Below are 57,671 nucleotides of genomic sequence, written 5' to 3' on the forward strand. Positions count from 1 at the left end.
GATGCGGAGATCCTCCGACGGTCGGTCAGGGAAGTGCTGCCGAACGTCCGCAGGATGATCGAGCGGGCGCGGGCCGACGACATCGTGGTGATCTACGCCAACGACAATTTCGGGCAGTGGCGCTCGCACCACGAAGAGCTGCTGGACATCGTCCTGAGCGGCCCGCACGCCGATCTGGTCGCTCCGATCCGCCCCGACGGCGAATCGCTCTTCGTGGTGAAGGCCCGGCACTCGATCTTCTACGACACGCCTCTGGAGTACCTGCTGCGCCAGCGCGGCATCGATTCCGTGCTGCTCTGCGGTCAGGTGACCGAGCAGTGCATCCTCTACTCGGCTCTCGACGCCCACATCAGGCATCTGCGGGTCGTCGTGGCCGAGGACGCCTGCGCGAGCATCCACGGCGACCTCGCCGCCGCCGCGCTCCAGATGATGGAACGGAACATGCAGGCACGCATGGTCCGTTCCACGGACGACGCGCTGTTCGGTCCCGCATGAACCCGCTGACCGAGCTGGACGCGCGGATCTCGGGGTGTTCCGCCTGCCCGCGGCTGGTCGCGTGGCGGGAGGAGGTGGGGCGGGTCAAACGGGCCGCCTACCAGGACTGGACGTACTGGGCCCGGCCGGTGCCCGGGTTCGGTCCCGCGGATGCCTCGATGCTCGTCATCGGCCTCGCGCCCGCGGCGCACGGAGGGAACCGGACGGGCCGGATGTTCACGGGCGACCGCTCCGGCGACGTCCTGTACAAGGCGATGTACGAGCTGGGTCTCGCGTCGAGCCCGCTGGCGGTGTCCCTGGACGACGGCCTGACCTTGCGCGGGGTGCGGGTGACGTCGCCGGTGCACTGCGCCCCGCCCGAGAACAAGCCGACCCCTGGCGAGCGGGACATGTGCAGGCCGTGGCTCGTGCGGGAGATGGAGCTGCTGGGGCCGCGACTGCGATCGGCGGTGATCCTGGGGGCGTTCGGATGGCAGGCGGCGCTTCCGGCGTTCGCGGCGGCGGGATGGCGCGTGCCCAAACCACGGCCGCGGTTCGCGCACGGCGCGCGGGTGACGCTGGAGCGCGAGACCGCGCAGGAACCGGGAGGCCAAGCGCAAGCCCTCGCGCCCGGGGAGGCCGGGCCGGGCCCGGTCACGCTGTACGGCTGCTTCCACGTCAGCCAGCGGAACACGTTCACGGGCCGCCTGACCCCGGACATGCTCAAGGACGTCCTGCGGGAAGCGGCGGGCGAGGCGGACATCCCGCCCTACACGCCGGTGGAGCGGCGGCTGACCTGACGGGAACGACCGAAGCCCCCGCACACAAGTGGGCGGGGGCTTCGGCGGAGTTGGTCAGGTGTCGCGGCGCTTGAGGGAGTCCTGGGCGCGGTCGCGGGCGTCGCCCATGGCCTTCTTGGCCTCGCCCTTCGCCTGGTCCATCTTGCCCTCGGCCTCCTTGCCACGGTCACCCGTGACCTTGCCGCCCATTTCCTTGGCCTTGCCCTTGATCTTGTCCATGCCGCCCTTGTCGGCCATGACCACTCCTTTGTCGGTACAGCGCCCACCGGTCTCACCCGTGGTGTGGGCCTCTGCAATCAACGTAGGCGGCGCACGGTGACCTCGCCCGTCCAGCCGTCACACACGGTCACCGAGCGGCGGTCCGGGACGGTCAGTCCAGGCAGAACTCGTTGCCCTCGGGGTCGGTCATCACGATGTAGCCGGCGCTCAGCGGAGGAGCGGGCTCGTCGCGACGTACCCGCTTCGCTCCCAGGGCGACGAGACGGTCGCACTCGGCCTCAAGGGCGGCCATCCTCTCCTCGCCCTCCAGACCGGGAGCCGCGCGGACGTCGAGGTGGACGCGGTTCTTGGCGACCTTGTCCTCCGGCACCTGCTGGAAGAACACGCGCGGGCCGTTCCCGGCCGGGTCCTCGATGGCCGATTTCGCGTTGCGCTGATCCTCCGGTACGCCGATCCGCGCGAGGAAGTCGTCCCATGCCGCCAGCGCGTCGGCGCCCTCGGGCAGGTCGACGCCGGGCGGCCCGGGATGGACGTAGCCCAGGACCTCGCGCCAGAAGGACGAGAGCGCTCGCGGGTCGTGGGCGTCGAAGGTGATCTGGATGTGGCGGCTCATCGGCTTGCTCCGTTCGTGGCGGGATACGCGTGCAGACAGGGGGCGCGGACGGACCTCGGACAGGCGGCGGACCAGCGCGCGGCGGTCGCGCTGTCGGCATGCTCCCAGCTCCCGTACGAGGGCGCCGCCGCGCCGAAGCGCGTCGCGTCGCGCGCGTCCGGCACCGGAGACGAGTCCGTCTGCGTCCATGGATCCACCGTGACACCCAAGGCGGACAGGATCGGTCCGCCATCTCTGGCAGGGTGGCGGCATGGACGGGATACGCGGTGACGAGCGGGGCACGACGGAGCGGGTGCTCACCCTGCTCGGGCTGCTGCAGCAGCGCCGGGTCTGGACCGGCCCCGAGCTCGCCGAGCGGCTCGGGGTCACCTCGCGCACGGTGCGCCGGGACGTCGAGCGGCTGCGCGCACTCGGCTATCCGGTGCATGCGGGCCAGGGCGTCGGCGGCGGCTACCGGCTCGGGCCGGGGCAGGAACTGCCGCCGCTGCTCCTCGACGACCAGGAGGCGATCGCCACCGCGGTCTCGCTGCTCGCCGGCGCGGGAGGCGCGGTCGCGGGTGCGGGCGATGCCGCACTCCAGGCGCTGTCCAAGCTCGACCAGGTGCTGCCCGCGCGGCTGCGACACGAGGTGCGTGCGCTCTCCGGCGCGGTGGAGTCCTTCGGCGGCGGACGCACGCCGGTCGATCCCGAGGTGCTCATGACGCTGGCCAGGGCCTGCCGCGACGAGGTGGAGGCCACCTTCGGCTACCCTTCCTCGGACGCCGCCCGGGAGGCACCTCCCGGGGGCGAGGTGCGACGGCGGCGGGTCGAGCCCTACCGCCTGGTCGCGTCCGACCGGCGCTGGTATCTCCTCGCCTACGACCTCGATCGCGACGACTGGCGCACCTTCCGCGTCGACCGGATGACTGATGCGTCGGCGCGGACCTGGCGGTTTCGCCCGCGCGATGCGCCCGACGCGGCGACGTACGTACAGGAGGGCGTGGCCAGTCGGGTCTACGCGCACCGGGCGCGCTTCCTCGTGCACGCGCCGGTCGACACGGTGCGCGCGCAGATTCCGGCGTCCGCGGCCGTCGTACGAAGTCGGGGGAGCGGGCGCTGCGAGGTGATCAGCGGCGGCGAGCGCCTCGACGCCGTGCTGATGCATGTGCTCCTGCTGGGGCACGCGTTCGAGGTGCTCGACCCTCCTGAGCTCGGGGAGCGCTGCCGCGAACTGGCGGACAGGCTCCTGTCGGCAGGAGCGGCGGCCCCCCGGCCGTCAGGCCAGGGACGCGGCACGGGCGGGATCGATGGCGTGCCGCAGGGGCCGGTCTCGTAGGAAGCGTCCGAGTTCGTCGAGCACGAGGTGTCCGAGGCGGTGGCGTTCGGGCCCCAGGGCGCCGCCGAGATGTGGTGTCAGGACGGCGTTGGGGAGGGTGAAGAGCGGCGAGTCCGGGACCGGCGGCTCCGGGTGCGTCACGTCCAGGACGGCGGTGAGATCGGGCCGTGCGCGCAGGACCTCCGCCAGCGCCCCTTCGTCGATGAGCGCGCCCCGAGCCGTGTTGATCAGCGTCGCGCCCGGCAGCAGGGAGTTCACCAGGCGCGCTCCGACGGCGCCGCGGGTCTCGGGCAGGAGCGGCGCATGGAGGCTGACGACGTGGCAGGTGGCGAAGAGCTCCTCGATGTCGACCAGTCGTACGCCCAAGTCCCGTGCGGTGTCCGGGCGGGCGAGGGGGTCCGTGGCGAGGATCTCGACGTCGAAGCGGCCGAGGTGCGCCGCGACGAGACGGCCGATGTGACCGAGCCCCATCAGGCCCACGCGTGAGCGGTAGGCACCGGGGACCTTGGGGTCGTGCGGGAACCGGCGGCTCGCGGCCACGTCGCGGCCGATGCGGTGGACCTGCTTCAGCCCGAGCAGGACCTGGGCGAGGGTGAACTCCGCCACCGGGACGGCGTTGGCGGCGGCCGCGGAGACGATCGGAATGCCGCGCGCCCAGAAGGCGGGCGTCGTCAAGTGCCGTACGGAGCCCGCCGCCACGAGGACGGCCCGCAGTTCGGGGGCCCGTGCCAGGAAGGCGGCGTCGAGGACGGGAGCGCCCCAGCCGGTGAGCAGGACCTCGGTGCGGCGCAGGAGGCCGGGGCGGTCCTCGAGCTCCCGGCGGGTGAGCGGTGGGCTGGGCCGGTCCACGAGCCGGTCGATGGCGGCGAGCACTTCAGGCGGATAGACGTCCGGCCTGCGTTCCTCCTCCATGACCAGAAGTGCTGTCGGTCTGCGTGCCGTCTCGTCCATGTCGATGACGCTCCTCGGCTGATGTGTGTGGCCCGCGGCCGGTGGCCGATCGGGCGTGTGGGGAAAAGTGCGTCTGGGTGTCGAAGGTTGGCGCGGCTTGTTCGAAATCTCGGATATTCGCCTCTCAGGGCGACGATACATCGGATGACTGATCCGCTTCAGATGTCGGTGCGTACTGCTCGTGCTGCGTTAACCCTGCGTCGGTGGACGGGAGTTCGGTGTCTCCGTCCCAGTGTGGAGGCGACTGCCCGGGGAGTGGTGTACGGCGGAGGCCTGCGGTCGGCGTCTCGTGGGGTGCCGGGGAAATTTTGTATTCATCGGAGTATTGACCCGGGATTTGCTGCCCCGTTAGCGTCCCCGGCAAGCGCTTACTAGGGGCGGCTGTGAAGCAGTGACACGGGAGTTGTGATGCAGAGATCACGGTGGATCGGTGCGGGGTTCCTCGCATCGGCACTGATCCTCACCAGCTGTACATCAGGTCCCGCGGGAGCGGACGTCGAGCAGGACTCCAAGGCGAAGCTCGAGCTGTGGACCCGGACGACACCGGGCGGGCCGGGGGAGAAGGGCACGCTCGCCCTGGCCGCCGCCTTCGAGAAGTCCACCGGCCTCAAGGTCGAAGTGACGGCCATCTTCGACGACTTCGAGACCAAGCTCCAGCAGCGGGCCGCGCAGAAGGACCTCCCCGACATCGTCATGAACGACGTGACGCAGCTCGGCGCCCTGCACGGACAGGGCCTGCTCCGTGAGATCGACCTGGACAAGATCAAGAACAGCGGGCAGGTGACCGCCCAGGGTCTGGACTCCGGGAAGAGCCTGGACGGCAAGCAGTTCAGCCTGCCGTACTCGGCGCAGGCCACGGGGCTGCTCATCCGCAAGGACTGGCGCAAGAAGCTGAAGCTCGAAGTCCCCGAGAACTGGGACGACTTCGCGAAGATGGCGCAGGCCTTCACCACCGAGGACCCGGACGGCGACGGCAAGAAGAACACCTTCGGACTCGCCGCCCCGCTCTCCACCAAGCGCGGCTACGCCTCCTGGTACTTCTCCAACTTCCTCTGGGCCGCGGGCGGAGACTTCATCACCGGGGCCGGGGACGGCAAGTACAAGCCGGCCATGACCACGAAGCAGTCGGTCGAGGCCGTGCGGTGGTTCCGCGACCTCGGCTGCAAGGACAAGGCCATCCAGCCCGGCGCGGTCACCATGGACACCCCGCCCACGAACGAGACGTTCGAGGCGGGCCGCACCGGCATGTTCGCCGTCGGCCCCTATCTGCTGCCCCGTTTCGACGAGGTGCTCGGCAAGGACAAGTACGAGGTCGTGCCGATGCCCAAGGGCCCGAAGGACGCGACCGTGCTCGCCGAGGGCGGCTCCCTCTATCTGATGGCGGGCTCCGCGAACCGGGCCGGCCAGGATGCCTTCGCCGACTTCGCCGTCTCCGCCGACGGCCAGCGAACCGGGATGCGGGGAGACACCGGCTTCACCGTCCAACTGCCCGTCAACAAGACGGTCGACATCTCCAAGGTCCGCCCGGACCCCCGCTGGCAGACCTACGACGACATCTACCGCTCCTCGGGGAGGTACGCCCCCTCCATCCCGAACTGGACCGCGGTGCGCCAGACCACTGCCGAGACCATCAACGCCCTGATGGCCGACTGCGACCTGAACACCGACAAGGAGCTGCGCGACCTCGACAAGCAGCTCGCCGGCCTCCTCGAGGAACAGGGAATCTCCGCGCCATGAGCCTCGACCAGGTCAAACGCGCCCCGCTCCGCGCACGGGGGAGCACCGGCGCGGCGGGAGGTCCGGACGGCGGGGCCGCCGCGGACCGACGCGGACGCAACCGCCGGGCGGGCCGGTGGTGGACGCCCTGGCTGTTCCTCGCCCCGGCGCTGCTGCTCTTCCTGTACTTCAAGTTCATCCCCATGGCCAACGCGCTGACCATGTCCTTCCAGGAGGTTCAGCCCTACCTCGGAAACCGGTGGGTCGGCACCGAGAACTACGCCACCGTGCTCGGCTCCGACGGCTTCCGCGAGGCCGCCTGGCACACCGTCGTCCTCGCCGCCGGACAGACGGCGGGCTCGATGCTCCTGGGTCTCGCGCTCGCGCTGATGATGGAAGGGCAAGGCCGCCGCCTGGGGATCGTGCGCTCCGCGGCGTTCCTGCCGGTCGTGGTGCCGATCGCCGTCGTCGCCGAACTGTGGCGGATCATGTACCACCCGACCGACGAGGGCATGCTCAACTCGGTGCTCGGCCTGGTGGGGTTCGGCCCTTCGGGGTTCATCAACGACCCCGACTCCTCGCTCGTGTCCATCATGCTCACCGGCATCTGGCGGGGCGCCCCCTACGACATGATGATCTTCCTCGCCGGGCTCGCGAGCGTGGACCGCGGTCTGTACGAGGCCGCCAAGGTCGACGGCGCCTCCAGGCTCCAGCGCGTGTGGCACGTGACGGTGCCCGGACTGCGCTCGGTGTTCTCGATCCTGTTCATCCTCGCCGCCATCCGCGGCCTGCGCGTGTTCACCGAGGTCTTCCTGCTGACCAACGGCGGCCCCGACGGCTCCACCGAGGTCGTCATGACCCTCATCTACAAGCTCGGCCTCGAACAGAACCGGCTCGGCGTCGGAGCGGCGGGAGCCGTCCTGCTGTTCATCACGACGCTGATCCTGACGGTCGTCGTCCACCTCGTGCGCCGCAGGGAGAGCAAATGAACGCGCCCACCGAGACCGCCCTGGGCCTGACCGAGAGCAGGAGCACGGGCGGGCGGATCCTGCGGGCCACCACGTACCTCGTGGTCCTGATCCTCTTCGCGGGGCCGCTCCTCGCCCTGCTGGTCGGCGCCTTCAGCAGGGTCAAGGACCCCACGCAGCTGAGCGTCATCCCCACGGGCGCCACCCTGGACAACTTCAGGATCGCCTTCGACCAGGGCGTGCTCGGGTACCTCCTCAATTCGTTCTTCGTGGTCGGCTTCGGCCTGCTGCTCCAGGTGGCCGTCTCCGTCCTGGCCGGCTACGCGCTGGCCCGGAAGGTCTTCCCCGGAATGACGCTGGCCCTCGTGGCGATCCTGGCCACGCTGATGCTCCCCGAGGAGATCCTGGCGCTCCCGCTCTCCCTGATCCTCGCCGATCTGCCGGTCGTCCACTTCAACCTCATCGGCACCCTCGCGGGAATGATCGTCCCGCTGGGCGCCTGGGGATTCTCCATCCTGGTGATGACCGAGTTCATGAAGGACGTGCCCAAGGAACTCGAAGAGGCCGCCCGCATCGACGGCGCCGGTGACCTGCGCATCTTCGCCCAGATCATCCTGCCGATGTGCAAGCCCGCGCTCGGGGTCATCGGAGTCTTCGGCTTCACGATGATCTGGGACCAGTACCTGCTGCCCCTCCTCGTCGCCACCGACTCCTCCTCCTACACCCTGCCGTTGGCGCTGCGCACCCTGCGCATCGACCCCCACGTCACCCCCGGAGTGGTCCTCGCGTCCGCGCTCCTCGCCCTGCTCCCCTCCGTGATCGTCTTCCTCTTCTTCCAACGCTCCTTCGTGCACGGCCTTTCCTCCGGCGCCCTGAAGGGCTGACCGCGCCTGCCGTGCCGCACCACCCCGTACCGACGACAAGGAGCGACACCTCCGTGACCCCGGAAACCACCTGGTTCACCACCGCCCGGTTCGGCATGTTCGTCCACTGGGGGCTGTACTCCCTGGCCGCCCGGCACGAATGGGTCAAGAACCGGGAGAAGCAGTCCGACGAGCAGTACCAGGTCTACTTCGACCACTTCGACCCCGACCGCTACGACCCGGGCCAGTGGGCGAGGACGGCCAAGGCGGCCGGCATGCGGTACGTCGTGCTCACCACCAAGCACCACGACGGCTTCTGCCTGTGGGACAGCGCCCTCACCGACTACAAGGTCACCAACACCCCGTACGGCCGCGACCTCGTCGCGCCGTTCGTCGAGGCGTGCCGCGCCGAGGGGCTCAAGGTCGGCTTCTACTACTCGCTGATCGACTGGCACCACCCGTCCTTCCCCGTGGACGGCACCCACCCGCAGCGCGACGACGAGGAGTTCAAGGCCGCCACCGCCGACCGCGACATCCGCGACTACCGGCGCTATCTGCACGGCCAGGTACGCGAGTTGCTGACGGACTTCGGACAGGTCGACTACCTCTTCTTCGACTTCTCGTACGCGGGCCGCCACTGGTGGGGCGGCAAGGGCGCCGACGACTGGGACGCGCCGAAGCTCCTCGAGCTGATCCGGGAGCTCCAGCCGCACGTCCTCGTCAACGACAGGACGGGCCTGCCCGGCGACTTCGTCACCCCCGAGCAGTACCAGCCCGCAGGACCGATGACCAAGGACGGGCGGCCCGTTGTCTGGGAGGCGTGCCAGACGCTCAACGGCAGCTGGGGCTACGACCGCGACAACCTCGACCACAAGAGCGCCGACCTGCTGATCCGCATGCTCGTCGACGGCGTGTCCAAGGGCGGCAACCTGCTGCTCAACGTCGGCCCCACCGGCCGCGGCGACCTCGACCCGCGTGCCGTCGCCGTACTCGGCGATCTCGGCCGGTGGACGGACCTGCACGAGCGGTCGGTCCGCGGCTGCGGCCCCTCCCCGTACACCGCCCCCGCCGACTGCCGCTACACGCAGCGCGGCGACCGGCTCTACGTCCACCTGTTCTCCTGGCCGCTGCGCCACCTGCACCTGCCGGGCCTCGCGGGCCGGGTGCGCTACGCCCAACTGCTCAACGACGCGTCCGAGATCACCCGGATCGAGATCGCCCCCGGCGAGCCCGCGCTCAACACCGAGATGGGCGGGCAGCCCGCGGGGACCCTCACCCTCCAACTCCCCGTCCAGCGGCCGGACACCCCCGTGCCCGTCATCGAGCTGTTCCTGGACACCTACCAGGACACGCGCCTGGACACCCCCGCCGTCGGCTGAAACCGCGGCCGCATCCGCCCTCACCGTCAGACCTGCCACACCCGCCAACACCCCCATGGAGGCACCATGCAACGCCGCACCTTCCTCACCGGCACGGCCTTAGGAGCAGCCCTGGCCGCCGTGCCGCTCGCCACCCTGCGCACCGCGGACGCAGCCGAGACCGGCGCGTCCGCAACGGTCGGTTCCCTGAACGACCTGCAGAAGGCGATCAACAGCGCGGCGCCCGGTGCCCGGATCGTCCTGGCCGACGGCACCTACACCGTCCCGTCCGGCGGCTCCATCAACGTCTCGGGGAAGAACGGCACGCAGGACGCCCCCATCACCATCACCTCCGCGTCCCGTGGCGGCGCGGTGCTCCGCGGCGAGCGCGGCTTCGTCTTCAGCGACTCCAGCAACATCACGGTCACCGGCTTCGCGTTCCGCCAGAGCACCACCCTGGAGATACCGGCCAGCTGCTCGCGCATCCGGCTGACCCGCAACGACTTCCAACTCGCCGACATCGAGGGCCTGCACTGGGTGATGGTGCGCGCCGACGACAGCAAGGTCGACCGCAACCACTTCCACGGCAAGACCACCCTCGGCGTCTTCCTCTGCGTCGAGGGCGCGGGCAGCACCGCCATGGCCCAGCGCGTGCACATCCTCCGGAACTACTTCTCCGACCACAGCTTCTCCGGAGCCAACGGAGGGGAGCCGATCCGCCTCGGCGTCAGCCCCCGGGCACTGTCCGGCGCCCGCGCCGTCGTGGAGTACAACCTCTTCGAGCGCTGCGACGGAGACCCCGAGGCCATTTCGGTGAAGTCCTCCGACAACACCGTGCGGTACAACACGATCCGCGACAGCCTCGGCGGCATCGTCCTGCGCCACGGCAACCGCACCCGGGTCGAGAGCAACTACCTGCTCGGCGGCAAGGAAGGCGTGCGCCTGTACGGAAACGACCATCTGGTGGTCAACAACTTCATGGCGGGCCTGTCCGGGCGGGCACTGGTGGTCGGCAGCGGCAGCACCCGCGACCACCACTCCGGCGAGACGGCCGACGAGCGGCGGGGCAACGACGCGTGCGACCGCGCGGTGATCGTGCACAACACCCTGGTCGGCAACGCCGACACGCTCTCGGGCGAGACCCGGGACTACGAACCCCAGAAGGTGGTCATCGCCGACAACCTGCTGGTGGGCGACTCCGGCAGCCTGGTCGCCATGGGCAAGACCACCGGCTTCACCTGGCGAAGCAACATCCTGTGGGGCGCGGCGGCCAACGGCAACATCCCCGCGGGCGGCTACACGCGGGTCGACCCGCTCCTGCGGAAGGAGTCCGACGGGGTGTCCCGGCTGTCGGCGGGCAGCCCCGCGATCGGCAAGGCGACGCTGGACAGCCCGGCCGTGGCCGACGACATCGACGGCCACCCGCGCGGCACCGCACGGGACATCGGCGCCGACGAGTACGCCACGACGGCACCGCTCCGCCGTCCCCTCACGGCAGCGGACGTGGGCCCGAACGCGTCCTGACGGGGCGGGCGCGGTCGGATCACAGACGGCCGCGCCCGCCGGGCTCGTGGAACACGAGGGCGCAACGTGCTGACCATCCGTCAGCAGGCCTCCACAGTCGCATGGATGAACACAACTGTCGCCCCACGCGTATCTAGAGCCGAACATGTCCCCGGCTTCGGTCGGTGGTCGATACGGCATCCGCACAGGAGGCGACGAGTTGAGGCACAAGCGAATACCCAAGCGAAAGGCCGTTCTGGCCGGGGCCGCGGTGATGGGCATGGTCGCCACGGGCGTCCTGCTGCAGCAGGCCAACGCTTCGCAGTCCGGGACGGAGAACGCCTCGCAGTCCCCTGCCGAGAAGCTCAGCGCGGCATCGGCGACGCAGGTGGCCGAAGGGCTGGCCTCACAGCTCGGTGATGCCTACGGCGGTGCGTACTACGACGAGGACAAGCAGCAGCTCGTCGTCAACGTCGTGGGCAACGACAACGACGTGAACGTCGAGGTGAGGAGAGCTGGAGCGGTGGCGCGCAGCGTCGACAACAGCACCGGTGAACTGGGCACCGCGACAAAGACGTTGGCCGAGCGGGCGACCATGGCCGGTACCGCGTGGGCCACGGACCCCAAGACCAACCAGATCGTGGTCACGGCGGACCGCACGGTCACCGGTGAACGCTGGGACAAGCTTGAGGCGACCGTCGAGTCGCTCGGCGCGGGCATGGCCCGCATCCAGAAGTCCACGGGAGAGTTCAAGCCCTTCGCCGCGGGCGGAGACGCCATCTTCGGCGGCGGCGCACGCTGCTCGCTCGGCTTCAACGTGACGACCGAGGACGGCAGCCCCGGCTTCCTCACCGCCGGGCACTGCGGGGTGGCCGCCGAGAGCTGGTCGGACGCCCAGGACGGCGCGGCCATCGGCACGGTCCAGGCCGCGACGTTCCCGGGGGAGGGCGACTTCGCGCTGGTCACCTACGACGACCCGGCCACCGAGGCGCCCAGCGCGGTCAACACGGGCGACGGCCAGACCGTGGAGATCGCGCAGGTCGCCGAGGCGGCCGTCGGCCTCGAGGTGTCCCGCATGGGCAGCACCACCGGCCTCCAGGACGGCACGGTCACCGGCCTCAACGCCACGGTCAACTACCCGGAGGGCACCGTCACCGGCCTCATCCAGACCGACGTCTGTGCCGAACCGGGGGACAGCGGAGGCTCGCTGTTCACCGCCGACGGGAGCGCGATCGGCCTCACCTCGGGCGGCAGCGGTGACTGCACCGCGGGAGGCGAGACGTTCTTCCAGCCCGTGACCACCGCACTGGCAGCGGTCGGCGCCGAGATCGGCGCCGGCGGCAACTGAACGGTCGCGTAGCAGAAGCACCCCCAGAGTCCCCTGGGGTTGACCGGCCGGCGGCGGCCGACCGGCCAACCCCAGGGGGCACCGCTCACCGCTCCACCGATCGAGAAGACGGCCCCCGGAGCGGCACGGCCGACGGGGCGGCCGGGCTCAGTCGACCGGCTTGCCGGGCTGGTCGTGCGTGGAGCAGTGGATGCCGCCGCCACCGGAGGCGATGGTGTCGATCCGGACCGGCACGATGTCGCGCTTGGGGAAGCGTTCGCGCAGGATGCTCCTGGCGCGGTCGTCGGCCTTGCGGTCGCCGAACCTGGGCATGAACACGGAGTCGTTGGCGACGTAGAAATTGGCGTACGTCGACACGAAGTCGTCGCCCTCGCCGGTGATCCTTTCCAGGTCGGGCTGCGGCAGATCGATGATCTCGAAGGACCGGCCCCTGGCGTCCGTCGCCTCGCTGAGCACGGCCCTGGCCTGGTCGGCCGCGCGCGACCAGGAGTCGGCGGGCGTCCCGGGGAAGGCCTGGTCCAGGAGCACCACACCCGGCGCGGTGAAGCGCACCAGACTGTCCACGTGCGCGTCGGTGATGTCCTCGCCGCGCACGCCGGCCAGCCAGATCACCTTCTCCACGCCCAGGGTCCGCTTGAGCTCGGCCTCGATCCGGGCCCGGCTCTTCCCGCGGTTGCGGTTGTCGTTGACGATCGAGCTCTCGGTGATGAGGAGCGTCCCCTCGCCGTCGGTCTCGACGGAGCCGCCCTCGGAGACGAAAGGGGCCTTCCTGCGGGGGATGTCGTACTCCGCCAGGAGGGTGCGGCCCACCCGGCCGTCGTGCGTGTGCTCCTGCTTGTCGCCCCACCCGTTGAAGTTCAGGTCGACGCCGACGACCTCGCCGTCCTGCTCGACGAACACCGGCACGGTCTCGCGGGCCCACAGGTCGTCGACGGCCAGCGGGACGACCTCGACGTCGCGTCCGCAGGCCTTCTGCGCGGCGGCCTGCTGGTCGGGCCTCGCCATCATCACGACGTACTCGTACTCCGCGATGGCGCGGGCGACGCGGGCGATGTCCTCGCGCACGTACCGGAGGTCCCCCTCCCACACCGACTCCAGGGCCGGCCACGACATGAAGGTGCGCGCGTGGCTCTCCCACTCGGCACCCATACGCAGATCCTTGGCCGCCGTGTCCTCGTCACCGTCGGCGATCGCGGCGCCCGCGGGCTCGTCACCGGTCCCGCACGCCGACGCGGATGCTCCGAGGACCGCGGTGCCGATGCCGGCGAGGGCGCGGAGGGCCGAGCGGCGGGAGGGACGCGAGGAGCGGCGGGGGAGGAGGGGGGACACGGTGAACTCCGATCATCGTGATGGGGATCAAGCTATCCATCGGCAGGGCGGGGCGCGCGACGAGCGCGCCGCACCGCGGTCCTGCCGAAGCCGCTCGACACCTCGACTCTGACACGGACTGAAAATTCAGTCAAAGAGGGGAGTGTTTCTGGTGCGGATACGGCACCCGGCGGTACGGCGCTCCGTCCGGTCGCCCGAGATCACCGGGCCGCGAACGGCCCGATAGGGTTCGGATCCATGGCGTCTCGCACTACTCAGATCCTCGAAGCGGCCGCACGGCTCATCGCCCGTCGCGGTGTCCGCGGCCTGCGTGTCGAAGAGCTCGCCGCCGAGGCGGGCGTATCGACCGGGTTGATCTACTACCACTTCAAGGACCGCACCGGGATCCTGCGCCACACGCTCGAGTTCATCAACGACCGCGCCGAGCGCTACACCACCGGGCGCGCACCGGACGCCGCACCGCTCGCTCCGCGTGCGGAACTGGAGGAGACCCTCCTCCTGGAGCTTCAGGACACCCCGGTGGTCAGGGAGAACAGCTCCGCCTGGGGTGAGCTGCGGGCGAGCGCCGTCTTCGACGAGGTGCTGCGGGAGGATCTCGCCAGGGCGACCCTGGTGTGGGTGCAGGAGGTGGCGGCCCTCCTCGGGCAGGTCACGCCGACGACCCCGGCGCCCGCCCTCGCTGCGGCGGGCGAGCGGCTGACCGCCCTGCTGGAAGGGCTCAGCATGCGCTGGCTCAGCGGCGGGCTGCAGATCGACCACGCGCGTGACCTGATGCGCGGCGCCGTCGACGCCGAGCTGGCGCTGCTGCGGGAGAAGTAGCGCCGACGGCCGCGGAGGCCCTCATCCATAAACTGAAAAGTAAGTCAGGTGGGCGGCCTCCGCGGGCACGGCTCAGGCCATGCTCTGGGCGCCGTCCATGGACTCACGGATGATGTCCGCGTGGCCGGAGTGCTGTGCGGTCTCGGTGACGATGTGCATCAGCACCTGGCGGGCCGACCATCGCGCACCGGGCTCGGACCACGGGGACTTCGGAAGCGGCCACGTGACGTTCAAGTCGGGCAAGGTGGCGACCAGTTCGTCGGCCCGACGGGCCACTTCCTCGTAGAAGGCCAGTACGCCCGCCAGCGTCTCGCCCGGCAGCAGTCGGAACTCGTCGCTCCTGTTGGCCCAGTCGGCCTCGGTCATGGCGGTGAAGTCGCCCATCGCCGAAGGGCCGTTGAGGATGAAGTCCACCCAGCTCTGCTCGACCTCGGCGACGTGCTTGATCAGGCCGCCGAGGCACAGCTCGCTGGCGGTGGTGCGCAGGGCTGCCTGCTCGTCGGTGAGGTCGCGGGTGGTGAAGCGCAGGAAGTGCCGGTGCTTGGCCAGCGTGTCCAGCCATTCGGCGCGCTCACCGGTGACGGCGATGTCCTGTGAGGGGCTTTGGGGGGTGCGTTCGTCTGTAGTCATGGCCTCCGCCTTCCGTGTTCCTGTCCCACCGGTCGAGGACCACGCTATGGGTCATATAGGCCAGATGCCGTCCTAGATGGAGAGGAGGGGGTCGATCGCAGGGAGGGTCAACTGTCGCCCGTCGCCCACCGGGTGAGGGCGGCGTAACGTCGGATGCTGCCGCCGGACGGCGGCATCGCCGGCCCTCCGTGAGGATGCTCGCGAGCCCCTGCCGGGCATCTGCCGCATCTCCCGTATCTTCTGCATCTCTTGTGATCCCTATGCGAAAGGCGCCTCCCATGACGACGCAGAACGCGAGCAGCCGACCCGAGCAGTGCCCGCCCGCTGCCGACCTCACCGTCGCTGTCCTGGGCACGGGAATCATGGGTGCCGCGATGGCCCGCAACATCGCCCGGTCCGGACACACCGTCCGCGCCTGGAACCGCTCCCGCGACAAGGCCGAACCCCTCGCCGCCGACGGCGTTCGGGTCTGCGGCACCCCCGCCGAGGCCGTCACGGGCGCCGATGCCGTGCTGACCATGCTGTACGACGGCCCGGCCGCCCTCGACGTCATGCGGCAGGCCGCCGAGGCGCTGCGGCCGGGCGCGGCCTGGGTGCAGTCGACCACCGCCGGGATCGAGGCGATCGGCGGCCTGGCCGAGTTCGCCCGTGAGCACCGGCTGGTCTTCTTCGACGCCCCGGTGCTGGGCACCCGGGAGCCCGCCGAGGCCGGGCAGTTGGTCGTGCTCGCCGCCGGGCCCGGCGAGCACCGCCCCGCCGTGACCCCCGTTCTGGACGCGGTCGGCGCCCGCACCGTGTGGACCGGCGAGGACGGGGCGGCCGGCAGCGCCACCCGGCTCAAGCTCGTGGCCAACAGCTGGGTCATCGCCACCACCAACGCGGCCGGCGAGGTCCTCGCCCTGGCGCAGGCCCTCGGCGTGGACCCGCAGAGCTTCTTCGACACCATCGCGGGCGGCGGCCTCGACATGCCGTACCTGCGCGCCAAGGCCGGACTCGTCCTGAACGACCAGTTGTCCCCTGCGCAGTTCGCCGTGAACACGGCGGTCAAGGATGCCCGCCTCATCGTCGAAGCAGGGCGGCGGCACGGCGTCCGCCTGGACGTCGCCGCCGCGAGCGCGGACCGCCTGGCGCGCGCCGCCGAGGCCGGACACGGTGACGAGGACATGGCCGCTGCCTACTTCGCCAGCTTCGACGACCCGCCCACGTCCTGAAGCGTCCTGAAGCGTCCTGAAGTCCCGACTCGGTGAAGCCGCGGAGGAGGAAGACCCGGAAGCCGCGCCCCTTCTTGTCGCACCCGTTGCCTGGGTGACCCCATGGGTTCTACGCTCACCCGGTCCGTATGGCGAACGTTGTTCACATCCGTGACTCGCTCATGACTCATCCATGATTCGTCCGCGACTGGAGTGTGTGTGATGCGCGCAAGATCCCGGGTGCGGTTCGGCGCCTTGCTCACCGCGGCGGCAGCCCTCGCCTCCGTCCTGATGCCGGCCACGAACGCCGCCGCACGCGAAGCCGCCCCGCGAACCGCCGTGCTCGACGGCAAGCGGCTTCAGCTGACCAAGCTCCGCCTGGATCGCGGCGACCCCCAACTGAAGCGTTCCATACGGGACTTGACGGCCCGTGCCGACGCCTGGATCGACAAGGGGCCCTGGACGGTCGTCGACAAGCCGAAGCCCGCGCCCGGCGGCGACGTGCACGACTATCTGAGCCAGGCCCCCTACTGGTGGCCCACCCAGGCCCCCACCGCCGACAACCCATGGGGCTGCCCCTACGAACAGCGCGACGGGCAGCGCAACCCCGAGGTCGACACCGGGACCGACCGGCAGGACGTGGAGAAGGTCTTCGACTCGACGTACGACCTCACGCTCGCCTGGTACTACACGGGCAAGAAGCGGTACGCCGAGAAGGCCGCCTCCGTGCTGCGCACCTGGTTCCTCGATCCGGCCACCCGGATGAACCCGAACCTGGACCACGCGCAGTTCATCCCCTGCAAGTACGACGGCCGGGCCATCGGCATCATCGACTTCTCGCAGTCGTACACGAGCGTCGTGGACGCCATCGCGATCCTCGGCACGGGCGCACCCGGGTGGTCGAAGAGCGACCGCTCCGCCATGGCGAGGTGGAACAAGGACTTCCTCGGCTGGCTCGTCGACAGCGGCTTCGGCAAGCAGGAGCGCGCCGCGCAGAACAACCACGGCACGTTCTACGACCTACAGGTCGCCGCCCTCGCCCACGCCACGGGCGACACGGCCCTCGCCCGGCGCACCGTACTCGACGCCCGTGCCCGCCGCATCGACCCTCAGATCGCGGGCGACGGCAGTCAGCCGCAGGAGCTTGCCCGGACGCGGAGCTGGCACTACTCGACGTTCGACCTGGTCGCCTACACCCGGCTCGCCGCCATCGGCAGGAACGTGGGCGTGGACCTCTGGGCGCACCAGGGCCCCGACGGGCAGAGCCTGTTCAAGGCCGTCGGCTACCTGCTGCCCGCCGCCACGGGGGCGGCGAAGTGGCCGCACCCCGAGCTGGAGTTCCACCGGTTCGCGGCGAGCGACGTCGTCCACGCGGCGGCCGACGCCGGGGACGAGGCCGCGCGCAAGGCGGTCCCCAAGCTCCAGACGCCGCCCGGCGGCGACCTGTGGGCGCTGCGCCCCGCGGCCGAGCAGCTGGACTCGATCGCGGGCTGAGCCCTGCCCCCCCCGGGCATCCCGTCGGCAGGGGTTACGGGGGTTAGCCCTACCTCTACCTGGGCGGTCAGCAGGATCGCCCCAGACGATCACCTACGGAAATGCTGGGTCCGGCGAATACCGCTGGTTTTCCGATCAATCCGTAGGAGTCGGCTCGTGCGTGAGCAGGTATGGCAGAGGTTCAGTTCTCCCAGGCAGCAGGGCGGTCGGCGCAGAGCCGTGCAGGCCGCGGCGGCGGTGGTCGTCGGCGTCATGGCGGTGGGTGCCCTGTCGCCCACCGCGGCGTACGCCACCGCGAAGCGGGACACCGCCAAGCCGGACACCGTCCAGCAGGGCCTGAACTCACTGGTGCACTCCGACGGCGTGCCGGCCGCGCTGGCCGGTGTCCGGGACGGCGAGGGCCGTACCCGTTCCTACACCGCGGGAGTCGGTGATCTCGCCACCGGTTCGAAGGTGCCCAGGGACGGCCGGGTGCGGATCGGCAGCAACACCAAGACGTTCACCGCGGTGGTCGTGCTGCAACTGGTCGGCGAAGGCAAGATCGGCCTCGACGACTCGGTCGACACCTATCTGCCGGGCCTCGTCCGCGGGAAGGGCATCGACGGAAGCCGCATCACCGTCCGCCATCTCCTTCAGCAGACCAGCGGACTGCCCAACTACAGCAACTACCTCGGGGAAGAAGTCCGCTACTTCGCACCCCGTGAGCTCCTCGACATCGCACTCCGGCACGAGGCCGGGTTCGACCCCGGGGAGAAGTGGCAGTACAGCAACACGAACTACGTGCTGGCCGGTCTGATCGTCGAGGAGGTCACGCGCCACTCCCTCGCCGAGGAAATGGACCGGCGCATCATCAAGCGCATCGGACTGCGCCACACCTACTTCCCCGCCCCCGGCGACGCGACCATCCGAGGACCGCACCCCCACGGCTACTACCGGGACTCGGCCGACGCGCCGCTGCAGGACATCACGGAGATCGACCCCTCCTGGGGGTGGGCCGCGGGCCAGTTGGTCTCCACCAACTCCGACCTCAACCGGTTCTTCTCCGCGCTCCTGTCCGGCGACCTCCTGTCGCGGACCCAGCTCGCCCAGATGCGCGGCTCCACCCGCCCCGCCGCGGAGACCTTCGGAGCCGGGGCCCGCTACGGCCTGGGGATCGTGAGCAAGCCGCTTCCGTGCGGTGACGGCCTCTACTGGGGCCACGGCGGCAGCTTCCCGGGATACGAGACCCGGGGCGGAGCCACCGACGACGGCCGCGCCGCCAATGTCGCGGTGACCGAGCAGCTGAACGACGAGGCACGCAGGGAGCGTGTCGACAAGGTGGTGGTCGAGGCCCTGTGCCGCTGACCCAGGTTCTCCCGCGCTGCCTTTGACGGCTCATCAGCCACAACAGATGTGAGCGCGGGTGCACCGGTCCGGGTCGGCGGTCACTCCGTCGACCCGGACGCCGTGCAACTCGACCGTGACGCCGATCTTCGCGCTGCGCTTGCGGAGCGCGCGGGTTAATTTGTGCACGTTTGTACCGGCTTTCTGTCCTGCGCCCTGTAGGTCAGCAGAGGAGCCCTACAGCGTGTAGGGGGAACGGCGTGCGATGGCCAAGACCTTGAACGTTCCGCTCGTCGCCATGGACTACCGCGGCCCGACGCGGGCCGTGCGCACTCCGCGGCGCATCGGAGGTCACGGCTGGACGGCCGCTGTGGCGGTGGCTTTCACGCTGGCACAACTGGTGCTCGTCCGGCCCGGAATGGGTCTCGGCTGGGACGAGGCGGTGTACGTCAGCCAGGTCAGCGGCCACGCTCCCGCGGCGTTCTTCAGCGCACCCCGCTCCCGTGGGATCTCCCTGCTGGTCGCGCCGATCGCCTCGTGGTCGTCGTCCACCTCACTCCTGCGGATCTATCTCGCCCTGCTGTCCGGACTCGGCCTGTTCCTGGCGCTGCGCGTCTGGCGCGGGCTGTTCCCCGTACGGGTGGTGGCCCTCGCCGGCGCGCTGTTCGCGACGCTCTGGGTGACCGTGTTCTACGGCCCGGAGGTCATGCCCAACTACTGGGTCGCCATCGGCGCACTCGCGGGGGTCGGATGCTTCCTGCGCGCCCAGGTGGACCGCCGCGACCGGGCCGCGCTGTGGGGCGTGGGCGCGAGCGCGGCGCTGATGGCGTGGATGCGGCCCACCGACGCCGTCTGGGTGATCCTTCCGCTGCTCGTTCTGGTGGTGTGCTCCCGCCGGTGGCGTCGCCCGCGGCTGCTGGCGGCGCTGGTCGTGGGTCTGGGGACGGGCGCGGTCGCGTGGGTCGTCGAGGCGTACGCCAATTTCGGCGGTCTGGGCGCGCGCCTTGCCGATGCCTCCCGGATCCAGGGCGGCCTCGGCTGGAACATCGCCGTCCTCGACCAGTTGCGCAGCCTGCGCGGGCAGACCCTGTGCCGCCCGTGCACCGGCTCGGTTCCGGCGCCGGAGCTGATCGCGTGGTGGTTCGCCCTGCCGCTGCTCGCCGCCCTCGCGCTGGTCGTCGCGGTCAGGGCCCGCCGCACAGCGAGCACGCTGCTGCCGCTGGTCTGCGCCGCGACGGCGAGCGCCCCGTACCTGTTCATGATCGGTTACGCCGCGCCCCGCTTCCTGCTGCCGTTCTACGCACTGCTCGCCCTCCCGGTCGCCGACGCCCTCGTCCACCTGGTCACCGCCCCGCGCCCGTCGTGGCGGCCGGTGGCGCTGACGCTGGTCGCGCTCGGTCTCGCCGGGCATGTGGCCGTGCAGTACGCGGTGCTCGAGGACGCGGTGGGCCGCTCCACCGGCGCCCGCCAGGACTGGGCGCGCACGGCGGCCGAGCTCCACCGTCTCGGCGTACGGCCGCCGTGCGTGGTGACCGGGCAGGAGGCGCTGCCGATCGCCTTCTACGCCGGGTGCTCCTCGGCCCAGACGCAGGGGCACAACGCCAGCACCACCACGGCGGACCTTCTGCGGACCGCGGGGCGGACGCCGACGGCCGCCCTCGCCACGGCGAAGGACGGGCCGCCCGGCTACGCGCGCGACTGGCCGTCCCACCGGTTCGGCGACCTGCGCATCCATGTGGGCCCCGCGACGAAGGCGGCGGGCAGTCAGGGGTGACCCTGCCGGGCCCCGCCGCCGGGCGTCCGATTCCCACGGGGAACATGCGCACCCTTTTGGCACATATGAACGGTTTGCGCTTCGCGATGTCGGGTACCCCGGGAAGGGCGGAACGCGACGTTCCGCCCGATGCCCTCATTCGTCGTCCTGGAGAGTTCATGTCGGATCAGCGCAAGAGTTCGTTCGCGACCGTGAGCCCGTACACGGGGGAAACCCTCGAGGAGTTCCCGGTCATCGAGGGCGAAGAAGTCGACTCCGCGCTGGAAACCGCGGACCACGCGTTCCACGCATGGCGCAAGCGGCCGATCGAGGAACGCGCCGCCGTCGTCGCACGAGCGGCCGGACTGATGAAGGAACGCAAGGAAGAGCTGGCCCAGATCATCACCCTGGAGATGGGCAAACTCATCTCCGAGGCGCGCGGAGAGGTGGATCTCGCCGCGTCGATCCTGGAGTACTACGCCCGGCACGGGCCGGACTTCGCCGCCGCCGAACCGCTCGACGTCGAGGAGGGGGAGGCGCACCTCGTCAACGAACCCCTCGGTGTCCTGCTCGGCGTCATGCCGTGGAACTTCCCGCTCTACCAAGTGGTCCGGTTCGCCGGCCCCAACCTGGTCCTCGGCAACACCGTGCTGGTCAAGCACGCCGGTATCTGTCCGCAGTCCGCACGCGCCCTGGAGAAGCTCTTCCGCGACGCGCAGGCCCCCGAGGGCGTCTACACGAACCTGTTCGTGAGCCACGAGGAGATCTCACGCGTCATCGACAGCCCGGTGGTGCGCGGCGCCTCCCTGACCGGCAGCGAGGGCGCGGGCGCCAAGGTCGCCGAACGGGCCGGGCGGAACATGAAGCCCAGCCTCCTGGAGCTCGGCGGCAGCGACGTCTTCATCGTCCTCGACGGCGAGGGCCTCGAGCGCACGATCGGCGCCGCGGTGGCCGGCCGGATGGCGAACACCGGCCAGAGCTGCGTCGCCTCGAAGCGGTTCATCGTGCTCGACGACGTCTACGACGACTTCGTCGACGGCATGCGCCGCAGGTTCGAGGCGCTGGAGCCGGGCGACCCCGCCGACGAGGCGACCACCCTGGGCCCGCTCTCCTCCGAGCAGGCGGCAGCCGACCTGGCCGACCAGATCCGCGAGACGGTGGACCAGGGCGCGGAGCTGGTCACCGGCGGCCACCGCATCGACCGCCCGGGCGCCTTCGTCGAGCCGACGATCATCACCGGCGTCAAGCCGGGCATGCGCGCCTACGCCGAGGAGCTCTTCGGGCCGGCCGCGGTCATCTACCGCGTCGCCGACGAGGACGAGGCGATCGCCCTGGCCAACGACAGCCAGTACGGCCTCGGCGGCTCCGTGTTCTGCGCGGACGTGGAGCGGGGCCGCCGGGTGGCGGAGCGCGTGGAGACCGGCATGGTCTGGGTCAACCACCCCACCTCGACCCAGCCCGACCTGCCGTTCGGCGGCATCAAGCGCTCCGGATACGGGCGCGAGCTCTCCCGGCTCGGCATGCGGGAGTTCGTGAACCGCAAGCTCGTCAGGATTCTGCCGCCCGACGCGCAACTGCGCGGAATCGCCGGCTGAACCGTCCGGCCGCGTCCCGCACCTCGACAGCGGGACAAAAGATGCCCATACGAGTGTTTTGCGGCCGAGTGAACGGACAGCAGTCCTGACACGCAGCCCTCTGCACGCGACACCAGCAGTACCCAGCAGTACAAGGAGAGCCATCGTGACCGCAGTACCCGCCATCACCCTCAACAACGCAGTGCAGATCCCGCAGCTCGGCTTCGGCACCTTCCAGATCGAGCCGGAGGAGACCCGCGAGACGACGCTGGCCGCGCTGGAGGCCGGCTACCGGCACATCGACACGGCTCAGATGTACGGCAACGAGAAGGAGGTCGGCCAGGCGGTCCGCGACTCCGGCATCGACCGCGCCGACATCTTCGTGACCAGCAAGCTCAACAACGGCGCCCATGCGCACGACGACGCCCTCAAGGCGTTCGACGGCACCATGGACGACCTGGGCCTCGACTACCTGGACCTCTTCCTCATCCACTGGCCGCTGCCCGGCAAGGGCGACTTCGTGGAGACCTGGAAGGCCCTGGAGGAGATCTACCGCTCCGGCCGCGCCAAGGCCATCGGAGTCTCCAACTTCCAGCCCCACCACCTGCGCCGGCTGCTGCAGGACAGCGACGTGGTGCCCGCGGTCAACCAGATCGAGGTGCACCCCTACCTCACCCAGGACGACGTCAGGGCCTTCGGCGCCGAGCACGAGATCGCCACCGAGGCCTGGTCGCCCATCGCGCAGGGCAAGGTGCTCGACGACCCCACCATCAGCCGCATCGCGCAGCGGGTGGGCAAGACGCCCGCACAGGTGACGCTGCGCTGGCACATCCAGCGCGGAGACATCATCTTCCCCAAGTCGGTGACCCAGAAGCGCATCGAGGAGAACTTCGACCTCTTCGACTTCGAGCTCAGCGAGGGCGACATCGGTGAGATCTCCGCCCTGAACCGCGACGAGCGGACCGGACCCGACCCGGAGCGCTTCAACGGCTGAGGGAACCCCGTGAGAAGGCGCCTGGCGTGCGGGAGAACACGTCAGGCGCCTTTCTGCCCCTGCTCATCTGCCCCTGCTCACTTCGGGCAGTACTCCGCCTCGATGACCGCCTGGCTGTCGCCCGCCCAGTCGCCGTTGAAGTTGAAGGCGAGCGCGTGCTTGCCGTCCGGCGTGGTCACGGCCTGGGACGCCGACCCCTGGATGTTGCCGCCGTGGCCCCAGACCGAAGCACCGCAGGACGGCTCGAACTTCATCAGGCCGAGCCCATAACCCGTGATCAGGCCGGCCCCGGCGACGGGGACGGTGGTCTTCATCTCCTTGAGCTGCTCCGCGGGCAGCAGCTTGCCTCCCAGCAGGGCCGAGTAGAAGCGGTTCAGGTCACCGGAGTCGGAGATCATCGCGCCCGCCGAGCCCGCGGCCGACGGATTGAGCTCGGTGACGTCGTGGGTCGGCCCGTTCGGCCGCGGCGCCAGGGAGAGCTTGGAGTACGCACGCGAACTCGGCTCCGGCAGCGAGGAGTTCGTGCGGGGGACGGAGGTGGCGTACAGGCCGAGCGGGCTGACGATGCGCCGCTTGATCTCGTCCTCGTACGGGCGGCCCGAGACCTTCTCGATGATCATTCCGGCCAGTGTGTAGTTGGTGTTCGAGTAGCTCCAGCCCGCGCCCGGGGCGAAGAGCGGCTCGTGACGCAGGGCGATGTCGACCAACTGCCGGGGCGTGTAGGTGTCGTAGCGGTGCTCCAGGAACTTCTCGGTGAAGCCCTTCTCCAGGAACTCCGGGTCAGCGGTGTAGCCGAAGATCCCGCTGGTGTGGTTGAGCAGCTGCCGCACCGAAATCAGGCGGCCGTCGTTGCCGTTGCCCCGCACCACGCCGGGCAGCCACGTGTCGACCTTGTCGTCGAGGTCGAGGCTGCCCTCCGCCTCCAACTGGAGCAGCACGGTCGCCACGAACGTCTTGGTCATACTGCCGATCCGGTAGCGGTCGACCGCCGAGCGCGGCGCACCCGTCCTGAGGTCGCCGACGCCCGACGTGCCCGCCCAGACCGAGTAGCCCTCCTTGGCCTGCCCGGCGACTCCGGGCACCCCGGCCTGCACTGCGGCGTCCATGGCCTCCTGGGTCCGGGGATGTCCCACGCCGTTGTCGGCGGCCGCGGGTGAGATGAATGATGCGGCGGTCAAGGCCGCCGCTGCCACCAGTCCCACCGCACCGATCCGTGCTGTCCGCACTGCCATTGCTTCCCCTCTCGGTCGTTGCGATCAGAGGCAATGGCCGTACCGCGGCGCGGTGTTCGCCCGTTCCTCCGACCGGTGATGCCCGGAAGCTAGGGCGGCCGGCCGGGACGCCGCTTCGTGGCGGGCGACAACACGGCACGCGGCGCTCGTCGGGGGCGACGAAGGGGAGGCACGCGCCCGGGTGCGGGCGGACCGCCTCATCCAGCCTTGAGGATCATCCCGTCTTGGGGAAGGCCTGTTCGGTCCAGATGGTCTTGCCGGAGCGGGTGTAGCGCGTTCCCCACCGCTGGACGAGCTGCGCGACGATGAACAGGCCGCGCCCGCCTTCGTCGTCCTCGCCGCTGTGGCGCAGGTGCGGCGAGGTGTGGCCCCTGTCGGCGACCTCGCACAGGAGGGTGCGGTCACGGATCAGGCGTACCTGGATCGGTCCCTCCGCGTACCTGACCGCGTTGGTCACCAGTTCGCTGACGACGAGCTCGGTCGCGAACGACAGCTCTTCGAGGCCCCATTGGCGCAGCTGCCCGGTGGCCAGCTCCCGGGCGCGGCCCGCGGCGACCGGTTCCGCGGGCAGCTCCCACTCGGTGACCCGCGCCGTGTCGAGCTCGCGGGTACGGACCAGGAGCAGGGCGGTGTCGTCGGCCGTCGGGCCGCCGGGCAGGAGCTCCGACACGGCCCGGTCGCACAGGTCTTCGAGTGACGCGCCGCGGTCGCCGAGTACGCGTCCCAGGGTGTCGAGTCCGTGATCGATGTCGCGGTCGCGGGCCTCGACCAGGCCGTCGGTGAACAGAGCGAGCAGGCTGCCCACCGGCAGCTCGATCTCCATCGACTCGAACGGCAGGCCGCCCAGGCCCAGGGGCGGCCCGGCCGGCAGTTCCGGGAAGGACGGCCGCCCGTCCGGGGCGACGACCGCCGGCGGCAGGTGCCCGGCCCTGGCCATGACGCAGCGCCGCGAGACCGGGTCGTAGACCGCGTAGAGACAGGTCGCCCCGGTGGTCACATCGGCGTAGACGCCGTCGGGCGTGCCCAGCTCGCTGCGCTGCTCCTCCGCCGACTGCGCCACCAGGTCGTCGAGCCGCGAAAGGAGCTCGACGGGGTCCATGTCCATCTGGGCGAACGCGCGCACGGTGGTCCGCAGCCGCCCCATGGTGGCGGCTGCCTGAAGGCCGTGGCCGACCACGTCCCCGACCACGAGTCCGACCCGGGTACCGGACAGCGGGATGACGTCGAACCAGTCGCCGCCGACCCCGGTCACGTCGTCCGTGGGCAGGTAGCGGTAGGCCACGTCGACCGCCGACTGCTCCGGCACATGTTGCGGCAGCAACTGGCGCTGAAGGGCCAGGGACGCTGTGCGCTCGCGGGTGAAGCGGCGGGCGTTGTCGATGGAGACGGCCGTCCGGGCGACCAGTTCGTCGGCCAGCGCCACTTCGCCGCTGTCGAAGGTGGCCGAACCGGTGCCGCGGACGAAGGTGACAAGGCCCAGCGTGTTGTTCCCGGCCCGCAGCGGCACGACCAGGGTCGTCTCGTCGAGCACGAGCCCGCCCGAGGAGAGGCTGCGATGCTGTGGCGAACCGGACGGGTACTCCACGGGCACGCGGTCCGCGGGGGAGCGGGGCCGTTGCCCCGGATTCTCCCGGCCGGCGTCCTGAGCCGAGCAGCAGCCCGCGACCCGGACCAGCGACATCGCCGCCGAGCCGCTGGTGGCCGGTACCTCGCCCTCCAGGACCGCCCTGGCGAGGTCGACCGTCACCGTGGCGGCGAACTCCGGCACCGCCACCTCGGTGATCTTCTCGGCGGTGACCAGCACATCGAGGGCGGTCCCGATCCCGCGGCCCGCCTCGACGAGCAGGGCGAGGCGCTGCTGGGCCTTGTAGCGGTCGGTGATGTCGAACGCGTCCTCGCACACGCCGAAGACGTGGCCGTCGGGGTCCTGGAGCCGGTAGTAGGCGCAGGACCAGAGGTGGTCCGTCGTCGGGTCGCTGGGCGGCCGGCCCTTGAAGTGCAGGTCAAGAAACGGCTCTCCGGTCTTCAGGACGTGATGCATGACCGCGTCGAGCGTGGGCGGATGCCCCTTGGACACGAACACACCGTCGGAGTACAGCTCATCGGCCCGAAGCCCGCGGAACTCCGCGAACGGTCGCCCGATCTCCCGTTCGTACGCCGTGTTGCACCAGGTCAGACGCAGGTCCGTGTCGTAGATGGCGAGGCCGACGGGAGACTGGGTGGTCAGTCCGTGCAGCAGCGCGAGCCGGGACTCCCACTGCCGCAGATCCTTCAGCTCCGTCGCGACGAGGACGCGCCCCGCCTCGCCGTCGCCCGGCAGGGGGCACACCGCGGTGGCCACGATCAGCTCGTGCCCGTCCCGGTGCCGGGCGACGCGGATCTCGTTCCCCTGTGACCGGGGGTGGAGAGGGGGCACAGCGGGAGTGGGGCCGGGCGAAAGGAACGTGGAAACGGGCCGGCCGACGATCTCCCGCGGCCGGTAACCGAGCAGCCGCTGTGCCGCGGGGCTCCATCCGATCACCGTGTCCTGGGCGTCGACGACCGCCGTGGCTGCCCTGGTGACGTCGAGGGGCCCACGGAAGTCGGCACTCTGCTCCGCGTTCGATGCCGTCATGGCGCCACACCAGCCCCGTTCATCCCCTACAGAATCCGCCGTCCCGGGGGCGGGCACAACCGCGGCACGCCCACCCACCGGAAGTCTCGTGTCGCCGCGGCGCGAGCGGAACGCACGCGCCCGGGGAAAGCCCAGGTCGTCGTCCGCGGGTGACCGGCGGCTCTCACGTGGCCGGGCATCATACTCCGCCGCCCGATGGCCGAAGTTGGCCCCTGTGAGGCCACGGCCCCTGACCGGCATGTTTGCATGTGTCCATGATCATTAACGCACAGCAAACAACCCGGCCGCACACGTACGTGGACCGCATCCTGGAACGCTGGGACACGGACGAGAACGTCGAGGCGCTCGTCCAGGGCGCGCAGCGGCTGACCCGCGGAGAGGCTCGGCGGCGTCTGTTCCAAATGGGGCACGCACTGCGCCGTCAGGGGCTCGCGCCGGGCGACGGAGTAGGACTTTTCCTGGCCAACCGTGTGGACTCCGTCCTGGTGCAGCTCGCGGTCCATCTCATCGGCTGCCGCGTCGTGTTCCTGCCGCCTGAACCGGGCCCCGGCGAGCTCGCCGCACTGGTCGAGCAGTCCCGGGCACGCGCCGTGGTCACCGACCCGCTCTTCGCCCAGCGGGCCGCCGACGCGGCCGCCCGCAGCGTCCACGCCCCCGAGCTGCTCAGCCTGGGGCCCTGCGAGCAGGAGTGCGCGGACCTGCTGGCCCTGGCCGCCGATTGCCCGGCGGTGCGACCCGACGGCGTACCCGCCCCGGGGCCGGACGAGGCCGTCACCGTCCTCTACACGGGCGGCACCCTGGGCCGCCCCAAGCTCGCCGCCCACAGCCACCGGCTCTACAACGTGCTGGTGGACCAGGCGGAGGACGCCCCGCGCGACTCCCGCCACCCGGGCTTCTTCCCGGTCATGGACCCGGGCACGGACCGGGTGCTCGTCGCCACGCTGCTCACCCACGGCAGCGGCCACCTCACCTCGCTCCAGGCGCTGGTGACCGGGTCCGCCCTCGTCGTGCTGCCCGAGTTCGAAGCGGGGGCGGCCCTCGCGGCACTGCGCGAGGAGCGGATCACCGCCACCATGTTCGTACCGCCCATGCTGTACGCGCTGCTCGACCACCCGGAGTGCGTGCCGGGCGCCTTCCCCGCGCTGCGGCGGATCGTCGTCGGCGGCGCGGCCTCCTCGCCCAGCCGCCTGCAGCAGACGGTCGAGGTCTTCGGGCCGGTGCTCAGCCAGGGCTACGGACAGTCGGAGGCGCTCGGCATCGCCGCGTTCGGTGCCGACGACCTCGCCTCGGAGGGCGCCCGGCGCCCCGAGCTCTGGCGCAGCTGCGGTCGCGCGATATCCGACACCGAGATCGAGATCCGAGGTGAGAACGGCACGGCGGCGCTGCCCGTCCGGCAGGTCGGCGAGGTGTGTGTCCGGGGCGAGACGGTGATGCTCGGCTACTACGAGGACCCGGAGCGCACCGCGGTGGCGCTGGAGGACGGCTGGCTGCGGACCGGGGACATGGGCTATCTGGACGCCGACGGATACCTGTATCTCGTCGACCGGGCCAAGGACATCATCGTCACCGGCAGCACCAGCGACAACGTCTACTCCCGCGTCCTGGAGGACTTCCTGCTCACGCTGCCCGGCGTGCGCAACGCGGCGGCGCTCGGCGTACCGGACGAGGAGTACGGGGAGGCCGTGCAGATCTTCCTGGCCACGGCCGAAGGCACCGACGTCGACCCGGACGCGGTCGGCGCGGCGGTGACCGCAGAGCTGGGCGAGCTGTACACGCCCCGGAAGACGGTGCTGCTCGATCAGCTGCCGACGACGAAGGTCGGCAAGGTGGACAAGAAGGCGCTGCGCGCCGCCTGGACGGGCCCGGCTCTCGTCACGCGCTAGACGGGCATCCGAGGGCAGCGGTGTCGGATCGGACGGACGGCGAAGGCTGCCTGGAAGTACCGGGACGTGTGAGGTGAAGCACAGCGACCGCGCGTGAGCCCGAAACGGGCAGAAGACGGGCGCGCGGGCACGGTGAAACGGGCACGGCCGCCCGCTGTGCGCTCCACGGCCGGACACGCAGTGTGGTGCGTTAATTACTCCGGAGTCAGTTTTCGCGGAAGCGAACTGCGCGGATCGATGCCAGGTGGCGGAGTCGGCAGACATTCGCGGCGGCATACGGAAGGGCGCGTTCACCACACCCGGTGACGCGCCCTTTGTGCGCGTGGAGAAGGGCTGTTCCGCCTCCGCCTGCCACATAAAGAGAGCCTGGTGCGGGCTACACGCACTCCGATACTGTTGGGTCAGCGCGAGGCCACAGGTATCGCGTTTGTTCCGACCATGCACCCCCGTCCGCAGGCCGATCAGGTCCTCTCGGAGTGCCCGCTTCCTTGGTCCTCCGTATAGGTCCCGGCAACCGCATGGGGTTTTACGTAAAGGAGGGATAAGAATCAGTGGGCCGTGACGCGGGTGTCGCCACTTTCCGGCGCGCTGCCTCGGCTGCCATGTGAAGACCAGAAGGGCTTTTCCGCTGCCCGAACGCGAGTCGCTGTTCCTCTGAACGGCTTATGTCGTTCTCCCGCTCCCGGCCGATGGTTCGCGAACTCGGAGCGTCGCGAAATTCGATCCCGGCCGGCGCCTTGCGGGGGCCTGTCCTTACCGGCCCCATCGCCCCTGTTTCCCGCTACCCCTGCCTACGCCCAGGCCCAAGGCCCGCCGTGGGGGGCACCGCCCTGAGCTCCCGCAACGCGGGAGCCGCTTCGGCATGCCCGGTCGACGCGTTGGTTTCCGCCCTCTGTGCATTCAGTGTTTCACGGTGGTCGTGCGCGAGGCCGGATTCTTAACGGAACCCGTATGGCCAGATCGTGACGGTCGAATGGCGGGTTGTTGATGAACGGACTGTGTCGCTATTCCGTCGTCCCCGGGTGCGAGCCGCCGCTGCGCGATGGGGTAAAAGTCGCTGCACGATAGGGCAGGAGCTGCCCGGAGGCAGGGCAAGAGGCGGGTCCGCCGCTCTCCCGGGCCCGTCGATAACCAGGTAAATTCGGGAAGTCCGTACGGTAAATCGCGTGAGTCGACGCGCCTCTGCGCAGCGCTTCCACCTGCTCTACGTTTGTTTTCCGCCTGCGGCAGACCGAAAATAGACCGCAGTTGACAATTTCTGGATTTCTGGTTTTGACTTGCGATCGTTGTCGCGGCGAAGTGGCCGAGAAAGTATCGAGCCGATTCACGCCAACCGCGCGTGTATCCACTTTCCAGTTGGATGACTGACGAAGGCAGAGGCTGCTATGCGCTTATCCGAAGGGGTGCACACCGGCACTGTCGCCGTCATTGGCGCCGCGGCTGCGGCACCGGTGCAGGCGGAGAGCGATCACGGTGCACTGGCCGAGCTGACCGGTGCGCCGCTGCCCGCGAGCCGGGCGGGCGAACTGGAGTCGGCGTGGACGGCCTGCGAGGACGCGGGCATCGGCGCGGCCGAGCGGGCAGGAGTCGGTGTCTATCTGGCCGCCGGCACCGAGGGCGAGGACGACGCGGCCGGGCTGGCACGCGCACTCGGCTTCGACGGTCCACGCCGGGCAAGCCGCGACCCCCTCGCCGATGCTGCCGCCGCCGTGCGCTCCGGAGAGTGCGACCTCGCGCTGGTCGGGTCGGACGGTGCCTTCGCCGTGCTCACCCGCGACGACATCGCGCGGACCGCGACCTTCGCCTACCGGCTCGACACCGACCACGCCTGGTCCGACGGCGTTCCCGCTCTGGTCGACGCCGCACTGAGCTCGGGCCGGCCCGATCCCGGCCGCGCCGCACCGGACGGGCCCGTCGTCCCGATCACCTTGTCGGCACACAGCCAGGACGCGCTGCGGGCACGGGCCGCCGATCTGCGCGCGCTGATCGAATCCGAGCCCACCCTGCCGCTCGCCGACCTGGCCTTCTCCCTGGCCACCACCCGTCCCGCCCTCGACCGGCGCACGGTACTGGTCGGCGGGGACCGCACGCGGCTCGCCGAGGAACTGCTCGCCGTCAGCGAGGGGCGAATACCGGTGCCGGGGCTCGCCGGAGGGCCGGTGCGGGCCGCGGCAGACGACGTCGCCTTCGTGTTCCCCGGGCACGGGCCGCAGTGGCTGGGCATGGCCGACGAACTCCTCGCCACGTCGCCGGTGTTCGCCGAGCAACTGCACGCCTGTGCCGACGCCCTCACGCCGTTCGTGGACTGGCCCGTCCTCGACGTGCTGCGCGGCACGACGGACACGCCCTCCCTCGACCGGCCGGACGTGGCGCAGCCCGCCCTCTGGGCGATGATGGTCTCCCTGTCCGCGCTGTGGCGCTCCTGGGGTGTGCGGCCCGGCGCCGTGATCGGCTCAAGCGTCGGCGAGATCCCGGCCGCGACGGTCGCGGGCGCCCTGTCCGTCGAGGACGGCGCACGGGCCGTGGCCCTCTTCAGCCAGGCACAGGTGCACCTGCTCGAACGCGGCGTGATGCTGTCCGTGCTGGCGTCCGCCGACGACGTACGCGAACGGCTCACCCGGTACGCGGGACTCGACCTGGCGGCCGTGCACGCCCCCACCTCGGTCCTGGTCTCCGGCACCGAGGACGAGGCCGACGAACTCCTCGCCGAACTGGCCGCGGACGGCATCAGGGCCAGAGGCATCGCGATCCGTCTCGCGGCCCACGGCCGCCAGGTCGACTCCGTGCTCGACCTGGTGCGCGAAGGCCTCGCACCGATCACACCCCGCCCGACGGACGTGCCGATCTACACGGCAACCACGGGCGCCAGGGTCGACCCGCTCACGCTCACCGCGGACCACTGGTGCCGCAACATGCGCGGCGTCGCGGACTTCCAGAGCGCCACCCGCGCCGTCCTGGCGGCCGGACACCGACTGCTGCTCGAGCCGAGCCCCCACCCCGTGCTGACCAGGGCCGTGCAGGAGACCGCCGAGGATGCCGCCGTGGAGGCCGCCGTCATCGGCACGCTGCGCAGGGAGCGGGGCGGCGCCGACCAGATGACCGCCGCGCTCGCCGAACTGCACACGTACGGCGTGCTCCCCGACTGGAACGCGGTGTTCGCAGGCCGGGACGCACGCGCGGTGCCGCTGCCCGCCTACCCGCTGCACACGGCGCCCGGGACCGCCCCCGCCCCGTCCTTCGCCGACCGGCTCGCGGACGCCCCCGACCGCACCGCATTCCTCCTCGACCTGGTCCGCGCACAGGTGGCCGCCGTCGTCGGGGACGCCGGGCCCACGCCCGACGCGAACGCGCCGCTGCTCGAACTGGGCGTCGACTCGGCGGGCGCGGTGCGACTGCGCAACCTCCTGAACGCGGCCACCGGCCTGAACCTGCCAGTGTCGGCGGTGTTCGACACCCCCACGTGCCGTGGCCTCGCCGAGCGCATCGACCGGACCCTGCTCGGCACGGCGGCCGACGACGACCAGCCGTTGGCCTTCGCGACGGTGGGGGACGACGAGCCGATCGCCGTCGTGGCGATGAGCTGCCGCCTGCCCGGCGGCGTGCGCAGCCCCGAGGACCTGTGGGAGCTCCTTTCCACGGGCGGCGACGGCATCACCGCGTTCCCCACCGACCGTGGCTGGGACCTGGACGGGCGCTACGACGAGGACGCCGAGCGAGCCGGCGGCTACTACCAGCGCGAGGCCGGATTCCTGCACGACGTCGACCAGTTCGACCCCGAGTTCTTCGGGATATCGCCGCGCGAGGCGCTGGCCATGGACCCGCAGCAGCGGCTGCTCCTCGAGATCGGCTGGGAGGCGATCGAGCGCGCGGGCATCGACCCGGACGGGCTGCGGGGCAGCCAGGCGGGCGTGTTCGTGGGCGCGATGACGATGGACTACGGGCCGCGGCTGCACGAGGCCCCCGCCGACCTCGAGGGCTATCTGCTCACCGGCAACACCGCGAGCGTCGCCTCCGGCAGGCTCTCCTACTCGTTCGGGTTCAACGGGCCCGCCGTCACCCTCGACACGGCGTGCTCCTCGTCGCTGGCCGCCCTGCACCTGGCCGTGCAGTCGCTGCGGCGCGGCGAGTGCCCCCTCGCCCTGGCGGGCGGTGTCACGGTCATGCCGTCGCCGGGCATGTTCGTGGAGTTCAGTCGGCAGCGCGCGCTTGCCCCCGACGGGCGCTGCAAGGCGTTCTCGGCGAGTGCCGACGGGTTCGGCCTCGCCGAGGGCGCCACCATGGTGCTCCTCGAGCGGCTGTCCGACGCACGCCGCAACGGGCACCCCGTCCTCGCCCTGATCAAGGGCACCGCGATCAATCAGGACGGCGCGTCCAACGGCCTCACCGCCCCCAGCGGCCCCGCGCAGCGCAGGGTCATCCGGCAGGCGCTCGCCGACGCGGGCGTCCCGGCCGCCGAGGTCGACGCCGTCGAGGCGCACGGCACCGGCACCCGCCTGGGCGACCCGATCGAGGCGGACGCCCTGCTCGCCACCTACGGCCGCGAACACCCCGCCGACCGGCCGCTGCTGCTCGGCTCGGTGAAGTCCAACATCGGCCACACGCAGGCGGCCTCCGGAGTCGCCGGCCTCATCAAGATGGTGCTCGCGCTGCGGCACGGCGTACTGCCCTCGAGCCTGCACATCACCGAGCCCACCCCGCACGTGGACTGGGCATCGGGCGCCGTGTCGCTGATCACCGAGACCACGCCGTGGCCCGAGGTGGGACGCCCCCGGCGGGCCGCCGTTTCCTCGTTCGGCATCAGCGGCACCAACGCCCACGCCGTGCTGGAACAGGCACCCGACGAGACCCCCTACGGAACCCCCGTCGACCCGCCGCGGACGTCCGAGCCGACCCCGCTGGTGTTCTCCGCGCGCACGGAGGACGCCCTGCGCGCCCACGCGGCCCAACTGGCCACCGCCTCACAGGCGTTGGCGCCGACCGACATGGCCGATGCCCTGCTGTCCCGAGCGGTGTTCGACCACCGGGCCGTGGTGGTGGCGGGCGGCGCCGAGGCCCTGGCGGCGGTGGCCGGTGGCGCGGAGTCCACCCGCGTGGCGATCGGTGTCGCACGGCCTGTGGGGAAGGTGGCGTTCGTGTTCCCCGGTCAGGGGTCGCAGTGGCTGGGCATGGGTGCCCAGTTGGCGGAGTCGTCGCCGGTGTTCCGCGCCTCCTTGGATGCGTGCGCTGAGGCGCTCGCCCCGTATGTGGACTGGTCGCTGCACGAAGTACTTGCCGATGGGGCCGAGTTGGAGCGGGTGGATGTCGTGCAGCCCGCGCTGTTCGCGGTGATGGTGTCGCTGGCCGCGCTGTGGCGTTCGTACGGTGTGGAGCCGGACGCGGTGGTGGGGCACAGCCAGGGTGAGATCGCCGCCGCGCATGTGGCGGGGGCGCTTTCGCTGGACGACGCCGCCAAGGTGGTCGCGCTGCGCAGCAAGGCGATCCTGGAGCTCTCGGGCCAGGGCGGCATGGTGTCGCTCGCGGTGACGGCCGATCAGGCGCGCGAGCGGATCGCGCGCTGGGACGGACGGATCTCGCTCGCCGCGATCAACGGCCCCGGCTCGGTGGTGGTGGCGGGCGACGCCGACGCACTGGACGAGCTGATCGAGTCCTGCGCCGCCGAAGACGTGCGCGCACGCCGGGTGCCTGTGGACTATGCCTCGCACTCGCCGCATGTGGAGCGTATTCAGGAGGCGTTGGCGGGCGTCCTGGCCGGGGTTGAGCCGCTGCGTGCGACGGTGCCGATGCTGTCCACGGTGACGGGGGAGTGGCTGACCGGTTCCGAGGTGGGTGCCGATTACTGGTACCAGAATTTGCGGAATACCGTGCGGTTCGAGGAGGCCACGCGTGGCCTGCTCGACCACGGGGTCGGCGCGTTCGTGGAGTGCAGCCCGCACCCCGTGCTCACCTTCGGGGTACGCGAGACGCTGGACGCGACCGGCAAGGACGCCGTCGTCGTGGGCACCCTGCGCCGGACCGACGGCGACCTCGACCGGTTCCTGCTCTCCGCCGCCGAGGCGTACGTGGAAGGCCTGCCCTTCGAGTGGCGGCAGACCGTGCCCGCCGGGCGGCGCGTGGACCTGCCCACCTACCCCTTCCAGCGCCGACGGTTCTGGCTGGAGGAGACGGCCCGCCCGACGGGGGCCGGCGACCCCGCCCTCGAGGATTTCTGGTCCGCGGTGGAGCGGGGCGACCTCGCCGCGACGCTGGACGTGCCCGCCGACGCGCCGCTGACCGACGTCCTGCCCAGCCTGGCCGACTGGCGGCGCCGCGGTCAGGAACGCTCCACCGTCGACGCGTGGCGCTACCGGATCACCTGGCAGCCGCTCGGCACCCCCGCAGCCCCGGACTTGGACGGCACCTGGCTCGTGGTCGGAGCGCCGTCCCAGGCGCGGCACCCGTGGCATGCGGCGGCCGTCGACGCCCTGCGCGCCCACGGCGCCGACGTCCTGGAGATCGACGGCTCGGCACAGGCGCTGCGCGCCCTGGACGTCGTACCCAGCGGCGTGCTCTCCCTCCTGGCCCTCGACGAGCAGCCCGACCCCGCAGCGCCGACCGTCCCCAACGGCCTCTCCGGCACGCTGGAGCTGGTGCGGGCGCTCGGCGATGCCGGGATCAACGCGCCGCTGTGGCTTGCCACGACGGGCGCCGTGTCCGTCGGCAGGTCCGACCCGCTGACCCACCCCACGCAGAGCCAGACGTGGGGCCTCGGCCTCGCCGTCGGCCTGGAGCACCCCGACCGCTGGGGCGGCATCGTCGACCTGCCCGTGACCCCCGACACGAGGACCGCGACGCGGCTCGCCGCCGCCCTGGCCGGACAGGCGGACGAGGACCAACTGGCGGTACGGGCCTCCGGGATGTCCGTGCGACGCCTGACCCCGGCCCCCGCACCGGCGGCGACACCCGCCTGGCGCGCCAGTGGCACCGTACTGATCACCGGCGGCACCGGCGCCATCGGCGGCCACGTGGCCCGCTGGCTCGCGGGCAACGGCGCCGAGCACATCGTGCTGACCAGCCGCAGCGGCGCGGACGCACCCGGCGCGCGGGAGCTGGAGGCCGAGCTCACCGGGCTCGGCGTCAAGGCCACCGTCGCCGCCTGCGACGCCGCCGACCGTGCCGCGCTGGCCGACCTGTTCGCCCGGCTCGACGCCGAAGGCACCCCGATCCGCTCGGTATTCCACGCGGCCGGCACCGTCCCGTCCCTGCCGCTGGCCGACACGGACACCTCGGACCTCGCGTACGCCCTGGCGGCCAAGGCCGTCGGCGCGGCCCACCTCGACGAGCTGTGCGCCGGACGCGAGATGGACGCCTTCGTGCTGTTCTCCTCCGGGTCCGCGGTGTGGGGCAGCGGCGAACTGGGCGCGTACGGCGCCGCCAACGCCTTCCTCGACGGCCTCGCGCAGCGCCGCCGTGCCGAGGGCCTGCCCGCCACCTCGGTCTCCTGGGGCATGTGGGCGGGCGGCGGCATGGTCACCGGCGACCTGGACGACCAGCTGCGCCGCAGGGGCATGCGCCCCATGCGGCCGGACCTCGCGGTCGGCGCGCTCGCCGCCGCCCTCACGGCGGGCGAGACGACCGTGACGGTCGCGGACGTCGACTGGGCCCGCTTCGCCCCCGGCTTCACGGCGGCCCGCTCGCGCCCCGTGATCAGCGAGATCCCCGACGTCGTCGCGCTGGCCGCCCAGGACGCGGTGGAACAGCCCGCATCCGGCGGCGCGCTCACCGACCGCCTCACCGGGCTCGCCGAGGCCGACCAGCACCGGCTCCTGCTCGACCTGGTCCGCGGCCACGCGGCGGCGGTGCTCGGCCACGAAGGACCCGACACCGTCACCCAGGACCGGGCCTTCCGAGAGCTGGGCTTCGACTCCCTCACCGCCATCGAGCTCCGCAAGCGCCTCAACACCGCCACCGGCGTACGGCTGCCCGCCACCGTCGTCTTCGACCACCCGACGCCCCAGGCGCTCGCCGACCACCTGTACTCCGTGGTCCTCGGCGAGCGCCAGACCCCCGCCCAGGCCCCGGCCGCGGCCCGCACCGCCGACGATCCGATCGCGGTGGTGGCCATGAGCTGCCGCTACCCCGGCGGCGTACGCGGCCCCGAGGACCTGTGGTCGCTCGTCCTCGATGGGCACGACGCCGTCGGCCCGTTCCCGCAGGACCGGGGCTGGGACACCGACCGGCTCTACGCGGCCGACGCCGAGGCCCAGGGCCGCAGCCGCACCCTGGAAGGCGCCTTCGTCGACGACGCGGGCGGCTTCGACGCCGGCTTCTTCGGCATCGCCCCGCGCGAGGCGCTGGCCATGGACCCCCAGCAGCGGCAGGTCCTCGAACTGGCCTGGGAGGCCTTCGAGCGGGCGGGCATCGACCCGACATCCGTACGCGACAGCCTCACCGGCGTGTTCGTCGGCGCCTCACCGCAGAGCTACGCGGGCACCCTGGAACAGGCCACGCCCGAGATGGACGGTTACCGGCTCACCGGCGACGCCCTGAGCGTCGTGTCCGGCCGGATCGCCTACTCGCTCGGCCTGCGCGGGCCCGCCGTCACCGTGGACACCGCCTGCTCGTCCTCCCTGGTCGCCCTGCACCTCGCGGTGCAGGCGCTGCGGTCGGGGGAGTGCTCGATGGCCCTGGCGGGCGGCACGGCGATCATGGTGACGCCGACGGCCTTCGCCGAGTTCAGCCTTCAGGGCGGCCTGGCCCCCGACGGCCGGTGCAAGCCCTTCGCCGACGCCGCCGACGGAGTCGGCTGGGGCGAGGGCGCGGGCCTGATCCTCCTCGAACGGCTCTCCGACGCACGCGCCAACGGCCACGAGGTGCTCGCCCTCGTCCGGGGCTCCGCCACCAACCAGGACGGCGCCTCCAACGGCCTGTCCGCACCGAGTGGCCCCGCACAGCAGCGCGTCATCCGCGCGGCGCTCGCGAACGCGGGCCTGTCCACCGCGGACGTGGACGCCGTCGAGGGCCACGGCACCGGAACGCGGCTCGGCGACCCCATCGAGGCGCAGGCACTCCTGGCCACCTACGGCCAGGACCGCCCCGCCGACCGGCCGCTGCTGCTCGGCGCCCTGAAGTCCAACATCGGCCACACCCAGGCGGCTTCGGGCATCGCGGGCGTCATCAAGATGGTGCAGGCGATGCGGCACGGCGTACTGCCGCGCACCCTCCACCTCGACCGCCCGTCCGAGCACGTGGACTGGACGACCGGCGCCGTGGAACTCCTCGCCGACCAGCGGCCGTGGCCCGACGCGGGCCGGCCAAGGCGCGCCGCCGTCTCCGCGTTCGGCGTCAGCGGCACCAACGGCCACGTCATCCTCGAACAGGCCGACCCCGCCCCCGCCGCTCCCGCGGCCCCTGCGGACGAGCCCGACGGCCGGACGCTGGCGTGGGCGCTGTCCGCCCGTGACACCGCAGCCCTGTGCGAGCAGGCCGCCCGCCTGACGTCCGCCTTGGACGAGCGGCCCGAGCTGTCGCCGGTGGACATCGCCGTGACGCTCGCGACCGGGCGGGCCGCGCTCGACCAGCGCGCGGTCGTCCTCGGCACCGGCACACCCGAGCTGCGCGCCGGACTCGACGCGCTGGCCGAGGGCGCCGTCACCCCGGGCGTGGTGCGCGGGGTCCCCGACGGCGGCAGGCTCGCCGTGCTCTTCTCCGGCCAGGGCTCCCAGCGCATCGGCATGGGCCGCGGCCTGTACGCGGCCCACCCCGCGTTCGCCGACGCGCTCGACGAGGCGTTCGCCCACCTCGACCCGCACCTCGACATGCCGCTGCGCGACGTGGTCTTCGGCGACGACCAGGCCCTGCTCGACCGCACCGAGTACGCCCAGCCCGCACTGTTCGCCGTCGAGGTCGCGCTGTACCGACTGTGGGAATCCTGGGGCCTTGTGCCCGACGCGCTCGCGGGCCACTCGATCGGCGAACTGGCCGCCGCGCACGTGGCGGGCGTCTTCTCCCTGGCCGACGCCTGCACGATCGTCGCCGCGCGCGGCGCCCTCATGCAGGCGCTGCCCGCCGGCGGCGTCATGGTCGCGGTGCAGGCCACCGAGGACGAGATCGCTCCGGAGTGCTCAGAGAACATCGGCATCGCCGCCATCAACGGCCCCAACGCGCTGGTCCTGTCCGGCAGCGAACTCGAAGTGCTCGACCTCGCCGACCGGCTCAAGGCACAGGGGCGCAAGGTGACCAGGCTGCGGGTCAGCCACGCCTTCCACTCGCCCCTGATGGAGCCGATGCTCGCGGAGTTCCGCCGCGTCGTTGCGGGCGCGACCGCCAACCCGCCCACGCTGCCCATCGTCTCCACGCTGACCGGCGCGCCGGTCGACGCCGATGAACTGACGTCACCGGACCACTGGGTACGGCACGTACGCCGCCCCGTGCGGTTCGCCGACGGCATCACCACCCTCGCCGCGCAGGGCGTCACCACGATGCTGGAGATGGGACCCGGCGGCGCACTCGCCGCCCTGGGCCAGGACAGCGCCCCCGAAGCCGTGTTCGTGCCGACGCTGCGCTCCGACCGGCCCGAGCCCGACGCGCTGACCCTCGCCGCCGCCCGCCTCCACGTCCGGGGCGCGCGCTGCGACCTGGCCGCGGTCATCGGCGGCAGCGGCACCCGCGTGGACCTGCCCACCTACGCCTTCCAGCACGAGCGGTACTGGCTGACCGCGGCCGTCGCACCCGCGGGAGACGGCGCGACGGCGGCCCTGGGCGTCGCCACGGGCGACCACCCGCTGCTGCGTGCCGCGGTCGCGCTGCCCGACTCCGACGGGGTCGTGTTCACCGGCAGGCTGTCCACCCGGACCCAGCCGTGGCTCGCCGACCACGGCGTCGGCGGCCAGGTGCTGTTCCCCGGCACGGGCTTCCTCGACCTCGCCCTGCACGCGGCGGGCCACTGCGGGCTCGACACCGTCGAGGAACTGACCCTGCACGCCCCGCTGGTCCTGCCCGAGCGCGGCGCCCGCGTCCTGCGGGTGGCGGTCGGCGCGGACAGCGACGACAGGCGGAGCATCCGGGTGCACTCGCGGGCCGAGGACGCCGACCGGGACGCGCCCTGGACCGAACACGCGACCGGCACGCTCACGGCGGGCGAAGCCCCCGCGACCGAGCTGTCCGAGTGGCCGCCCCAGGGCGCGACGCCCATGGACGCCGACGACGTCTACGACCGCCTCACCGAACTCGGCTACGGCTACGGCCCGGTGTTCCGCGCGCTGCGCGCCGCCTGGCGCCTGGGCTCCGACGTGTACGTGGAGGTGTCCCTGCCCGAGGGGACCGGTGGTGAGGGCTTCAGCGTGCACCCCGCCCTGCTCGACGCCGCGCTGCACGCACCGGTGCTGCGCGCCCTCGACGAGATCGGCGGCGGCCCCCGGCTGCCGTTCACGTTCACCGGGGTGCGGCTGCACGCGGTGGGCGCCTCGACGCTGCGGGTGCGCTGGTCGCCCACGGGACAGGACGAGATGTCGCTGGCCGTCGCGGACCCGACCGGCCGCCCCGTCGCGACCGTCGAGTCGCTCGTGATGCGACCGGTGGAGCTCCACAAGACCGCGTCCCGTACTGCCGACGCCCTGTTCGCACTGGAGTGGACGCCGATCGACGGGGCTGGGGACAGGCCGGTCCGACTCGCCGTGCTCGGCGGGGACGACCTCGTACGGGACGACCTCGTACGGGACGGACTCGGCGGCCACGAGTTCGGCGTCGACGCGCCGACCGTGTCCGACTTCGGCGCCCTCGACGGCGTGACCGACCTGCTCGCCCCCTGCCCCCGGCCGTCGTCCGGCGCGGACGGCGCGGACGGCGAGGCGGCGCGGGAAACGGTCTCCTGGGCGCTGAAACTGGCTCAGCGCTGGCTCGCCGACGAGCGGACCGCGCACACCCGCCTGGTCTTCGTGACCCGCGGCGCGGTCGACTCCGCGACGCCCGACCCGGCGCAGGCCGCCGTGTGGGGGCTCGTGCGGACGGCGCAGACCGAGAACCCCGGCCGGTTCGCGCTGATCGACCTCGACGCCGATGCGTCCGCCCGCGCCCTGCCCGCGGCACTGGCAGGCGACGAGCCCCAGGCGGCCGTACGCGCCGGCCGGGTCACCGTGCCCAGGCTCACCCGCGCCACCGCCGACGCCCCGCTCACCCCGCCCGCCGAGGGCCCCTGGCGGCTGGACATCCGGCGGCCCCGCGGCACGCTGGACGACCTCGCCCTGGTGCCGCACCCCGAAGCCACCGCACCCCTCGCGCCCGGCGACGTACGCATCGCCGTCCGCGCGGCGGGCCTGAACCTCCGTGACGTACCGACTCTCGACGATCGCTCCGAGGGGGCCGAGACCGGCAGCGACATCGCCGGCGTGGTGACCGAGGTCGGCGCGGCGGTGAGCGACCTGGCCGTGGGCGACCGCGTCCTGGGCATGGCCACCCAGGGCTTCGGGCCGCTCGCGGTCACCGACCGCAGGCTGCTCGCCCCGGTGCCCGCCGGATGGACCTTCGCGCACGCCGCATCCGTACCGCTGGCGTTCCTCACGGCCCACCACGCCCTGCGCGACCTGGCAGACCTGCGGCGCGGCGAGTCCGTGCTGATCCATGGCGCGGCGAGCGCCGAGGGCATGGCGGCCGTGCACCTCGCACGGCACCTGGGGGCGCGGGTGTACGCGACCGCGAATCCCGCCGACTGGGACGCCGTACGGGCGGCGGGCGTGCCCGACGCGCACCTGGCGTCCTCGCTCGACACCGACTTCGCGGCCACGTTCGCCGCCGAGACCGGCGGTCGCGGCATGGACGTGGTACTCAACCCGCCGGCAAGCGAGGTCACGGAAAACGCCCTGCCAGCAAGGGAGTTCATCGACGCCTCCCTCCACCTGCTCTCCGACGGCGGGCGGCTCCTCGAACCGGACGCGCCCGACGCCCACGAACCCGACGACCTGCCGCCCGGCGTCAAGTACGCCACGTACGACCGGACCCAGCTGGGACCCGACCACGTGCAGGAGGCGCTGGTCGAGGTGCTGGCACTCTGCGGGGCGGACCGGTCGAGCCCCCTGCCGGTGCGCGCCTGGGACGTCCGCCGCGCACCCGAGGCGCTCCGTCACCTCAGCGAGGACCGCACCGTCGGCAAGGTCGTCCTGACCGTGCCCGCCCCGCTCGACCCGGACCGCCCGGTCCTGGTCACCGGCGGCCTCGGCACGCTCGGCGCGCTGGTGGCCCGGCACCTGGTCACCGACCGTGGCGTACGCAACCTCGTCCTCGCGGGGCGCAAGGGACTTGCCACCGACGGCGCACCGGAACTGCGCGACGAACTGGCGGCGCTGGGCGCCGAGGTGTCCGTGGCGGCGTGCGACGTAGGCGACCGCGACGCGGTGGCCGCGCTCCTCGCCTCCCTGGACCGGCCGCTCGGCGCGGTCGTGCACGCGGCCGGCGTCGTCGACGACGGCGTCCTCGCATCACTGACACCCGAGCGGGTCGACCGTGTCCTCGCCCCGAAGGTCGACGGACTGCGACACCTGGACGAGCTGACCCGCGACGCCGACCTGTCCGCGTTCATCGTGTTCTCCTCGGCGGCCGGCATCCTCGGCAGCGCGGGCCAGGCGAGCTACGCCGCGGCGAACGCGACGCTCGACGCACTCGTGCGCCGCCGCCACGCACACGGCCTGCCCGGCGTCTCGCTGGCGTGGGGCATGTGGGCCGCCGCGAGCGGCATGACGGCGGGCCTCGACGCGGACGACCGGGCACGGCTCGGCCGCTCCGGCATCCTCGAACTGCCCACCCAGGACGCCCTCGCGCTGTTCGACGCGGCGGCGCGGGACGACCGGGCCACCCTCGTACCGCTCCTCCTCGACACCGCGACACTGCGCGGCCAGGCGGCGGACGGCACTCTGCCCCCGATCCTGCGGGGCCTGGTCCGCGCCCCCGCCCGCCGCGTCACCGCCGCGACCGCCGCCGCGGGCACCACGTTCACCGACACGGTCACGGGCCAGTCCGCCGCGGACCGCGAGCAGACGGTCCTCGACCTGATCCGCGCACAGGTCGCCGCGGTGCTCGGCCACTCGGCCGGCGCCCACGTCGACCCCGACCGTGCCCTGCAGGACCTCGGGTTCGACTCACTGACCTCGGTGGAACTGCGCAACCGGCTCACCGCCGCTACCGGACTCCGGCTGCCCTCGACGCTCGTGTTCGACCACCCGTCGGCCGCCGCGATCACCCGGCACGTGCTCACGCTGCTCCCGCGCACCGGGCCCGAGCCGGAGAACGGCGTACTCGACCAACTCGACCGCCTGGAAAGCACGCTGCTCGCCCTCACCGACGACGGCACCACCACCAAGGTGGACCTGCGGCTGCGGGCCCTGCTCGCCAAGTGGAGCGACGCGCGGGCCGACGACACCGACGAGGACGACGCGTCCGACCTCACATCGGCCACCGACGACGAACTCTTCGGCTACCTCGACGACGAACTCGAGACCTCGTGACCGTGCCGGACCGCAACGATTCCCCCCGCACCGCTGTAAGGAGCACACGCCAGATGCAGAACGAGGACAAGCTCCGCGATTACCTCAAGCGGGCAACCACCGATCTGCGTACCGCACGCCGACGCCTGCGCGAGGTCGAGGAGCGGGAGAACGAGCCCATCGCGATCATCGGCATGAGCTGCCGCTACCCCGGTGGAGTCGAATCACCGGAAGACCTCTGGCAGTTGGTCGCCGAAGGCCGCGACGCCGTCGTGGAGTTCCCCTCCGACCGCGGCTGGGACGTCGAATCCCTCTACGACCCCGACCCGGAGCACGCGGGCACCTCGATCACCCGGCACGGCGGCTTCCTCCAGGGCGCCGCGGGCTTCGACCCGGCGTTCTTCGGGGTCAGCCCGCGCGAGGCCCAGGCGATGGACCCGCAGCAGCGACTCCTCCTGGAAACCTCCTGGGAGGCGTTCGAGCGGGCGGGCATCGACCCCGCGCAGGCCAGGGACACCAGGACCGGCGTGTTCGCGGGCGTCATGTACAACGACTACGCGACACGACTGCCGCAGGCACCCGAAGGGTTCGAGGGCTTCCTCGCCAACGGCAGCGCGGGCAGCATCGCGTCCGGCCGGATCGCCTACACCCTCGGCCTCGTCGGGCCCGCCGTGACGGTGGACACGGCCTGCTCGTCGTCGCTGGTGGCCCTGCACCTCGCGATGGTGGCCCTGCGCCGCGACGAGTGCTCGCTGGCGCTCGCGGGCGGCGCCACCTTCATGTCAACGCCGCGTACGTTCGTCGAGTACAGCAGGCAGCGCGCCCTGTCCGTGGACGGCCGCTGCAAGGCGTTCTCCGACAGCGCCGACGGCACCGGCTGGGGCGAGGGCGTCGGCATGCTCCTGGTGGAGCGCCTCTCCGACGCACAGCGCAACGGACACCCCATCCTCGCGGTCGTCCGTGGCTCGGCGGTGAACCAGGACGGGGCGTCGCACGGCCTGACCGCGCCGAACGGCCCGTCCCAGCAGACGGTGATCAACCAGGCCCTGGCCAGCGCGCGGCTCACACCGGCGCAGGTGGACGCGGTCGAGGCACACGGCACCGGCACCACGCTCGGCGACCCCATCGAGGCACAGGCCCTCATCGCGACCTACGGCGCGGAGCGGGAAGCCGACAGCCCCCTGTGGCTGGGATCGCTCAAGTCGAACATCGGCCACTCCCAGGCGGCGGCCGGAGCCGGCGGCATCATCAAGATGGTCATGGCGATGCGGCACGGAGTGCTGCCCAAGACCCTGCACGTCGACGAGCCCAGCAGCCACGTCGACTGGTCGGCGGGCACCGTGGAGCTGCTGACCGAGGGCCGGACATGGCCACAGAGCGACGAACCGCGCCGCGCCGGTGTGTCCTCGTTCGGCGTCAGCGGCACGAACGCCCACGTCATCCTGGAGGAAGCGCCCACCCCCGAACCAGTACCCACGGCGGACGCCGCGGCTCAGCAGCCCCCTGCGGCCGCCGAGCCGCCGGTCCCCGTCGTCACGCCGTGGGTGCTGTCCGCCCGAACCCCCGACGCGCTGCGCGCGCAGGCGGACCGCCTCCGCTCCGCGGTGGAGGCCTCCGCCGACTTCGACCCCACGGGCGTCGGCTTCTCGCTGGCCACGACACGGTCACTGTTCGAGCACCGCGCCGTACTCCTCGCCGAGGACCGGACCACCACCACCGACCGGCTCGCCGCTCTCGCCGAGGGGCGGGGCGGTCCGGGTGTCGTGGTCGGTGAGGCCGAACCGCACCGGTTGGGCTTCCTGTTCTCGGGCCAGGGTTCGCAGCGGCTCGGCATGGGCCGCGAACTGGCCGCGCAGTTACCGGTGTTCGCGGAGGCCTTGGAGAACGTCCTCGGGGCATGCGACCCGCAGGTGCGGGAGGTGCTGTTCGGTGAGGATGCCGATGCGCTGAACGAGACGGGGGTGACGCAGCCCGCCCTGTTCGCGGTCGAGGTGGCGTTGTTCCGTCTTCTTGAGTCGTGGGGTGTGCGCCCTGACGCGCTGGCGGGGCACTCGATCGGTGAGTTGGCCGCGGCGCATGTGGCCGGTGTGTGGTCGCTGGAGGACGCCGTCAAGGTGGTGTCGGCGCGGGGTGCGTTGATGCAGGCGCTGCCCGAGGGCGGTGCCATGGTCGCGATTCAGGCGTCGGAGGCGGAGGTTGCCTCGGACCTGCCGCAGACCGTGGGCATCGCTGCGGTCAACGGGCCGACGTCGGTGGTGATTTCGGGTGCTGCCGCCGATGTGGAGGCGGTGGCGGAGCGGTGGCGTGAGGCGGGCCGGAAGGTGTCTCGCCTCAAGGTCAGCCACGCGTTCCATTCACCGCTGATGGACCCGATGCTGGACGACTTCCGGCGAGTGCTTGAGGGTGTTTCGTACGAGGCTCCGTCGATCCCCATCGTGTCGACGCTGACCGGCAGGTCGGCCTCAGCGGAGGAGCTGGGGTCGCCGGAGTACTGGGTGCGGCACGTGCGCGAGTCCGTGCGGTTCCACGACGCGGTCGGGGCGCTGCGCGAGCAGGGCGTCGACGCCTTCCTGGAGATCGGTCCCGGTGGTGTGCTGTCCGGTCTCGGGCAGGTCGACGCACCGGAGGCCGCCTTCGTACCCGTCCTGCGAGGCGACCGTCCCGAACTCGTCGCACTGACCACCGCCGTCGGCCAACTGCACGTACGCGGTGTCCCTGTGGACCTGCCCGCCCTCTTCGACGGCACCGACGCCACCCGGGTCGACCTGCCGACGTACGCCTTCCAGCGCGAGCGCTACTGGCTGGACGCTCCGGCCGCCGAGGACGGGGCCGAGCGAATGTCGCCCGTCGAGGCGCGGTTCTGGGAGGTCGTGGAGGAGGGAGACCCCGCGGATCTCGCCCACACGCTGGGCGTGTCGTCCGACGACCCGTTGAGCGCCGTGCTGCCCCGGCTGTCCGCGTGGCGCCGGAAGCAGCGGGACCAATCCACCGCCGACGCCTGGCGGTACGGGGTCGAGTGGCGGCCGGTGGCTGCCGACGCACGGCCATTGGACGGTGCGTGGCTTGTCGTCGCGCCGGCCGGCGAAGAAGAGCGCACCGAATGGATGCGTGCGTCGCTGGCGCGGAACGGTGCGGACGACGTGCACGTCCTTCGGGTGGACACGGAGGCGGTCGACTGGGCGCAGCAGTTGGCCGACCTGTCGGACCTGAACGGCGTGGTCTCGCTGATGGGCCTTGCCGATGCGGGCGCGTCGACGGTGCCTGCTGGTGTGGCGGCCACCGTGGGGCTGTTGCAGGCCCTCGGTGACGCGGACGTGCCGCTGTGGTGCCTGACGTCGGGTGCGGTGTCGGCGGGTGCTGATGACGTGGTTGACGGGTTCGAGCAGTCGATGCTGTGGGGTCTCGGCCGGGTCGCCGCGCTGGAACACCCCAGCCGCTGGGGCGGCTTGGTCGACCTGCCCGAGACGCAGGACGACGGGACCGGTGATCGGCTGGCTTCGGTGTTCGCCGGGGCGCGGGGCGAGGACCAGATCGCCCTGCGCGGCCACGAGATCCTCGGCCGCAGACTGGTGCCCGCCCCGCTGGGCGACGCCTCCGGGGACAACTGGTCGCCCCGCGGCACGGTCCTGGTCACCGGCGGCACCGGCGCCCTGGGCGGTCATGTGGCGCGCTGGCTGGCGACTGACGGAGCCGAGCACGTCGTGCTGGCCGCCCGGCGCGGCCGAGCCGCCCAAGGGGCGGAGGAACTGGAGGCCGAGCTCGTCGAGCTGGGCGCGCGCGTCACGTTCGCCACGTGTGACGTGGCCGACCGGGCCGCTGTCGCGGCGCTGCTGGAGAGCGTCCCGTCGCTCACCGCCGTCGTGCACACGGCGGGCGTCGAGCGCTCGGCCGCCATCGCCGACCTCGACCCGGACGACCTCACCGGGTTCGCCGAGGTCCTGGCGGCGAAGGTCGACGGCGCGCGGAACCTGCACGAGCTTCTGTCCGACACGCAGTTGGACGCGCAGTTGGACGCGTTCGTGCTGTTCTCCTCCATCGCCGGAGTGTGGGGCAGCGGAGGCCAGGCCGCCTATGGGGCGGCCAACGCCTACCTCGACGCACTCGCCGACCACCGCAGGGCGGCGGGGCTGCCCGCCACGGCCGTCGCGTGGGGCCCGTGGGGCGGCGGCGGCATGGTCGAGGACTCCGGCCAGGCCACCCACCTCCAGCGACTGGGCCTGACCACGATGGCCCCCGACGCGGCGCTCGCCGGCCTCGGCTCGGCCGTCGCACATGACGACGGCAAGGTCACCGTCGCCGACGTCGACTGGACCCGGTTCGCCGCCACCTTCATGGCGCAGCGCCCGAGCGCACTCCTGAGCGAACTCCCCGAGGTGCGCGCCGCGTTCGACTCCGCACCCGCCGAGCGGAGCGGCACATCGGCTCTCGCGCAGCGCCTCGCGGGCCTTGACGACGACGAGCAGGATCGGCAGCTCACCGAGCTGGTCCGGACCGAGGCCGCCGCGGTGCTCGGCCACGCCTCCGCCGACGCGTTCTCCGCGACGCGCGCCTTCCGGGAGCTCGGCTTCGACTCGTTGACGGCCGTGGAACTGCGCGCCCGGCTCAGCGAGGCCACCGGCGTCGCCCTGCCCGCGGCCGTGGTGTTCGACTACCCGACGGCGGCTGCCCTTGCCGCCTATCTGCGCGGGGAACTGTCCGGAGCGGCGCCCACCGCCTCCGCCCCCAGCGCCGTCTCCGGCGTGACCGACGAGCCGATCGCGATCGTGTCGATGGCGTGCCGGTTCCCCGGCGGTGTGACGAGCCCGGAGGACCTCTGGCAGGTCCTGCTGTCGGGCGAGGACGCGGTGACGGACTTCCCGGCCGACCGCGGCTGGGACGTCGAGGCGTTGTACAACCCCGACCCCGACGCGGCGAGCGTCGGCACGTCGTACTCCCGCAGAGGCGCGTTCCTCGACCACGTGGCGGACTTCGACCCGACGCTCTTCGGGATCTCGCCGCGCGAGGCCCTTGCGATGGACCCGCAGCAGCGGCTGCTCCTGGAGACCTCCTGGGAGGTGTTCGAGCGGGCGGGCATCGACCCCGACTCGCTGCGCGGCAGCAGGTCGGGCGTGTTCGTCGGCACCAACGGCCAGGACTACACGACGCTGATGATGGCCGCGCCGGCCAGCGTCGACGGCTACTTCGGCACCGGCAGCGCGGCGAGTGTCATCTCCGGCCGCCTGTCGTACACGTTCGGCCTCGAAGGCCCCGCGGTGACGGTGGACACGGCGTGCTCGTCGTCCCTGGTCGCCCTGCACCTGGCGGTACAGGCCCTGCGGAAGGGCGAGTGCGAGCTGGCGCTCGCGGGCGGCGTGACGGTGATGTCCACGCCCGCCGCGTTCGTGGAGTTCAGCCGCCAGCGCGGGCTCTCGGTCGACGGCCGGTGCAAGGCCTTCGGGGCCGACGCGGACGGCACCGGCTGGGGCGAGGGCATCGGCATGCTGCTCGTCGAGCGCCTCTCGGACGCCGAGCGCAACGGACATCAGGTGCTTGCGGTGGTACGGGGTTCGGCGGTCAACCAGGACGGCGCGTCCAACGGCCTGACCGCTCCGAACGGCCCCTCGCAGCAGCGGGTCATCCGGGCCGCGCTGGAGGCAACCGGCCTCACGCCGTCCGATGTCGACGCGGTCGAGGCACACGGTACGGGTACGAAGCTGGGCGACCCGATCGAGGCCCAGGCACTGCTCGCGACCTACGGCCAGGACCGCCCGGTCGACCGGCCGCTGTGGCTCGGCTCGATCAAGTCGAACATCGGCCACACGCAGGCCGCCGCCGGTGTCGCGGGTGTCATCAAGATGGTCATGTCGATGCGGCACGGCGTACTGCCGCGCACCCTGCACGCGGACGAACCGTCACCGCACGTCGACTGGTCGGCCGGTGCGGTGGAGCTGCTGACGGAGACCCGGCCGTGGCCGGAGACCGGGCAGCCGTGGCGGGCAGGGGTTTCGTCGTTCGGCTTCAGCGGTACGAACGCCCACGCCATCATCGAGCAGGCCCCGCAGGCCTCCGAGGCCGAGCGGGAAGAAGCCCCGGAGCCGCTGCCGACCGGCACGGTCGTCCCGTGGACGTTGTCGGCCAAGACCCCCGAGGCGCTGCGGGAGCAGGCCGCACGGCTCGCGACTTTCGTGGACGGGTCGCCGGACCTGGCCGTGGCGGACGTGGCCCGTGCGCTGGCGTTCTCGCGCGCGGCCCTTGAACACCGCGCGGTGGTGGTCGCGGCGGAGCCCGCCGAGTTCCAGTCGGCTCTGACCGCTCTCGCCGAGGGGCGGGGCGGCCGGGGTGTGGTGGTCGGTGAGGCTGTGCCGCACCGACTGGGTTTCCTGTTCTCGGGTCAGGGTTCGCAGCGGCTCGGGATGGGGCGTGAGCTGGCCGGCCGTTTCCCGGTGTTCGCGGAGGCGCTGGAGGCTGTGCTGGGTGAGTTTGATCCGGCGGTGCGTGAGGTGTTGTTCGGTGAGGATGCCGATGCGCTGAATGAGACGGGTGTTACGCAGCCTGCGTTGTTCGCGGTCGAGGTGGCACTGTTCCGGCTGCTTGAGTCGTGGGGTGTGCGCCCGGATGTTCTGGCCGGACACTCCATCGGTGAGCTGGCCGCGGCGCATGTGGCGGGTGTGTGGTCGCTGGCTGATGCGGTGAAGGTGGTGTCGGCGCGGGGTGCGTTGATGCAGGCGCTGCCGTCTGGTGGGGCGATGGTCGCGATCCAGGCGACTGAGGCCGAGGTGGCGCCGGATCTGTCGGAGACGGTGGGCATAGCTGCGGTCAACGGGCCGACGTCGGTGGTCATTTCCGGTGTCTCCGCGGATGTGGAGGTGGTGGCTGAGAGGTGGCGTGAGGCGGGTCGGAAGGTGTCTCGTCTGAAGGTCAGCCATGCGTTCCACTCGCCGTTGATGGACCCGATGCTGGATGAGTTCCGGCGAGCGCTTGAGGGTGTTTCGTACGAGGCTCCGTCGATCCCCATCGTGTCGACGCTGACCGGCAGGTCGGCCTCCGCGGAGGAGTTGGGGTCGCCGGAGTACTGGGTGCGGCACGTGCGCGAGTCCGTGCGGTTCGCCGATGCCGTGAGCACCTTGCGGGACGAGGGCGTGACGACGTTCGTCGAGGTCGGTCCGGGCGGCACACTGGCCGCGCTCGGTCAGGAGTCGGCGCCGGAAGCGACCTTCGTACCGACCCTCCGTGGCGATCGCCCGGAGGCGGTGTCCGCCACGACGGCCGTCGGGCACCTCCACGTACGCGGTGTCGAGGTGGACTGGGAGGCGTTCCTCGCCGGTCGCGGCGCGCGACGGGTGGACCTGCCGACGTACGCGTTCCAGCGCGAACGTTTCTGGCTGGACACCCCGGACATCGACAAGGGCACCGAGCGAATATCGCCGGTGGAGGCGCGCTTCTGGGAGGTCGTGGAAGAGGGCGACATCGCGGATCTCGCCCGTACGTTGGACGTGTCGTCCGACGACCCGTTGAGTGCCGTGCTGCCCCGGCTGTCCGCGTGGCGTCGCAAGCAGCGGGACCGGTCCACGGCCGATGGCTGGCGGTACGGGATCGAGTGGCGTCCGGTGGCCGCCGGAACCCGGCGGCTGGACGGTGCATGGCTGGTCGTCGCCCCGGCCGGTGAGGAGCGCGCCGCATGGGTCGGTGACGCGCTGACCCGGAACGGTGCCGGTGATGTGCATGTTCTGTACGTGGAACCCGAGACGGTCGACTGGGCGGAGCAGTTGGCCGGCCTGACGGACCTGAGCGGCGTGGTCTCGTTGGTGGGGCTCGCTGATGCGGGCGATTCGACGGTGCCTGCCGGTGTCGCGGCCACCGTAGGGCTGTTGCAGAGCCTAGGCGCGGCGGATGTGCCGCTGTGGTGCCTGACGTCGGGTGCGGTGTCGGCGGGTGCTGATGATGTGGTTGACGGGTTCGAGCAGTCGATGCTGTGGGGCCTGGGCCGGGTGGCCGCATTGGAGCAGCCCGGTCGCTGGGGCGGTCTGGTCGATCTGCCCGAGGCGCAGGACGACGCGACCGGTGACCTGCTGGCTTCCGTGCTCGCCGGGACGAAGGGCGAGGGCGAGGACCAGGTCGCGCTGCGCGGCGGCAAGATTCTGAGCCGCAGGCTGGTCACCGCTCCGGTGGGCACGTCGGCCGGCGACGGCTGGTCGCCGCGCGGCACAATCCTGGTCACCGGTGGCACCGGTGCCCTGGGCGCGCACGTCGCCAGGTGGCTGGTGGGCAAGGGGGCCGAGCACCTGCTGCTGACCAGTAGGCGTGGGATTGAGGCCGATGGCGCGGAGCAACTGCGCTCTGAGCTGACCGCGTTGGGTGCCCGGGTCACGATCACCGCCTGTGACGCGGCCGATCGGGATGCGTTGGCGGACGTGCTTGCTTCCGTGCCTGCCGAGCTCCCGCTCACCGCGGTCGTACACGCGGCGGGCATCGAGCGCTCGGCCACCATCGCCGACCTCGACCCCGACGACCTCGCCGAGTTCGCCGACGTGCTGACGGCGAAGGTCGACGGCGCGCGGAACCTGCACGAGCTCCTGGCCGACACGCAGTTGGAAGCGTTCGTACTGTTCTCGTCCATCGCCGGGGTGTGGGGCAGCAGTGGGCAGGGTGCGTACGCGGCGGCCAACGCCTACCTCGACGCACTCGCCGACCACCGCAGGGCCGCTGGGCTGCCCGCCACGGCCGTCGCGTGGGGCCCGTGGGGCGGCGGAGGCATGGTCGCCACCGCCGAGCAGGCCACGCAGCTGCACCGCTGGGGCCTGGCGACGATGGATCCGGATGTGGCGATCGCAGGCCTGGCCACGGTCCTGGAGCGCGGTGACGGCAACACCGTCGTCGCCGACGTCGACTGGACCCGGTTCGCGGGGACCTTCATGGCGCAGCGCCCGAGCTCCCTGCTCGGCGAACTGGCCGAGGTTCGCGCCGCGTTCGAGGCCGCACCCACCGAGCGGAGCGGCAGCACGTCGGCACTCGCCCAGCGCCTCGCGGGCCTGGACGAGGCCGAGCAGGAGCGGCAGCTCACCGAACTGGTCCGGTACGAGGCTGCCGCGGTGCTGGGTCACGTGTCCGGTGACGCCTTCTCCCCGACGCGTGCGTTCAAGGAGCTCGGCTTCGACTCGTTGACGGCCGTGGAGTTGCGCGCCCGGCTCCGCGAGGCCACGGGCATCGCCCTGCCCGCGACCCTGGTGTTCGACTACCCGACGGCCGCCGCGCTGGCCGCCTATCTGCGCGTGGAGCTGTGCGGGGCGGATGCAACACCCGCCGCATCCCACCCTGTTGGCGCCTCCGGAGTGACCGACGACCCGATCGCGATCGTGTCGATGGCATGCCGGTTCCCCGGCGGTGTCGCCGGTCCGGAGGACCTGTGGAACTTCCTCCTGGCGGGCGGAGACGCGGTGACGGACTTCCCGACCGACCGCGGCTGGGACGTGGAAGCGCTCTACGACCCCGACCCGGACTCGGTGGGGACCACATACCTGCGTTCCGGCGCCTTCATGTCGGACGTGAGCGGGTTCGACGCGGGCTTCTTCGGGATCTCGCCGCGCGAGGCCCTCGCGATGGACCCCCAGCAGCGGCTGCTCCTGGAGACCTCCTGGGAACTGCTCGAGCGCGCCGGGGTCGACTCGGCGTCGCTGCGCGGCGAGCGCGTCGGCGTGTTCGTCGGGTCGAACGCCCAGGACTACGGTCTTGTCCTCGGCGGCGCGGCCGAGGACGTGGGCGGCTACGTGGCGACCGGCAACGCCGCCAGCGTGGCCTCGGGCCGCCTGTCGTACACCTTCGGCTTCGAAGGCCCCGCGGTGACGGTGGACACGGCGTGCTCGTCGTCGCTGGTGGCCCTGCACCTGGCGGTGCAGTCGCTGCGGTCGGGCGAGTGCGAGCTGGCGCTGGCCGGCGGCGTCACCGTGATGTCGACGCCGGGCGCGTTCATCGAGTTCAGCCGCCAGCGAGGACTGTCGCTGGACGGCCGCTGCAAGGCGTTCGGCGCAGGCGCCGACGGCACAAGCTGGGGCGAAGGCGTCGGCATGCTCTTCGTCGAGCGTCTCTCGGACGCCCAGCGCAACGGGCATCCGGTCCTTGCCGTCATCCGCGGTTCGGCGGTGAACCAGGACGGTGCGTCGAACGGCCTGACCGCCCCGAACGGCCCTTCGCAGCAGCGGGTGATCCGCCAGGCGCTCGCCAGTGCGGGCCTCACGCCGTCCGACGTGGACGCGGTCGAGGCGCACGGCACCGGCACCAAGCTGGGCGACCCGATCGAGGCCCAGGCCCTCCTTGCCACCTACGGCCAGGACCGCGACGGCGAGCCGCTGTTGCTGGGATCGGTGAAGTCCAACATCGGTCACACGCAGGCCGCGGCCGGTGTGGCGGGCGTGATCAAGATGGTCATGGCGATGCAGCACGGAGTGCTGCCCCGCACCTTGCACGCGGACGAGCCCTCACCGCACGTCGACTGGTCGACAGGGGCGGTGGAGCTGCTCACCGATCAGCGCGCGTGGCCCACCGCGGACCGGCCGTGGCGGGCGGGTGTGTCGTCGTTCGGGTTCAGCGGTACGAACGCCCACGCCATCATCGAACAAGCGCCGACCGCCGAGCCGGAGGAAGCCCAGGAGCCGGTGCGCGAAGGCGGCCTGGTGCCGTGGGTGCTTTCGGCGGGTGACGAGGGCGCGTTGCGCGGCCAGGCCGAGCGCCTGCTGGCCCTGGCGGACGAGCACACACCGGCCGACATCGGCTACTCCCTCGCGACGTCACGGTCGGCGCTGACCCACCGCGCGGTGGTCGTGGCCGCTGACCGGTCCGAGTTCCTGACGGCCCTGACGGCCGTTGCCGGGGGCCGGACGAACGGTGCCGCGGTCGGGGGAGTGGCCGGCGAGCCCGGCCGGTTGGGTTTCCTGTTCTCGGGTCAGGGTTCGCAGCGGCTTGGGATGGGGCGTGAGCTGGCTGGCCGTTTCCCGGTGTTCGCGGAGGCGCTGGAGGCTGTGCTGGGTGAGTTCGAACCGGCGGTGCGTGAGGTGTTGTTCGGTGAGGATGCCGATGCGCTGAATGAGACGGGTGTTACTCAGCCTGCGTTGTTCGCGGTCGAGGTGGCGTTGTTCCGCCTCCTTGAGTCGTGGGGTGTGCGCCCGGATGTTCTGGCCGGACACTCCATCGGTGAGCTGGCCGCGGCCCATGTGGCCGGTGTCTGGTCGCTGGAGGACGCGGTCAAGGTGGTGTCGGCGCGTGGCGCACTGATGCAGGCACTGCCTGAAGGCGGCGCGATGGTCGCGATCCAGGCGACCGAGGCCGAGATGGCGCCGGATCTGTCGGAGGCGGTGGGCATCGCTGCGGTCAACGGGCCGAACTCGGTGGTCATTTCCGGTGTCGCCGCTGATGTTCAAGCGGTGGGCGAGCGCTGGCGTGAGGCGGGCCGGAAGGTTTCTCGCCTGAAGGTCAGTCACGCGTTCCACTCACCTCTGATGGACCCAATGCTGGACGAGTTCCGCCGGGTGCTGGAAGAGGTGTCGTACGAGGCTCCGTCGATCCCGATCGTGTCGACGCTGACCGGCAGGTCGGCCTCAGCGGAGGAGTTGGGGTCGCCGGAGTACTGGGTGCGGCATGTGCGCGAGTGTGTGCGGTTCCATGATGCGGTGGTGGCGTTGCGGGAGCAGGGCGTCGAGGTGTTCGTGGAGGTCGGGCCGGGCGGGACGCTGTCCGCGCTGGGGCTTGGCAGTGTGCCTGAGGCGGTGTTCTTGCCCGCGTTGCGCGCGGACAGGCCTGAGGAGGCCGCGCTGGTGACCACGGTCGCCGCGTTGTACACGCGGGGCGGGATGGTCGACTGGGCGGCGTACTTCGCGGGCAGTGGTGCCCGGCGGGTGGACCTGCCGACGTACGCCTTCCAGCACCAGCGCTACTGGATGGACGCTCCGCCCGTCGTCGCCGAGGCCGTGACGAACGCGGGCGAGGCACGGTTCTGGGCCGCGGTGGACAGCGAGGAGGCGACCGCCCTCGCGTCGTCCCTGGGCATCACCGACGACGGGGCGACCGACACGCTCCGCGCCGTGCTGCCGCTCCTGACGTCGTGGCGGCGCCGTAGCCACGAGAAGTCCACGTTGGACAAGTGGCGTTACACCGTCGGCTGGAAGTCCCTCGGTGTCCCGGCGACGACGCCGCCCTCGGGCACCTGGCTGGTCGTGGCGCCCCCCGGTGACGAGCGCGCCGCCGAGCTGAGCGAGCTGCTCGCAGACAGCGGCCTCGCGCTCGTCGCGGTGGAGTCCGAAGGAGCGGACCCCTCGAACACCTCGCCCCTTGCCGACCGCACGGGCCTTGCCGACCGCACGGGCCTTGCCGACCGCGTGGGTCTTGCCGACCGCGTGGGTCTTGCCGACCGCGCGGGCCTTGCCGACGCGCTGCGCGCAGCCGTCGCGCAGGTTCTCGCTCGGGACGAAGAGGTCGGTGGAGTCCTGTCGTTCCTGGCGTTCGACGAGTCGACGCACCCCGACCACCCCGCCGTTCCGAACGGCGTGGCAGCCACCCTCGCGCTGGTCCAGGCGCTCGGTGACGCGGACGTACAGGCGCCGCTGTGGTGCGTGACGTCGGGTGCGGTGGCGGCGGTCGCGGGTGACGCGGTCGCGGGCTTCGCGCAGTCGATGGTGTGGGGCCTCGGCCGGGCCGCAGCCCTCGAACTCACCTCCCGTTGGGGCGGGTTGATCGACCTGCCGGATACGGCGACGGCGATGGAGACGGAGACAGGGACACAGGCGGCGGACCAGCGGATGGTCGCCCGCCTGTGCGGGCTCCTCGGCGGGCCGGAGGACCAGGTCGCCGTACGCGGGTCCGGCGTGTTCGCACGCCGCCTCCGCCGGGCCGAGCCTGCCGACCCGACGGCCCCGGACTCCGGCTGGACGCCGCGCGGCACGGTTCTGGTGACCGGCGGTCTCGGCGCCCTGGGCGCCAGGGCCGCCCGGTGGTCGGCGGCGCACGGCGCCGAGCACATCGTCCTGGTGAGTCGACGCGGTGCCGAGGCCGAGGGCGCCGCCGCGTTGGAGACCGAACTCGTCGAGCTGGGCGCTCGCGTCACGATCGCCGCCGTCGACATCGCCGACCGGGACGGGCTCGCGGCCCTGCTCGACGGCCTCGCCGCCGCCGGAGACCGGGTCGACGCCGTCGTACACACCGCCGGACTCAACGACAGCACCCCTGTGGGCGAGACCGACCTCGCGCGCTTCGCGGACGTGGTCGGCGCCAAGGTTGCGGGCGCCGCGCACCTGCACGAGCTGCTCGCCGACACACCGCTCGACGCGTTCCTCTCGTACTCCTCGATCGCCGGCATCTGGGGCAGCGGCAACCAGATCGGCTACAGCGCGGCCAACGCCTACCTCGACGCGCTCGCCGAGCACCGCACCGCGCACGGCCTGCCGGGCACAGCCGTGGCCTGGGGTCCCTGGGGCGGCGGCGGTATGGCCGACGACGAGGCGCAGCGGCAGCTCTCGCGCCGCGGCCTCCTGGCGCTGCCGCCCGAACTCGCGGTGGGCGCCGTCGCCGACGCGGTCGGCGGCGGCACGGCGAGCACCATCGTGGCGGACGTCGACTGGGAACGGTTCGCCCCCGCGTTCACCATCGGCAGGCCGAGCCCGCTGCTCGCCGATCTGGCCGAAGCACGTGACGCGGTCGCGGGCCGGACCGCCGGTGCGGCAGGGACCGACGGATCGGCCGGTCCGGGCGTATCCGACCGGGACGGGGCGGAGTTGCGGGGCCGGCTCGACGGCCTGGACGCGGCGAAGCAGGGCGAACTGGTGCGCGGCCTGGTGGTGGCGCAGGCGGCCACCGTCCTGGGGCACACCACGGCCGGCGCCGTCGACCCCGACCGGGCCTTCCGCGACCTGGGCTTCGACTCGCTGACCGCCGTGGAACTGCGCAACGGGCTCGCGGCCGCGACCGGCCTGACCCTGCCCGCGACCGTGGTCTTCGACTACCCCACCCCCGCGGCGCTCGCCGACCACCTGTTGTCGGCGGCCCTGGAAACGCACGGCGATGCGCCCCTGACACCCGACGCCGCACCGCCGGTCGCGTCCGACGAGCCGATCGCGATCGTCGCGATGGCGTGCCGGTACCCCGGAGGTGTCACCAGCCCGGAGGACCTGTGGCAGGTGCTCCTGGCGGGCGGCGATGCGGTGACGGACTTCCCGGCCGACCGCGGCTGGGACCTGGAGGCGCTGTACGACCCGGACCCCGCGGGCATCGGCACGACGTACTCGCGCAGGGGCGCC

26 protein-coding genes (2 of these 26 only partly in view) are annotated in these 57,671 nt (G+C 71.9%); 19 read left to right on the forward strand and 7 right to left on the reverse strand.

All coding sequences use genetic code 11. The features are described 5' to 3' along the window. Positions 1–495, forward strand: the 3' portion of a protein-coding gene (locus ACIGXX_RS03015; RefSeq protein ID WP_361463867.1) for an isochorismatase family cysteine hydrolase. 54 nt of this gene lie to the left of the window's left edge; the window shows 495 of its 549 coding nt (coding positions 55–549); the start codon falls outside the window, past its left edge; its stop codon occupies positions 493–495. Beyond that, a complete protein-coding gene (locus ACIGXX_RS03020; RefSeq protein ID WP_366464217.1) occupies positions 492–1,274 on the forward strand; it encodes a uracil-DNA glycosylase in 783 nt (260 codons plus the stop codon). The genes ACIGXX_RS03015 and ACIGXX_RS03020 overlap by 4 nt, the downstream gene beginning before the upstream one ends. A gap of 54 nt (positions 1,275–1,328) precedes the next feature. On the opposite strand, the gene ACIGXX_RS03025 is transcribed toward ACIGXX_RS03020, so the two are convergent. Then, positions 1,329–1,511, reverse strand: a complete 183-nt coding sequence (locus ACIGXX_RS03025; protein ID WP_361463864.1) for a CsbD family protein — start codon at positions 1,509–1,511, stop codon at positions 1,329–1,331. A gap of 133 nt (positions 1,512–1,644) precedes the next feature. Further along, a complete protein-coding gene (locus tag ACIGXX_RS03030; protein WP_366464233.1) occupies positions 1,645–2,106 on the reverse strand; it encodes a VOC family protein in 462 nt (153 codons plus the stop codon). A 250-nt stretch (positions 2,107–2,356) separates the two neighbouring features. Here ACIGXX_RS03030 and ACIGXX_RS03035 point away from each other — a divergent pair, with 250 nt between their 5' ends. Beyond that, positions 2,357–3,421: a helix-turn-helix transcriptional regulator gene (locus ACIGXX_RS03035; protein WP_399972130.1), complete on the forward strand. Its 1,065-nt coding sequence runs from the start codon at positions 2,357–2,359 to the stop codon at positions 3,419–3,421. Here the strand turns inward: ACIGXX_RS03035 and ACIGXX_RS03040 are convergent. After that, positions 3,362–4,372 carry a hydroxyacid dehydrogenase gene (locus ACIGXX_RS03040; protein WP_399972133.1) on the reverse strand — a complete coding sequence of 337 codons (1,011 nt, stop codon included), beginning with the start codon at positions 4,370–4,372 and terminating at the stop codon, positions 3,362–3,364. The genes ACIGXX_RS03035 and ACIGXX_RS03040 overlap by 60 nt on opposite strands. Before the next feature lie 408 nt (positions 4,373–4,780). Between ACIGXX_RS03040 and ACIGXX_RS03045 the strand changes: the two genes are divergently transcribed. The 6 genes from ACIGXX_RS03045 to ACIGXX_RS03070 all read left to right on the forward strand — a co-directional run bounded on the left by ACIGXX_RS03045 (position 4,781) and on the right by ACIGXX_RS03070 (position 12,128). After that, positions 4,781–6,109, forward strand: coding sequence for a sugar ABC transporter substrate-binding protein (locus ACIGXX_RS03045; RefSeq protein WP_361463858.1), 1,329 nt, complete (start codon positions 4,781–4,783; stop codon positions 6,107–6,109). After that, the gene (locus ACIGXX_RS03050; protein WP_351156545.1) at positions 6,106–7,077 is read left to right on the forward strand and encodes a sugar ABC transporter permease; all 972 of its coding nucleotides are present in this window, start codon (positions 6,106–6,108) and stop codon (positions 7,075–7,077) included. The genes ACIGXX_RS03045 and ACIGXX_RS03050 overlap by 4 nt, the downstream gene beginning before the upstream one ends. After that, a complete protein-coding gene (locus tag ACIGXX_RS03055; RefSeq protein ID WP_351156543.1) occupies positions 7,074–7,940 on the forward strand; it encodes a carbohydrate ABC transporter permease in 867 nt (288 codons plus the stop codon). Before ACIGXX_RS03050 ends, ACIGXX_RS03055 begins: the two co-directional genes overlap by 4 nt. 53 nt (positions 7,941–7,993) lie before the next feature. Beyond that, positions 7,994–9,298 carry an alpha-L-fucosidase gene (locus ACIGXX_RS03060; protein WP_366464219.1) on the forward strand — a complete coding sequence of 435 codons (1,305 nt, stop codon included), beginning with the start codon at positions 7,994–7,996 and terminating at the stop codon, positions 9,296–9,298. 66 nt (positions 9,299–9,364) lie between these two features. Next, entirely contained in the window at positions 9,365–10,801 is a 1,437-nt protein-coding gene (locus ACIGXX_RS03065; RefSeq protein WP_399972140.1) for a chondroitinase-B domain-containing protein, read from the forward strand. A gap of 145 nt (positions 10,802–10,946) precedes the next feature. Beyond that, positions 10,947–12,128 (forward strand): S1 family peptidase, encoded by a 1,182-nt coding sequence (locus ACIGXX_RS03070; RefSeq protein WP_399972143.1) that lies wholly within the window; start codon positions 10,947–10,949, stop codon positions 12,126–12,128. Positions 12,129–12,275: 147 nt separating this feature from the next. Here the strand turns inward: ACIGXX_RS03070 and ACIGXX_RS03075 are convergent, their stop codons facing one another. After that, the gene (locus ACIGXX_RS03075; protein WP_399972146.1) at positions 12,276–13,457 is read right to left on the reverse strand and encodes an agmatine/peptidylarginine deiminase; all 1,182 of its coding nucleotides are present in this window, start codon (positions 13,455–13,457) and stop codon (positions 12,276–12,278) included. Positions 13,458–13,694: 237 nt separating this feature from the next. Between ACIGXX_RS03075 and ACIGXX_RS03080 the strand changes: the two genes are divergently transcribed. Continuing rightward, the gene (locus tag ACIGXX_RS03080) at positions 13,695–14,276 is read left to right on the forward strand and encodes a helix-turn-helix domain-containing protein (RefSeq protein WP_366464223.1); all 582 of its coding nucleotides are present in this window, start codon (positions 13,695–13,697) and stop codon (positions 14,274–14,276) included. Between the two features lie 72 nt (positions 14,277–14,348). Here ACIGXX_RS03080 and ACIGXX_RS03085 read toward each other — a convergent pair whose 3' ends face one another. Further along, on the reverse strand, positions 14,349–14,906 hold the full coding sequence (locus ACIGXX_RS03085; RefSeq protein WP_399972150.1) for a DinB family protein: 558 nt from the start codon (positions 14,904–14,906) through the stop codon (positions 14,349–14,351). A gap of 278 nt (positions 14,907–15,184) precedes the next feature. Between ACIGXX_RS03085 and ACIGXX_RS03090 the strand changes: the two genes are divergently transcribed. The 6 genes from ACIGXX_RS03090 to ACIGXX_RS03115 all read left to right on the forward strand — a co-directional run bounded on the left by ACIGXX_RS03090 (position 15,185) and on the right by ACIGXX_RS03115 (position 23,234). Continuing rightward, a complete protein-coding gene (locus ACIGXX_RS03090) occupies positions 15,185–16,117 on the forward strand; it encodes an NAD(P)-dependent oxidoreductase (protein WP_399972153.1) in 933 nt (310 codons plus the stop codon). 201 nt (positions 16,118–16,318) lie between these two features. Next, positions 16,319–17,590, forward strand: coding sequence for an alginate lyase family protein (locus tag ACIGXX_RS03095; RefSeq protein ID WP_399972156.1), 1,272 nt, complete (start codon positions 16,319–16,321; stop codon positions 17,588–17,590). Between the two features lie 156 nt (positions 17,591–17,746). Then, positions 17,747–18,934: a serine hydrolase domain-containing protein gene (locus ACIGXX_RS03100; RefSeq protein WP_383817061.1), complete on the forward strand. Its 1,188-nt coding sequence runs from the start codon at positions 17,747–17,749 to the stop codon at positions 18,932–18,934. 244 nt (positions 18,935–19,178) lie between these two features. Further along, complete coding sequence (locus ACIGXX_RS03105) at positions 19,179–20,687, forward strand: hypothetical protein (protein WP_399972161.1); 1,509 nt, start codon at positions 19,179–19,181, stop codon at positions 20,685–20,687. A gap of 158 nt (positions 20,688–20,845) precedes the next feature. After that, complete coding sequence (locus ACIGXX_RS03110; protein ID WP_399972164.1) at positions 20,846–22,261, forward strand: NAD-dependent succinate-semialdehyde dehydrogenase; 1,416 nt, start codon at positions 20,846–20,848, stop codon at positions 22,259–22,261. Positions 22,262–22,406: 145 nt separating this feature from the next. Beyond that, positions 22,407–23,234: an aldo/keto reductase gene (locus tag ACIGXX_RS03115; RefSeq protein ID WP_399972167.1), complete on the forward strand. Its 828-nt coding sequence runs from the start codon at positions 22,407–22,409 to the stop codon at positions 23,232–23,234. Positions 23,235–23,311: 77 nt separating this feature from the next. Here ACIGXX_RS03115 and ACIGXX_RS03120 read toward each other — a convergent pair whose 3' ends face one another. After that, entirely contained in the window at positions 23,312–24,466 is a 1,155-nt protein-coding gene (locus tag ACIGXX_RS03120; RefSeq protein WP_399972170.1) for a serine hydrolase domain-containing protein, read from the reverse strand. 214 nt (positions 24,467–24,680) lie between these two features. Then, the gene (locus tag ACIGXX_RS03125) at positions 24,681–27,080 is read right to left on the reverse strand and encodes a SpoIIE family protein phosphatase (RefSeq protein WP_399972173.1); all 2,400 of its coding nucleotides are present in this window, start codon (positions 27,078–27,080) and stop codon (positions 24,681–24,683) included. A 254-nt stretch (positions 27,081–27,334) separates the two neighbouring features. On the opposite strand from ACIGXX_RS03125, the gene ACIGXX_RS03130 reads away from it, so the two are divergent. The 3 genes from ACIGXX_RS03130 to ACIGXX_RS03140 form a co-directional block, all read left to right on the forward strand. Continuing rightward, entirely contained in the window at positions 27,335–28,963 is a 1,629-nt protein-coding gene (locus tag ACIGXX_RS03130) for an AMP-binding protein (RefSeq protein ID WP_366464231.1), read from the forward strand. Positions 28,964–30,348: 1,385 nt separating this feature from the next. Further along, positions 30,349–43,434, forward strand: coding sequence for a type I polyketide synthase (locus ACIGXX_RS03135; RefSeq protein ID WP_399972177.1), 13,086 nt, complete (start codon positions 30,349–30,351; stop codon positions 43,432–43,434). A 53-nt stretch (positions 43,435–43,487) separates the two neighbouring features. Beyond that, positions 43,488–57,671, forward strand: the 5' portion of a protein-coding gene (locus tag ACIGXX_RS03140) for a type I polyketide synthase (RefSeq protein ID WP_399972182.1). Its footprint extends 5,226 nt past the window's final position; the window shows 14,184 of its 19,410 coding nt (coding positions 1–14,184); its start codon is at positions 43,488–43,490; the stop codon falls past the right edge of the window.

Origin of the sequence: Streptomyces sp. NPDC055243, assembly GCF_044544025.1 — a bacterium.
Taxonomy (GTDB): domain Bacteria; phylum Actinomycetota; class Actinomycetes; order Streptomycetales; family Streptomycetaceae; genus Streptomyces.

What these genes read in the sequence shown, in the direction of transcription:
- ACIGXX_RS03020 (WP_366464217.1), top strand. Translation starts at nt 492, where the DNA reads ATGAACCCGCTGACCGAGCTGGACGCGCGGATCTCGGGGTGTTCCGCC.
- ACIGXX_RS03025 (WP_361463864.1), bottom strand. Translation starts at nt 1,511, where the DNA reads ATGGCCGACAAGGGCGGCATGGACAAGATCAAGGGCAAGGCCAAGGAA.
- ACIGXX_RS03030 (WP_366464233.1), bottom strand. Translation starts at nt 2,106, where the DNA reads ATGAGCCGCCACATCCAGATCACCTTCGACGCCCACGACCCGCGAGCG.
- ACIGXX_RS03035 (WP_399972130.1), top strand. Translation starts at nt 2,357, where the DNA reads ATGGACGGGATACGCGGTGACGAGCGGGGCACGACGGAGCGGGTGCTC.
- ACIGXX_RS03040 (WP_399972133.1), bottom strand. Translation starts at nt 4,372, where the DNA reads ATGGACGAGACGGCACGCAGACCGACAGCACTTCTGGTCATGGAGGAG.
- ACIGXX_RS03045 (WP_361463858.1), top strand. Translation starts at nt 4,781, where the DNA reads ATGCAGAGATCACGGTGGATCGGTGCGGGGTTCCTCGCATCGGCACTG.
- ACIGXX_RS03050 (WP_351156545.1), top strand. Translation starts at nt 6,106, where the DNA reads ATGAGCCTCGACCAGGTCAAACGCGCCCCGCTCCGCGCACGGGGGAGC.
- ACIGXX_RS03055 (WP_351156543.1), top strand. Translation starts at nt 7,074, where the DNA reads ATGAACGCGCCCACCGAGACCGCCCTGGGCCTGACCGAGAGCAGGAGC.
- ACIGXX_RS03065 (WP_399972140.1), top strand. Translation starts at nt 9,365, where the DNA reads ATGCAACGCCGCACCTTCCTCACCGGCACGGCCTTAGGAGCAGCCCTG.
- ACIGXX_RS03070 (WP_399972143.1), top strand. Translation starts at nt 10,947, where the DNA reads ATGTCCCCGGCTTCGGTCGGTGGTCGATACGGCATCCGCACAGGAGGC.
- ACIGXX_RS03080 (WP_366464223.1), top strand. Translation starts at nt 13,695, where the DNA reads ATGGCGTCTCGCACTACTCAGATCCTCGAAGCGGCCGCACGGCTCATC.
- ACIGXX_RS03085 (WP_399972150.1), bottom strand. Translation starts at nt 14,906, where the DNA reads ATGACTACAGACGAACGCACCCCCCAAAGCCCCTCACAGGACATCGCC.
- ACIGXX_RS03090 (WP_399972153.1), top strand. Translation starts at nt 15,185, where the DNA reads ATGACGACGCAGAACGCGAGCAGCCGACCCGAGCAGTGCCCGCCCGCT.
- ACIGXX_RS03095 (WP_399972156.1), top strand. Translation starts at nt 16,319, where the DNA reads ATGCGCGCAAGATCCCGGGTGCGGTTCGGCGCCTTGCTCACCGCGGCG.
- ACIGXX_RS03105 (WP_399972161.1), top strand. Translation starts at nt 19,179, where the DNA reads ATGGCCAAGACCTTGAACGTTCCGCTCGTCGCCATGGACTACCGCGGC.
- ACIGXX_RS03110 (WP_399972164.1), top strand. Translation starts at nt 20,846, where the DNA reads ATGTCGGATCAGCGCAAGAGTTCGTTCGCGACCGTGAGCCCGTACACG.
- ACIGXX_RS03120 (WP_399972170.1), bottom strand. Translation starts at nt 24,466, where the DNA reads ATGGCAGTGCGGACAGCACGGATCGGTGCGGTGGGACTGGTGGCAGCG.
- ACIGXX_RS03125 (WP_399972173.1), bottom strand. Translation starts at nt 27,080, where the DNA reads ATGACGGCATCGAACGCGGAGCAGAGTGCCGACTTCCGTGGGCCCCTC.
- ACIGXX_RS03130 (WP_366464231.1), top strand. Translation starts at nt 27,335, where the DNA reads ATGATCATTAACGCACAGCAAACAACCCGGCCGCACACGTACGTGGAC.
- ACIGXX_RS03135 (WP_399972177.1), top strand. Translation starts at nt 30,349, where the DNA reads ATGCGCTTATCCGAAGGGGTGCACACCGGCACTGTCGCCGTCATTGGC.